This is a genomic window from uncultured Dokdonia sp. (assembly GCF_937910895.1).
In the GTDB taxonomy this organism is placed as follows: domain Bacteria; phylum Bacteroidota; class Bacteroidia; order Flavobacteriales; family Flavobacteriaceae; genus Dokdonia.
In genome coordinates, this window is the sequence record NZ_CALEMI010000141.1 from 1 (window position 1) to 57671 (window position 57671).

The following is a 57671-nucleotide window of genomic DNA, read 5'->3' on the forward strand; positions in this document are numbered from 1 at the left end:
TCAATTTAAAAAAGAAGTATTTACCACCTTACTTCAAGACAAAGAAACGATCTGTACGGGCTATGCGTATTTAATTAAGGTCATGTGTTCCTTAGCGGGTATCGAATGTGAAATCATTGATGGATACGCCGCAAATGATTTGAAAATAAAAAATCTAGATCTCCCTAACCATTCTTGGAATGCGATAAAACTCAACGACACTTGGTATCTCTGTGATGCTACCTAGTCAGCTGGTTATACAGATATGTCTACGTATTTATTTGAATTTGATTATGATAACTCTTACTTTCTTCAAGAACCTGATGCCTTTATAAAAAGCCATCAACCGCTAGATAAGAAATGGACGTTGTTACCTGAGAATTAAGTAGTGGTATACAAAACCGTTAATACTCCCACTGTCGTTTTTTATTGAGCTCTTCTTCTTTTTCAAGTTCTTCTATAGGAATTACTTTAAGGAAAGAAGGATGTTGCTCTATGGCGTATTCGAGTTGTTCTACGATCTTTTCTACAGAGTCATTTTCGTAATCGATATCCAAAGGTTCTTTGATTTCAAAGGTTTGTAAAATATTACGTTTTTTGATCCGCAATCCCTTTTTATCAAAGCTACGTCTAAATCCATCAATCACGATAGGGACAACGACTGGCTTGTATTGCTTAATAATATGTGCTGTTCCTTTACGGATAGGTTTCCATGGTTTTGTGGTTCCTTGTGGGAAGGTAATGACCCAACCATCATCAAGGGCAATTCCTATGTTTTCTGTATCTTGAAAATTCACTTGGCGATCGATTTCTTTTCCCTTCTCGCGCCACGTTCTACTCACGGTGATGGCTCCTGCATACGCAAGAATACGCGGTAGTAAGCCACTTTTCATAGTTTCGCCTGCGGCTACGTAATACAAATTTAATTTAGGATTCCAGAGATACCCTATGTTCTTAATAGAATCATCTCTCCCACTAAGACTCGCATTAAACACATGAAACATCGATACGACATCTGCAAAATACGTTTGGTGGTTAGAGACAAATAAAACGTTGGTTTCTGGTAAGTCTCTCAACACTTCTGAACCTTCAATTTGCAATTCGTTAAAGCCGCGGTAACGCCTGTGTGTTAATGCACCTGCTATACGAATAAGCCATCTTTTTAAGAAAAGTATATGTCCGAATGGATTGGTTTTAAATAGACCCATGTATGATATTAGATAAATCTTTGTTATAAAAACAGAATCACAAAGATACAAAACCTTCCTATTCTTGACCAGAAAGTAATAAGACCTTTACTTCATTAAGCATCATCGCTGTTGCTCCCCAAACGACATGTCCATTTAGAAAGAACGCAGGGACATCTATATCATCCATATATGAGGTAGACATTTTTTTACTAATCACTGCGGTATCTGATAAAAAATCCTCCAGTGTCACCTCGATAAGACCTTCTACTTCTTCTTCTTGAGCTACAAAATCTAAAGGCGAGGTACTATAACCCAAGAAGGGATACACAAAAAAATTACTCGGCGGGATGTAACTTGTTGTCATTTCCTTTACAACAGTAATTTTATGTCTGGCAACGCCAATCTCTTCTTCAGTTTCGCGCAAAGCGGTATCCAGCATATCTCTATCCTCATCTTCTACTTTCCCTCCTGGAAATCCCACCTGATTAGAATGTACGCCTTTATAGGTTTTTCTGAGTATTAAGATCATTTTTGTTACTTGTTTCTGATCTGGATACAAAAGCACCATCACGCCTGCTCTGCGTGGATTCAGCTTTTCTATATCCAAATGACTAAACTCCTTTACACGCTCCATTGGCGCCATCATAAATTGTGCATTTTTCCCTGGTAATGGCAAATTGCTTATTTTTGAAAGTAATCGTAAACACGTATCAAATTCCATGTATGTATAGGTCTATTCTTCTTTTGTTAGCCGTTTCCATTTTCTTAAGCTGTAAAGATACTAAATCTACAAAAAAAGAGGTATCTCAAACGCCTATAATTACAGATACCCTTCCAGAAAAAAAGGAACTAGAAGCTCCCAAAGGCACACCTGGAAATCCGATGATTGCTTCACAGGCAGAACTGATTCCGTTCTTGACCAAGTATGGTGAAGAGAACCCTGAAACCAAAATCCGTATCGAAAATCGTTTTGGAACTATTGAAGTAGAACTTTTTAAAGACACGCCATTGCATAGAGCAAATTTTATTATGCTTGTTAAAAATGGCTATTTTAATACCACCCAATTTCATAGAGTATCTCCAGATTTTGTCGTTCAAGGTGGAAATAATGACACAAAAACCACGGCTCGTAATCGTGAAGGAATGGGTAGATATTTACTACCTAATGAAGCCTTAAAGAAGTATCCACATGTGCGAGGTGCCTTTTCGGCAGCGAAGTATAGTGAGCAAAATATAAGTAAAGCCTCCTCCCCTTTTGAGTTTTTTATTGTGCAATCACATCGTGGTGCACATCACATAGATGGAGAGCATACCGTTTTTGGGAGAGTGACCAAAGGCATGGATGTGGTGGACAAAATGAATGAAGTCTCCGTAGATGGTACGGAGTGGCCAGAGGAAAATATTTATATGAATGTGACGATTGTTGAGTAGATTTTAGCTGTTGGTCGGTAGTCGGTAGTCGAAAAAATAATTATTTCGCTTTCGCGAAAGTAAAATCAAAATCAATGACGTCATTTCAACAAAGCGAGGAACGAGCGACAAGAAATCACATCATCTGACTTCACTTGAAACCGAAGCTGAAATCGAAATCAAAACCACTAGATGTCATAAAACAAATTTAAAAATAGAGTATTGTTCTATTTTAGAGTAGTACTCTATTTTTTATTTTTACAGAAACAGAACTTCAATACTATTTCATTTCTACCTTTCGGCGAAATAAAATCACCCAGCCACCTTACATTTTCCCCCAATTATGTTTTAAAATATGCTATATCAAATAATGAAATATTAACCTAAAAACGGTCAACATATATCAGGGAATGACAGATATGCAACCTCTAAAAGCTAACGACTAAAAGCTTGGTGTGTGATCTCTCCTAACGTCGAGATGGCGACTTAGATCTATATGCTATTTTCTATGAGCGATAGCGGTCTCTTATCTTTTTTCTAGATTCTCCACACGCTGTAACAAAGTAGGATGCGAATACTTCAGTTTTACATACAACGGGTGTGGTGTTAGATTACTTAAGCTGTTTTTAGATAGCTTTTTAAGCGAACTAATCAGCGATTCGGCGTTGTAAGTTTCGGCGGCATAATTGTCTGCTTCGTATTCATGCTTTCGCGAAAGCGCACTCATAAAAAATCCTGTCACTGCTGAAATAGGGGTATATAAAATGCCAAATACCACCATCCCGACATGAAAAGAAGGCGTCGATACTCCTACCGCCTCTGCAATTATAGGTTGTGCTAGGCATAAAGAGAATAGCCATAGTGTAAACCCAGTAATGGCTACAGAAAGTAAAAGATTAGTAATGACGTGTTTTTGTTTATAATGCCCTACTTCATGAGCTAGTACAGCTACAATTTCGGTATTCTCCAGATCATTGATCAAGGTATCGTATAGGGTAATTCGTTTTTCGCGTCCAAGCCCAGAGAAATAAGCATTTGCTTTGCTGCTTCGCTTTGAACCATCTATTGTAAAAATATGGGTAAGATTAAAACCAACCTTTGATGCGTATGTTTCAATTTGTGAACGTAATTCGCTCTTTTCCAAAGGAGCTTGCTTGTTAAATATAGGAACAATTAAACGAGCATAAAATAGATTTGCTCCTATTGAAAATAAGGTAATCACTCCCCAAGCATACAACCAGAATAGATTTTGTGTCGCTTCATAAATCCAGATAATGAGTGCCAATAAGCCACCACCTATCACAATCCCCATAAGCCAACCTTTCAATTTATCTGCAAAAAAAGTGATGGGTTTCATGTTGTTAAATCCAAATTTTTCCTCGATCACAAACGTATTATAATATTCAAAAGGTGTTGTAAGAATATCACTCGCTAGCATAATCGCTCCAAAGAAGATCAATGCCACCCCAATAGGATGCTCGGTAAACGTTCGCGCCCATTGATCTAAAATCGCAAAACCATCAAAAAAGAAAAAAGCCAATGTTAGTATCAAACTAAAGGTTGCTGTATAAACCCCAAAAAGGTCTTTGGTAATTTTATAGTCTTGTGATGTGAGATACTCTTGTTCTGTATATACATCTTGTAGGATTTCTGGGATGGGTTTTTTAGCATGTTTTGCATTGAGGTAGCTCATCACAAGATCTACCAAATAGCTAATGACAAGAATAAAAATGATAATGTAAAATAAAATGTTTGCCGTCATAAATGAATTAAAATAGGTACGCTAGGTATTCGGGTTTGTATGTTATATACGATTTTTGTCTTCGTAGGAATTAGTTGAAATTTCGTTGTCGTTTTGCTTCAAAAGTAAGAATTCCTGCGGCAACACTTACATTCATACTATCAATAATACCAGACATAGGAATCTTAATATTCTGTGTGCTTGCTGCTCTCCATGGCGTTGTTAAGCCCGTCGCTTCTGTACCCACCACGATCGCAGTGGCTTGTGTGTAATCTTGTATATGATATGGTTCTGCTTCTTGTAGAATAGCACTAAAAATCTGAATCTTACGATCCTGTAAAAATAAAATCACCTCTTCTGTTGGCGCCAAGGCGATTTGATTGGTAAATACACAACCCACACTGGATCTAATGATATTAGGATTATAGAGGTCGGTTTTAGGGTTGGCGATAATTACAGCATCGACAGCTGCAGCATCGGCGGTGCGTAGTATAGCACCAATATTACCTGGTTTTTCAGGAGCTTCCGCGATAAGCAACAACGGATTTTTAGGTAATTGTAAGGATTCTAAAGTGGTTTTTTTTGCTTTCGCGAAAGCGATCACAGACTCCGTCCCATCACGATACGCAACCTTACTATATACCTCATCAGACAGCGTTGTTACCGAAGCATTTTGTAATGAATGGATCAATGCCACCACCGAAGCATCCTCGGTAAAACCTTCTTTTATATAAAGTTCTGTAATCATGTAATTACCAGAAATTGCAAGACCAATCTCTCGGAGTCCTTCTATAATAAAGCCGTCTTCTTTTTTACGCGTACGCGATTTCTCCTGTAACAGTAAAAGTCTTTTTACAGCGGGATTTTGAGCGCTTGAAATGTGTTTGTGCATATCACAAAGGTACATCCTTATACCTATACTAATCAAATGCTGTTATATTTATGATGTGGTAGAATCCTGTAAAGTTCCTTACTTTTATAGGATGAAAAAAACTACTTTAAAATTGCTAGGGATACTATGTGTTCTTACTTCGTTTACTGCGGTATCACAGGTAACGGCAAATGAACCTCAAGATCTCATTACGTGTGATATTAACAATCCTGGAGATGGGGTTGAGATTTTTGATCTTACGACAACGATTCCAGAGATTATTGGAGATCAGACCAATGTAACGGTCACGTTTCATCTTACGTCTGGAAGTGCCTTAGGAAATGGTCCTGGATTTCCAAATCCTGAGAATTATGAAAATATTGTCAATCCGCAACTGGTGTTTGTACGTGTACAAGGCAACGGAGATAGTGTCATCACCACCTTTACGATTGAGGTTCGCTTACCTTTTGAGCCCGATACAACAACTCCAGATCCTCTTGTGCTTGCAGATCCTAACAATGATGGTTTTGAGGTATTTGACTTAACAGACATCATTCCTCAGTTTACGAATGATCCTTTTGTGGTGGATATTTCTTATTACGAGACCTTACAAGATGCAGAAACAGCATCTAATCCTATTACAGATCCTGAGAATTATACGAACATTACCAATCCGCAAACGATTTATGTTCGTTTTCAAAATGCACCTCAAGAGGAATGTGTGACGATTGTTACTTTTGATATTTTTGCAGATGCTAACTTAAGTATTGAAGATGAAAGCCTCCCGGTTATACAGCTATACCCGAATCCTGCTTCCTCTGTAATGTCTATAGAAAATATCGACTTAGATGCTTCGATCATCATATATGATACTTTGGGACGTACGGTAGCATCTTTTATAAATGATATTACAACCACCTATACACTAGATGTGAGTACGCTGACTAAAGGGATTTATTTTATGAGAATCGACAATAGACAACCTGTATCATTTATTAAAAATTAATCATCTCATGAAAAAAATTATGTTTTTCCTTGTTGTGGCTATTTTCGCTTTAAGCTGTAAAGAGACGACGCAACAAACTACGACAACAACACCTACTCCTGAAGTCACAAAGACTCCTGAGAAAGAATATCCAACCGCAATGGCTGCGATATTTAAAGCGCATGGCGGAATGGATACTTGGAACGCTATGAATGAACTATCTTTTACTTTGGAAAAAGAAGAGGGTAATGAAGTCCATACCGTAGACTTAAAGTCTCGTAAAGTAACCGTCAAAACCGATCAATACACCATAGGATTTGATGGAGAAGATGTATGGCTTGCACAAGATTCTACATACTTCGAGCCAGGACGTGCTCGTTTTTATCACAACCTAATGTTTTACTTTTATGCGATGCCGTTTGTCTTAGGTGATGATGGAATTATGTATAGCGACGTACCTGCCCTAGAATTTGATGGCATATCGTATCCTGGAACTAAAATTTCTTTTGGTGCTGGTGTAGGCGATGCTCCAGATGATGAGTACATCGTTTATCATAATCCTTCTACAAATCAAATGGAATGGCTTGCGTATACAGTGACTTATGGCAAAAATGAAAAGAGCCCTAATTTTAGTTATATAAAATACGATCAGTGGACGGAAGTCAACGGCTTACAATTACCAAGTGTTTTACAATGGTACAAGGTAATAGATGGGAAACCAACAGAAATTAGAAGTGAGCGTACCTTTATAGACGTTACCGCTTCTGCTACAAAATTGGATGCTTCTCAGTTTGAGAAACCAGCAGGTGCTGAGATTGCTGAGTAAGTAGAATTTTAAACTTTATAAAAAGCCTTTGAGAATTTTTCTCAAAGGCTTTTTTGTGTTTAGATATGAGACTGCAAATTATGAGATGTATCATTTGGATGACTCCGAAGGAACAACATGTATATTCCGAATTTAGAAAAAGTAATTAATACCAACTAAATCCTAAGCTGAGCCTGAATCCCTAAACCCACAAACTTTTAAACTTAAAAAGCGACCATCTCTCGATAATCGCTTTTTAAATATTTATAAATACTATTTAAAGTATATCTATTTTACTTCAAAAACCCATAGGTCTTCGCATATTCAAGCATTTGTGTTTCAAAGTTGGCTGGATGTTCTATAGTAAATCCTGTAATTTCTCCATTTTCTGTGGTAGGCACAATCATTGGATTGACAAACCCACTATATGGAGCGCTTTTAAACTGGCTATTACGATCTAATACTTCCTTATGAAGGTTCTGGTCTACTTTCACACCATAATCTTCTACAAGCGCTTTAGCGGCTTCGTAATCTCCTTCTGAAGTGATTCGTTGTGTCTCACGTAATAATTCTCCAAAAATGGCTCTCAGCTTTGTATAATCGTTGATATTATAATAGGTCTTCCCGTCACGAGTCACTTTTTCGATGACATTTTCTTCTTGTCCTCTTTCAAAAGCCCAAGCACTTACCCACTGGCGATTGACCATGTGCGCTTCTTCTACATCATCTCCCAATTCTAAGCGAATAAGTTGCGTCACGAGTCCGTTACGGATATACCCATCATACGCGGCTTTTCCTGTTTTCTCCCAATCTTCCACCAATCCAAGTTCTTGAAGTTTAGGATCCATTAGGTAATACAGACCAAAAAGGTCTGCACGTCCTTCTTCAATCGTAGATTTATAGCGTTTTAAAGTTTCTTTAGGTGTTCCCACACCTTCGTTGATTTGTCCAGAGGCATGCCCTACAACTTCGTGTAATGCCGTATGAAGCTTATCGCCTAGTTGTCCATATTCTTCTTCCAGTGCTACTTCTTCTGGGTCATGCGCAAACTCTTGTAAACGACCAGATCCACCAGCACTTGCATAGGCACTTATGATATTCCCTAATGATACCGATTTACTTCCGTGCGTTTGTCTGATCCAGTTGTTATTAGGAAGGTTGACTCCTATAGGTGTACTTGGTGATGCATCTCCTGCTTCTCCTGCCACAATCACTGTTTTGTATGAAACGCCTTTAACACTGTCTTTTTTATGCTCTGGCATTAATGGAGAGTTATCTTCAAACCATTGTGCGTCTTGAGAAAGTACTTCCATTTTTTTAGACATATCAAAGTCTTTAATCTGAACGATCGTTTCATAAGACCCTTTGTAGCCTTTTGGATCGTTATATACTTCTATAAATCCGTTGATCCAATCTATATTTCCTGACGTTGTCGTTGCCCAAGCGATACAGTAATCATCCCACGTATCTAGACTTCCAGTTTTATAATACTCAATAAGGAGTCCTAATGCTTCCGCTTGTTTTGGGTTTTCGGCAACACCTTTTGCTTTTTCTAACCATCCAATAATTTGATCGATGGCTTCTCCATATAATCCTCCACTTTTATACACCTGCTCTACAAGTTTGCCATTTTCTTTAATAAGACGTGTATTTAAACCTACTTCGATAGGCTCATTCTTATCTACCTCAATCGCTTTATAATAAGCCTCAACTTCGGCAGTCGTTACGTCGGGTCCGTAAAAATTAATAGCACTTTCCAATACAATATCTGCATCTTTAGAAAGGTTTACTTTTTTTGCATCTTTGTCATTAAAAATCACATCAAAAGCTTCTCCTTCTAGTGTAGCTCCAGAAGCTGCTAAAAGTTCTTTTAAATAATCTGCAGAAAATGCTGGTTGCAATTTTGCGTTGCTATAATGATGGTGGATTCCGTTAGAAAACCAAACACGCTTTAAGTACTCTTCAAAATGTTTCCAATCGTCAGATGTTTTATCGCCATCATACATTGTATATACTTTTTCTAGTGCTTCTCTAATTGCTAAATTATGACGGTAGTTTTGTGCCCACATAATATCACGTCCAGCCAGTCCTGCTTGCGTCATATAATAGACTAGTTTTTGTTCTTTAAGAGTCAAATTTTCAAAACCAGGGATTTGGTATCGTAAAATTTTGATATCTGCAAATTGATCTACAGGTTCGTTAAATGCTATTTCCGCTTTCGCGAAAGCGGTATCAGTAGCCTCACCATTTTTTTGTTGATCTTCACCACAACTTATCGCTAATAATGCCATAAGTCCAAAACTATATATTGCTTTAAATTTCATTGAGATTAGTTTTTTATTTGTGTGTAAATATACCAAAAATAGAAGTTTTAAAAATCCTTTATCTTAGCCTAAGCTAACGAACCCCTTTAACTATGAAATTTTTAAAACTTATATTCTTCCTTTTACTCATTTTTTTAATTGGTGGTACTATTTATTTTGCTTCAAAAGACGGTACTTATGATATTAAAGAAAGTCGAATCATAGATATACCTCCGTCTATTTTATACAATACTGTAAACGATTACACAACTTGGGAGTATTGGGGACCTTGGAAAAAAGAGGACTCCACGATGGTATTTACGTATGATGCTAAGACTGTTGGTGTGGGCGCTGGGTATTCTTGGGATGGTGAATTTCTAGGATCTATGAAAACAACAGCTGTTTTAGAAAATACAGCCATAGAGCAGGACCTTACCATTGTGACACCAGGAGGAGAACGTTCTTCAAATGTAAGTTGGGAATTCATACCTACAGATACAGGAGCTGTAAAGGTTACTTGGCAAGTTGAAGGGGAGCATACGCTTATGGATAAAGTGTATTTTGCCTTTTCAGGAATGGATTTTGAAGAAGATATGCGCACGATGTACACAGATGGTTTGAAAGGATTGGAAACGTATGTAAGAGAAAAAATGGAAGATCACTCCGTAACCATACAAGGAATTACAGAATATGGCGGTGGGTTTTATTTGTATAAAACAACATCTGCTAGTGGTACTAATATCAGTGCCATCATGGGACAGAATTATGGTGAGATCATGCAGTTCATGAATCAAAGAGGTATTACACAATCTGGAATGCCTTTTACTATTTATAATGAAATGAATCCTGACGGTTCTATTATTATGAGTAATGCTATTCCTGTTCCTAATGCTATAGAAATTACAGGAGAAGGTACGGTACTAAGCGGATACTTACCAAGAACCAAAGCAGTGAGAGTTACTTTGAAAGGGAATTACAGCTATCTAGGAAAAGCGTGGACAGAAGCTATGCAATATATTACGCAGTATCAATTAACACAAAGTGAACAAAAACCTTTTGAAATCTACACAAACGATCCTGGAGACTATCCTAATCCAGCAGATTGGGTAACAGACATCTATATTCCGGTAGAATAATATAGTTGCTTACGAAGATCTATTTTATTTAAATAAGGGTGTAAAATAATATGAAACAGTTACTACTTGTTTTTATAGGTGGCGGTACAGGAAGTATAGCAAGATATTTACTTAGCAAGGTATGGAACACTTCAAGTACTAGTATTCCTTACGGAACATTTACGGCTAATATTATTGGGAGTCTTATTATAGGAGTCGTATTAGGTTGGGCTATAAAGAATAATACATTATCTAGTAACACTACGCTTTTACTGGCTACAGGTTTTTGTGGAGGGTTTACCACCTTTTCTACCTTTGCTTATGAACATCATAACTTTCTGAAATCTGGTGATCTCTTACTATTTGCTATCTACGCCATTGCTAGTTTTACAGTGGGTATTCTTGCTGTTTTTGGAGGGATGTGGCTTGGTAAAGCGTTATAAATAGGAAATAGCTGGTTTGGCTAATTTCATTTTAACTATTCTTAAATCTATAGAAAAAATCAATAACGTTTCTGTACTCACATTGTTAATCTAAGGTACTATCAAAAAAGGTTCATTCTATAGTTTGGTTTCTTTTGACAGCTTCTATTTGAACTAACTTGAGTTTGATATATATTGTTAATTCACTCTTATTTCAATTTCGCTTAAAGCGAAAAACTACAAGAAATTTCCATCGCTGTTTCTCCTCGCCCAAAGCTCATGACATTATTCTTTTAAAAAGTTTCAAAAAAAAATACCACCTCTTGACCTCTGCCAAAACTTACGTTCTATATATACTGGAAAAAGAAGAGAAATCTAATCCCTCATCTCGAACTCAAGTTAAATTATAAAAATAGGTAAAAAGCAAAAGGACTATTACCTAATGATAATAGCCCTTTCTATACTAAATTAAAATAATCCCCCTAGGATTAACTATTTAGCGTTTGATTAATTTTATAGTTTCTTGACCTTGATTTGTTGTAATCGTTGCCAAATAAATACCCGTTCTAAGGTTTGAAGCATTGATATCAAATGTAGTTGCATTTGGTGTTGCTAATGCTACTCTTCTACCTAGAAGATCATATACTGCTACAGATGTAATACTATCAGAACTTGTAGATACTGTCCAACGATCTGTTGAAGGGTTAGGATATACCGATACATCTAATGATGTAAACTCTTCAGTACTAAGCGTTGTATTATTGTGTAAGTATAAGTTGTCTATAAAGATCGTTCTTGTTCCAGGTTCTGCTCCTGCAAGTGTCAATACAAATTGTCTCAAGGCATCTCTTTGTTGCGTAGCATCACCATCAACAAAAACGGTAAGAGGTACATCTATAGATACCCACTCTCCAAAAGTAACAACAGGGTTTGTTAATTGGAAAAAAGATGTTTCTCCTCCATCACCAACATGGTTAGACCATTTAGGATTTGCAATTAAGCCAGTAGACAAAGATGTATCTATCCAATAATCCATGTGGAAATGAGTCAATGCTGAAAGGTCAAGAGGCTCTCCCCAATCTACTAATAAAAATTCTGAGGCTGGTTGGTTTAAAACTAACTGTTGTGTATTATCACCTTCAATTTGAATGGTTGTGATATCTTGAGTTCCTACACCAAATGCTCCAAAAACAGTATTAGGCTGTTGTGTATATGCATCGCTAAAAAGAGAAAATACCGTATTTGGATCTCTCTCTGGAGGTGTTGGTGCTGCCACGGCTGGAAGAACTGGATCTGTGTTACCATTACCTTGTACTAAAGATACATTGTCAATCACTACAACCCCAGTAGCAGCTCCCATATCAAATAACACACGGCTATCTGTAGAGCTAAAATTTGCTACGAGTTCTAATGAGAATGTTTGTGTTACATCGGTTACGGTAACTTCCATACTTTGGTTTGTAAAAGGATCTACAAAAAGACCTATTCCTGCAATCATCGTACGACTTCCTGTTGTTGCATCTGTAGATGCATCAAAAGTTAATGTAAAAGTTTGTCCCTCTGCAATATTGATTCCTCTTTGACTTAAGTTGACAGCGAAAGGTTCTCCAGCAGAAGCAACATCTACAAAGTTAAAACTGTTTCCTCCATCTGTTTGTACATTGAATCCATTTCCTTCCCATACAACCATTCCTTGTTCAAAATCACCGTTCTCTAGTAATTCATCTCCTCCTGTATTTTCATTTAAAGTAAGAGTAACGTTATCAATTACTACGACACCAGTAGCAGCTCCCATATCGAATAACACACGGCTATCTGTAGAACTAAAATTTGCAACAAGTTCTAGTGAAAATGATTGAGTTACGTCTGTTACGGTAACTTCCATACTTTGATTTGTAAATGGATCTACAAAAAGACCTATTCCTGCAATCATCGTACGACTTCCTGTTGCTGCATCTGTTGAAGCATCAAAAGTTAGAGTAAAAGTTTGACCTTGAGCGATATTAATTCCTCGCTGACTTAGGTTGACAGCAAAAGGTTCTCCAGCGGAAGCAACATCTACAAAATTAAAGCTATTCCCTCCATCTGTTTGGACGTTAAACCCATTTCCTTCCCATACAGTCATTCCTTCTTCGAAATCACCGTTGGTTAGTAAGTTTTGGGCTTGCATTGTAATTCCTCCAAGAAAAGCGAGAAGGAAAAATAAAGTAATTTTTTTCATAATAGTATATTTAAAAAATATTAAACAATTTTTTCAGAATTTTCAAGAACCACAACTAATAAAATAAGTGCTTTCCGTTATTTACTGAATCGCACTTGTTATTAGTGTTTTATTGCGTATTTATTAAAATATAATTCTTTAAAATTCTAAACTATTCAAATTTAAGTTCAAATCCTGAGGATTCTGCAAATATTCCCTATACAAAAAACATACACTGCAATTTTTAACTTTATTTATTGCGATATTATTAAATAATAATAATTTGATTGCCTATTTATAGGCTATAAGCTGAAAAGACAGAATTAGTATGATCTAAAAAAAATTAACATAAATACAGCTATGTTGTACTTATGTTGAGTTTTAAAAATAATATGTTGTATAACCTAAAGGTTAATGAAGTAGTCGTTTAGATTGATATCTCTTGACAGATCAAGTTTTTTACGGAGCCTGTAACGTTTTATTTCAACGCTACGTGAGGAGATGTTTAGTAATGGAGCAATTTCTTTTGAAGACATATTCAACCGTAGATACACGCATAATTTTAAATCGTTTGCCGTTAATGAGGAGTGTATTTCTTTAACCTTTCTGAAAAAATCTTTATCCGCATGGTTGAATGCCTCTTCAAAGAAGTTCCAATCTTCTTCGTTTTCAATAGTCTTATCTACTAAAGATACAATTGCTTTTATATCTTCAACTTTTTCTGTTTTTAGCAAAGCACTTTTAATAGCATTCAGTGTCTTATTTTTATTAATCATGTTCATCGTAGAAACAGCAAGTTCTCTATTACGTGCATCAATATCTTGTTTAAGATTGGCATTATTCAACTCTACTATTTGCTTTTCACTCTCTAGCGTCTTAAGTTCCATATCTTTTTTTGTACGATTGAGAGCAAGTTCTTGTTGCTGTCTATAATATCGCTTATAGAATCCATTTAATAGTATAAATAGAAATATAGTTAATATGATATATATTCCTATACTCAAATTAGATAAATACCAAGGACGTGCAATCGTAAAATTATATACTATTTCGTTACTAGTTTCTTTTCCTCCTACACGAGCTTTTGCTTTAAATGTATAAGAACCATGAGGTAAATTTTCAAAATGTATATTTGAATTGGAAGTCCAAGGACTCCAAAAATCATATAATCCGTCTAATAAATAGGAGTACTCTGTTGTAAGAAATTTATCATATTCAGGAACACCAAAGGAAAAACTTAAGTTATTGTCAAAAGACGGAAACTCTATATTATCCTGATAAGAGACCAATCTGGATTTTTCTCCTAAACGATGAACAGCAATAGACTTTAGGTTAATCTTATACTCTTGGATGGTATTTTCATTTTTAGATAGATCTACAATAATATATCCATTTGAAGTTCCTAGCAAGTATTCATTTTCTCGTATGTTCACTAGGCTTTCATACCCTTCTACGGTATTTCGTAAACTAAATGGTATAGATATTTTTTTTACCGTGTATGCCCCATCAAGTTTATCTCGTGCAATTCTAATAAGATTTTCTTTTGTAAATGCCCATAATTTATCCTGATCTTCAATAAGTTTTCCTGTAATAAAAGTATCATCATTCAGCACATTACTCAGATTTTCTTCACGGATAAAGTTTCTCTCTTCAGCATTATATGTAAAAATCCCTTCTTCATTTGAGTAAAAAATAGTATCGTCTAGTCTTGACAAACTAGAATGTTCCCCTATACTAATACCTGTATGTTTAAATACTTCTAAAGCTTGTTCATATTGAGGATCTATTTTTATTTCAAATACTCCCTTATATTCATGGTTCACAAGTATTTTGTTGTCTTTCGTGATTTCAAAATGCTTAGAAGAATTTACAAAGTTTTCAATTTTATTTCTAATACGCCATCCATCTGAAGATTGTTCTAAAACATACAAACCTCCATAATTTCCTTGTAAAAGAAGATTTTCTTTACCAGGAATTTTCTTAATATCCCAGGTTCCCTCAATATCTGCGATTAATCGTTGTTTGTCATTCTCAATAATATATGTTCCGTTATTATGACCACAAAAAAGAGTTCCATCTATAAGACGTAAGTTCCATACTTGTCCTTCAGTTCCGGGCATTCTTATGAAATCTAGCGATGACGTTTCAGGCTTATAAAAGAGTCCTTGATTTGTACCTAAATACATATAACCATTTGCAAATGCTGAGGCATATATAGTTCCTAGCTTTCCACTTACGTCAATGTATTGATGAAAAGGGCTTTGACTATTGATACAATCAATACCAGCATCTAAACCAATCCATAAATTTTGATCCGTATCTTCTAATAATGCTAATGCCGTATTATTACTTAAACCACTCTCTTGTTTTATTTGATATTCAAACGTACCATCTTTTGAGAGTTGGACAATTCCATTTTCAATAGTGCCTAAAACAATAGATTTATTTTTACGCTGAATAGCACTATAGACAGTAAACTGTTTTATAGATTCGTTATATGCTATATCCCAAGATGTTACACGTTGTCTATCTATACTATAAAATCCCTTATTTGCAGTGACGCCTATTAATTCTCCTTCAACATTAAAGAGATTAATCAAACGTTCCTGAATAAGTATAGGATTGGAATTAAAGAGATTTGTTTGTCCTTTCTCTATAGTATACAGTCCTTTATCTTTTACCTGAAAAAATAAATCATCATCTACCAAAAATAAACGTACTACTTGCCCATCGGGGGTAATCATTTCTATTTTACCGTCTAAAGTATCATATATATAGATCCGGTCTAAAGATTGGAAAAGCACATATTGTCCATAACGCTCAATATTCCAAATATGCTCATCTTCAATCATCGTTACTTGCTGCTTTTTTACAATAGATGTGTATTGTAAAATTCCAGTCTCATCCTTTACCCAAACACCAAAATCCATGTAAGCCCCAGTGTATAATTTATCATCGACTGCCTTAACTCCTCTAACTATGGTTCCATTAGGAGAAGGATACAAATCCCATTGCGCTCCATTAAAAACTAACAAACCTTTATTGTTTGCTACATATATAGTTTTATCTGGACCTTGGGTAAGCATCCAGTTCTGGTTGTCTGCATTGTATATATTAGGAGTATAATTTACAACGGGAGGAAGTCCTTGAGCATGTACAAAAGTCAAAGAAAATAGTAAAAACCCTATGCGTATTACAAACTGTATCATTTTAATAATGTTTTATACATATAAGCTAAGCCAAAGGTTATATTTCTATGAAAAAAACAACAATGCATTACCTAATGAATGATGTATTATACGTGTAAGCGAGCAAGAATTATAACTTTCGTTAGCATCAAGATGACAATAACACCTCTACAAGGAATAAAATCACTACAACATACATACAACATTAACAAAATATTAACACAAAAGAATAATGAATCGGTATTTTTTTATTCGAAATACAAGTGATAAAAAATAGTAATATTATCAATATATTAGATCAAAAATCAGTAAATTCTCAATAAAAACGATTTAGATACGTAAATGTATAGTTTTTGTTAGTTTGTTTTTACTAACATTAACAATTCATAATGATATATTTACTTCAAAGACATTACACATATTATTTATTAAAGGATAATCATCATATTCCTGATGGATCTATATACTTACTAAAACCAACAATCCTATGAAACATTATTTGTTAAGACTATTTCTATTTTTAGCCTCAACATCATTATTAGCTCAAGCAAATAAGGTCACAATTGCTAGTGCAGCCGATGGCAAAATACTAATGGTAGACGGACAAGAATTCATGATTAACGGTATGAACTGGGATTATATCCCTATTGGTCAAACCATCGCTACTACATCATATCAATTTTGGAATCAGTCTGATGATATTATCAAAGCTGCGATAGATCCTGAAATGGAACTTTTGAGAAATATGGGAGTAAATACCATTAGACAATATGTAGGGGTACCACCTAAATGGGTACAATATATCTATGAAAAACATGGTATTTATACCATGATTAATCATGCCTTTGGTCGTTATGGTCTTACACTAGATGGCGCTTGGGAGCCTAACACAGATTATGCAGATCCTCGTGTTAGAGAGGTTTTACTTAGGGAAACAACAGCCATGGCAAGGCAATTTAAAGATACACCTGGTATTTTGATGTTTCTTCTCGGAAATGAAAATAATTATGGCCTTTTCTGGGATGGTGCCGAAACAGAAGATATCCCAGAAGAAGATAGTAAGACTAAGCCACGCGCCAGAGCAATGTATAAGCTTTTTAATGAAGCAACTGTGGCTATGAAACAAATTATTGATTCACATCCAGTGGCTATATGTAATGGAGATTTACTTTTCTTAGATATTATAGTAGAAGAATGTAAAGACATAGATATTTATGGTACAAACATGTATCGAGGAGTTTCTTTTGGTGATGCCTTTGAAAGGGTAAAAAATGAATATGGAAAACCATTTATGTTTACTGAATTTGGTGCCGATGCTTTTAATGCTGTGCAAAATCAAGAAGATCAGAAAGCACAAGCCTATTATATGGTGGGTAATTGGAAAGAAATATATGCAAATGCAGCTGGCTTAGGAAAAGCAGGAAATTCTATAGGTGGATTTACTTTTCAATTTAGTGATGGCTGGTGGAAATACGGTCAAACTACCAATCTAGACATTCACGATAATAACGCTTCTTGGGATAATGGAGGCTATCAAAGTGATTATGTTGAAGGTGAAAATAATATGAATGAAGAGTGGTTTGGGATCTGTGCAAAAGGACCAACTAATGAAAAAGGTCTTTATACCTTATACCCAAGAGCAGCTTATTATGCTTTAAAGGAAGCACATCAATTAAATCCGTATGCAGATGGTGCTACAGCAGAAACTGTTGAGAATTATTTTAATAATATCCAACTCATAGATGCTGTACTAAGAGCGCGAGGAGATAAAGCCGCATCTGGAAGTGGTTTGGGAGGTAATAAAGTTAAAATAAGTTCTTTAAGAGCTGAATTTACGACGTTCAATACTGGAGGTGAACGCATAACCACACCAGAAGATCGAGATCCAAATGCAAATGTCTACCCTGATCAACTTGGCTTTGACAATATGGAATCTTACTATATTGGTGTAGAAGCCAATCCAACGCCAGGTTTAAGAGCTAATGTGGAAGTTAATATTTTAGGAAATGTTGCTGGAAATCCTATTGATGAAATTTTCTTTGAAAATAGAGGACGTCCTATAACTGTTGAGTCAAATAATGGAGATATCGTTCTTACAGATAATAATAGAGTCCAAATATATCAAGCTGAATTTGATTGGAACACAAAGTATACTAATGTAAAAGGATTCTATAGAACAGGACACTACCATTGGGGGTATGAAGGAGATTTCTTTGGATTATATCCAGAAGCTAATTACGGCCCAAACATAGATATATATAATGGTGTGGCGCCTTTTGGTTTTGAATTTGAAGGAAAAAAAGCATTTAAAGGATTTAAAGTAGCATTTGGTCCAGAGCTATGGTGGGGTGCCAATCCTGCCCTCTTGGTCAAATATGAAAAACAAGTTGGAAATTACAAACTTGCAGGTATTTTTCACGAAGATATTTCAGAACAAGCTGGTGCTGGGGTAACTTCAGGAGCGATTCCTCAACCAAGAACACGAAGATTTACAGCCTATGCACAACGTAAATTCGGTAAGTTTGATATTGAATTAGGAGGTATTTGGGGTGGACAACCTTTAAATGGAAGAGAATATCAAGTAGTAAAAACAGATGCAGATGGAAATACCAATGTATTTGTAAATACCGTAAAATCTGATGATAATTGGGGAGGTAAAATAAAAATAAAATACACCGATGGTAAATTTAATTGGTATGCGCAAAGTGCTGCTCAAGGCATAGTTGCTTTTGGAGGCGCAGATTATACTAAAACTTTTACTGGATGGAGATTAAAAGATAGCGGAAGCGGTAATCAATACAACTTCTTAACAGGTTTTACATACAATATAGGAAATCTGCAAATCGCACCAAACTTCTTATGGCAAGAACCATTAGTAGATCCTATTCCATTAGGATCACCTGCGCCAGCTAGAGCTAGAAACATTCTCGCAGATCCTTTTGTTGTAAGAGCAAATAGAAGAACCACAGCAGGTGAAATTTTATTAACCTATGATCCTACTCCAGGTTCTTGGTTTTATGAGTGGGATAATGACCGAGCAGAAGATGCTCCATTTGCAGCTAGTTTAGGGTTTGTATATCGTCATCTTCCAACAACACAAGATGCTGCTATTGGATTCTTCGGAGATAGTCGTGAGCCTGTGGCTTTTGAATCTGCTCCTTCTGCACAAGATTTATGGGAATTTAATGGTAGAGTTGTTTCTAAATTCACGCCAGATTTCGGACTGATTGCAAACTTTTTTGGAGGAAATGGTCAGGCACGAGGAAGTGACGACAGAGTTATTTATAGATATGGTACGGATGTACGTGTGATCTATAATAAGCTTAAATTAATGACAGAAGTAAAAATAGATGATTGGGGGCCTTTTGATTTTCATCGAGATTTTAACCTTACTTTCCCACTACAATTTAAAGTAGATCTTTCTACGACCATAGGGAAGCAAGATTGGTTCATTTTACCAAATACCCGTATTGGTATTCGGTATACTTGGCGTTCTTTAGACAATTTCTCTCCGAGATATGAATTTCAAAGCCCAATTGACTTAGGATTCCCTAACGGAAGTGAGTGGGAAATCAGAACATACTTACATATTAACATTGGAAAATAAAAAATCATGAAAAAGATATTCACAAAAAGAACAATTAGCTATTTGATGTCTGCCCTATTTCTGGTGATTAATTATGGCTGTCAACCAGATGATGGGAATTTAGAAGAAGCAACATTTCCTACTATTGCAGACGTTTTCATAGACACATTTAGTGCTGGTTTACAATATGATGCATTTGGAGATTCTAGAGTAACTGCATTTGCTGTAGATACCGATGTTGTATTTCAGGGAAGCGCCGCTATGCGATTTGACATTCCAAATACCAACGACCCGCAAGGAGGCTACGCAGGAGGTATATTTTCTGTTGAAGGCGGTAGAAATTTAACAAGTTATAATGTATTAACTTTTTATGCCAGAGCATCCCGTGGAGAAACGATAAACGAAATAGGATTTGGTTTAACCTTTGGAGGAGAAGTGTATAGAACACAAGTTAATAATCTTCAAGTAGGCACCGAATGGCAAAAATACTTTATACCCATCCCTGATGCTGCTAAACTTACACAAGAAAGCGGAATGTTATGGTATGCAGAAGCTGCAGATAATGGCGAATCTTACCAACTATGGCTAGATGAAGTGAAATATGAAAACTTAAATACTGTTCTTCTAGAAAGTGCTACCATTCTTAATGGAGTAGATCAAGTAACCGCAGCCTCAGCAGGAAATACAATTACCATAGACGGAACTTCTGCTACCTACAATTTACCTACAGGAACGTTACAAACCGTTACAACAACCCCTGCCTTTTTTGACTATACATCATCAAACGAATCTGTTGCTACTGTAAATGAATTTGGTGTCGTATTAGTTCTAAGTAACGAAGGTTCAAGTATCATAAGTGCGACATTAGATGGTCAGGAAGCAGACGGTTCCATCACATTTATGGATGTAGACGCATCAGGAAATGTGGATGATTCAGATGCAACTGAAGTAGCACTACCGCTAGGCTTTGAATCAACAATACTTAATTACAACCCTATAGGCTTTGAAGGTGCCGTTCCATCCATAGGAGCAAACCCTGTAGTAGGAGGTTTAAACAATAGCTCTAATGTATTAAGGTCTTTAAAAAGTGAAGGATCTGTATTCTTTGCAGGTCAGTTTATTGACCTAGATGTCCCTGTTGATTTTTCTACAGATCAAATTGTAAGTGCACTCGTACTCTCACCAAATGCTGGAACTCCTGTGAGAATCGCATTTGAAAACAGTGGTGATCCTGGTACTCAAATTAGAGTAGACGTAAGTACTACAGTGAGTAATCAATGGGAAGAATTAATCTTTGATTTTAGCGGATTAATCAATACTGGTGTAGCTTATGATAGAATGGTTGTCATTTTTGATATTGATGAAGCAAACCCAACTGCTGGTGATGGTTCTGTCTATTATATAGATGATATTCAATTAACAGACGGTTCTGGCGGTGGCGGAAATATGGGTGGTGACAATTTATTGGAAAATGGTGACTTTGAACAAGGAATGACTGTATGGGAAGGAAATGGTTTTAATGTACAAACAGATGGTGGAAACAGCTTTAATTTTGTAGACGTAGCAACAGCAGGAAATCCTTTTGATGTCAACTTAAGCCAAAGAGGATTAGCAATTACCGAAGGTGATACATACACCCTTACCTTTGATGCTTCTACAGATGCTGCGACGGGTACCCGCACAATGCTCGCTGGAATAGGTCTTTTTGTAGCCCCTTTTACAAATGCCGTTTCAGAGATTAATATTACCGATACAACACAAACATTTACGGTGGAACTTACGGCTAATTTTAGCTCTTCAGACGGTCGTGTATTGTTTGATATGGGAGCAGATACTGGGGTTATCGTAATAGATAATGTTTCTCTAGTCGTATCAGATGGAGGAAACTCAGGTGGGGATTTCTTGTCAAATGGTGATTTTGAAGAAGGAATGACCGTATGGGAAGGAAATGGATTTAACGTACAAACAGATGGTGGAAACAGCTTTAATTTTGTAGATGTCGCTACCGCTGGAAATCCTTTTGACGTCAACTTAAGTCAAAGAGGATTAGCCATTACCGAAGGACAAAGCTTTACCTTAACCTTTGATGCTTCTACAGATGCAGCAACAGGAAGTCGTACTATGATTGTAGGGATAGGTCTCTTTGTCGCCCCCTTTACCAATCAAAGTATGGAAGTGACTTTGACAGATGCCACGCAAACCTTCAATGTAGAACTCATCGCAAACTTCAGCTCGACAGATGGTCGCGTGCTGTTTGATATGGGAGCAGACACAGGGGTTGTCGTTATTGACAATGTCACGTTAACATTAAACTAAAACATAAAATACATGAAGCCCTTGTAAGTGTTCCTTTTTACGCTTTCGCGAAAGCGTACTCAGAAATAATTGAACAGGGAGCTACATACTACTAATTATTGATAATTTTTTATCGAAACTAAAAAAAAAGAAAAATGAAAAATGTAATCTTAAAAAGTATCATCTGCGGCTGTCTTCTTTTTACGGCGTGGAGCTGTATTGATGATGAAGGCACTGATCTTGGTTTATCCAATCTTAATCTTGTATTTGAAGATAATTTTAATGGCGAAGCAGGGCAATCTATTAACACAGATGTTTGGAACTTTGACATAGGAACAGGTTCTAACGGCTGGGGAAATAATGAATTACAGTATTATACAGACCGCCCAGAAAATATTTCACTAGATGGAGAAGGAAATATGGTCATTACCGCTCGTAGAGAAAATTTTCAAGGATCGCCTTTTACCTCTGCGAGAATAAATACTAAAGATAAAATCGAACAAAAGTACGGTCGTTTTGAAGCACGGATCCAATTACCAGGAGGACGCGGCATTTGGCCAGCCTTTTGGATGTTAGGCAATAATATTGAAACCGAGGCAGACGAAGATCCTGCAACGGTACAATGGCCATTCTGTGGTGAAATAGATATTACAGAACTTAGAGGACAAGAACCTTCAAAAAGCATTGGTAGCATTCACGGTCCTGGATATTCTGCGGGTGGTGCCATATCTGGCGAATATGAACTTGAGGATGATCGCTTTGATGCAGGTTTTCATGTATTTGCGATTGAATGGACTCCAGATTTTATCGATTATTTTATTGATGGCGTTCGTTTTAATAGAATAAATAAAGAAGATGTTCCAGAAGGAGGAGATTGGGTTTTTGATGACCAGCCGTTCTTTTTATTATTAAATGTTGCTGTTGGAGGTGCTTTTGTAGGCTTTCCAGTAGACTCAACCCCATTGCCTCAACGTATGATCGTAGACTATGTACGTGTGTACGAAATAGGAGAATAAATCAAAAAACAAACAAAACAGGAATACTATCAATTCATCTGTATAGCATTAGAATAGTGACAATACATATAACAAGATAATTCGATGAGAATTATTTGAAAACTGTTTGCTGTTTTCTTGAGCCATTTTACAAGGCTACAAAATTCTATATAGTGACGTATTATCCCGTTAGATAATAAAAATAAATAGTGCCAATCAATAATAATCACCTCTAAAAATAAGAGGTGTTATTATGAAAAATAACAAATGACAAAACAATCCATTTATATAGGTAACAAACGAGCTTCTTTTAACCAACATGAAATTAAAGGAGAACTCATCACTTTTGATAACGAAGTATATTATAAGATTTCTAACAGTGATCAAATGAGACCTTTCTTTATGAGTCTTATTAGCAATTCAAATCATTGGATGTTTATCGCTAGTAATGGAGGACTCTCTGCAGGTAGGAAAGATTCCGATCATGCCTTATTTCCCTATTATACAGATGATAAAATCACTGAGAATTCTGAAAATACAGGGAGTAAAACCCTATTGAAAGTTCATAAAGAGGGAAAGGTGTTTTTATGGGAACCCTTCTCAGATAAATATGAAGGCATTTATGACATCACCCGAAATCTCTATAAAAGTAATCACGGGAATAAAGTCATTTTTGAAGAATACAATACCGATCTAGGACTTACCTATCGGTATCAATGGAATACAAGTGATCTATATGGTTTTGTTAAAAAATCTACGCTAGTCAATCATCTAGAAGATACTACTAAGGTAACCGTACTAGATGGGGTACAGAATATCATTCCATATAGTGTTGGCGAAGACATACAAAAGACAAGTAGTAATCTTGTAGATGCGTACAAGCGAAATGAACTTGTTCCTGATTCAGGCGTTGGTATTTTTGCACTTAGTGCGACCATTGTTGATAAGGCAGAACCCAGCGAGGCTTTAAAAAGTAACATCGTCTGGTCATTAGGTTTGGAAAATCCTAAATATCTAGTATCCTCCCTTCAGCTGGATACATTTAGACACGGAGAAGCCATCCGTCAGGAAACGGATGTAAAGGCTGAGCGAGGCGCTTATTTTGTGTATGAAGAAATGGAATTAGATCCTGATACAAAAAGAGAGTGGATGCTGATTGCCAATACAAATCAAACCATCAGTTCTATTATAGAAATTTCTGAAAAAATAAAGACAACTCCAGACTTTATGGCGTTGGTTCAAGAAGATATTGAACTAGGAACTACTCACCTTTTAGAACTTGCTGGCGCTTCTGACGCGATGCAATTGAGTGCTAACAAACTTAGAAATACACGCCATTTTTCAAATACCCTCTTTAATATTATGAGAGGAGGTATTTTTGATCAAAACTATCAAATTGAAAAATGGGATTTTGAAAACTATATAGCCAAAGCCAATACAACCGTTTTTGAAAAAGAAACAGCTACCATAAAAGCATTGCCTAGTGAATTTTCGCTCTTCCATTTAAAAGAAATAGCATCTCAAAGTGATGATGCCCATTTTAAAAGGTTGTGCTATGAATATATGCCACTTAAGTTTAGTAGAAGGCATGGAGATCCAAGCAGACCTTGGAATAAATTCTCAATCAATACTCGAAATGAAATTGATGGTTCTAAAGTATTAGATTATCAAGGTAACTGGAGAGATATCTTTCAAAACTGGGAAGCATTGGCACTCGCCTATCCTGAGTTTATTGAAAGTATGATTCATAAATTCTTAAATGCAACTACTTTTGATGGGTATAACCCATATCGTGTTACAAAAGATGGTTTTGATTGGGAAACGATTGAAGAGGACAATCCTTGGGCATACATAGGCTATTGGGGAGATCATCAAATCATCTACTTACAGAAGTTTTTAGAGATCATCGAAAATCACAACCCAGGGAAATTAGGAAGTTATTTTGATAAAGATCTTTTTGTTTATGCTAATGTTCCTTATAAAATAAAAAGTTATTCAGAAATACTTAAAAATCCAAAGGATACCATTGAGTTTGATTTTGATCTCGACGAAACAATACATTCGCGAAGAGCTTCTCTAGGAGTAGATGGTGCACTCTTGCAAAATGCAAAAGATGCGATCTACAATGTCAATTTTATTGAAAAAATTCTGGCAACCGTACTCGCCAAAGTATCCAATTTTATTCCTGAAGCGGGAATCTGGTTAAATACACAACGCCCAGAATGGAATGATGCCAACAATGCACTCGTAGGTAATGGAGTGTCTATGGTGACTTTATATTATCTAAGACGGTTCTTACATTTCTTTGGTGAGATTATTGCTAAAAGTGCTATCAAAGAAACCCATATTTCTGAGGAATTAGAAACATTTTACACACGTGTTACCCTTACCCTAAGTACCCACAAAAACCTCTTAAAAGGAACGATTTCGGATACAGATCGTAAAACGATTTTAGACGGTTTAGGAATTCCAGCAAGTGAGTACAGAACAAAAGTATATCAAAATGCGTTTTCAGGCAAAAAGAAACTGATTTCGTTACATAGCATTTCTCAATTTATAACAACGAGTCTCGCCTATATTGAACATACAATAGATGCCAATAAACGAGAAGACAATTTGTACCACGCATACAACCTCATGACCCTTACGGGTGAAAAAGAAGTGGCGATACGTCATCTGGAAGAAATGCTAGAAGGACAAGTAGCCGTATTAAGTTCTGGATATTTAAGTTCTAAAGAAAATCTTGACGTACTAGACGGTTTAAAAAATAGTGCCTTGTTTAGAGAAGATCAATACAGCTACCTCCTCTACCCTAATAAAGAATTAGCTAAATTTTTAGACAAGAATCAAATCCCTCAAAAAGCTGTTCAAGCATCAAAACTCCTACAGCAACTTCTTGAAAACGGTAATACTCAAATCATTCAAAAAGACATCAAAGGAAATTATCATTTTAATGGTGGTTTTAATAATGCAAAAATGCTCAATGAAGCACTTGATACGCTCAGTAATACTAGTTATCAAAAACTTGTAGAAAAAGAACGCAAGCATTTGCTAGATACGTACGAAGCGGTCTTTAATCACAAAGCATTTACCGGACGATCAGGCACCTTTTTTGGATATGAAGGGCTTGGCTCTATCTACTGGCACATGGTTTCTAAATTACTATTGGCTACACAGGAATGTTGCTTAAAAGCCATCAGAGAGCATGCAGATAAAGAGACTATTGGTCGTTTGTTAGAACATTATTATGAAATAAATGAAGGTATTGGAGTACATAAATCTCCAAAGCTTTATGGAGCCTTTCCGACAGATCCGTATTCACATACACCAGCAGGCAAAGGTGCCCAACAACCTGGTATGACTGGGCAAGTTAAAGAAGATATTTTAAGTCGTTTTGGAGAATTAGGCGTCTTTGTGAGTGAAGGCAAACTTCAGTTTAGCCCAGATATGCTTCGTAAATCAGAATTTTTAGACACCGCACAGCCATTTGATTATACAGATATTCATCTTGAAAAACAACGTATTAACATCCCAAAGAATTCTATAAGCTTTACCTATTGTCAAGTACCTGTTATCTACACTATTTCAGAAAAAACAGGAATAGAAGTACTTTTAAAAGACAGGAATACAAAGGCTTTTGAGCAATTAAGTTTAGATCAAGATACAAGTCATAAAGTATTCAACCGTACAGGAAATATCATTCAAATAAACGTAGCGATCACTGATGACTATCTAAAATAAAAGGTGTTTGTGCGTATACGCTTTCGCGAAAGCGTATAAAGACCTTATTAAAAAATATAAATAGTAAATAACAACGCAAGGCACATGAAAACAACAAAACACATCTTAGTCTTATTCCTTTTGACGATGTGTGTTTTATCTTGTAAAGACCCTATGAAAGCTCCCAAAACACCTACGCCACAAACAACACCTAAAAACGTGACAGCACAACAAATATTAGGAAATCCAGATTATTTAGCCATTTCTTATGGTGGATATCGCATGACCACTCGTGATAGTCAACCCTCTGTAGCAGCATTAAAAAATGATATGAAATTGCTTCACGCAATGAATATTCGATTTTTAAGAACCTACAATGTGCAACTAGCACATGCATCCAATGTCCTTAAAGCCATCCAAGAATTAAAGCAAGAAGATCCAAGCTTTGAGATGTATGTGATGCTAGGTGCTTGGATAGACTGTATAAATGCGTGGACAGGTCATACACCAAACCATAACGTAGAAAGTCCTCTTAACGTAGCAGAAATTGGTAGAGCCGTTGCGCTGGCACAACAATACCCAGACATTGTCAAAGTTATTGCCGTAGGTAATGAAGCAATGGTGAAATGGGCTACTGCCTATTACGTACAACCCGATGTTATTTTAAAATGGGTCAATCACCTACAAGAACTTAAAAACAAAGGAGAACTCTCTAAAGATCTATGGATTACCAGTTCTGATAATTTTGCCTCTTGGGGAGGTGGTGAAAAACAATACCACGTCAAAGCCCTTGAAGAACTTATTGAAGCGGTAGACTATCTTTCAGTTCACACCTACCCTATGCACGATACGCATTACAATCCTGCATTCTGGGGCGTATTTGGCAAAGAAAACGAAGGCACTAAAATAGAAAAAATAGATGCCGCGATGGAGCGTGCAAAAAGATACGCAATGACGCAAGTGGATAGTGTTGCAAATTATGTTAAAAGCTTAGGGATTGACAAACCTATTCATATTGGCGAAACAGGCTGGGCAAGTGCTTCTAATGAGCTGTATGGTGCCAACGGCTCCAAAGCGACAGATGAATATAAGGAAGCGCTATACTATAACCACATGCGTGATTGGACCAATAAAAATGGAATGTCCTGCTTTTACTTTGAAGCCTTTGACGAACCGTGGAAAGATGCTCACAATCCTGGGGGATCAGAAAATCATTTTGGCTTATTTACCGTGGACGGGAAAGCAAAATACGTACTTTGGGAACAAGTAGATCAACATACTTTTAAAGGCTTAACGCGTGGTGGAAATCCAACAACCAAGACATACAATGGAGATAAAAAAGCATTACTAGCAGATGTACTTGTGCCTCCAACAAAAGGAAAGGTCTTAATACATAAATAATCATGAAACTAATAAAATTTTTTAGTGGACTTATACTTGTGACAACAATAATGGCTTGCTCAAAAGATAACACGCTTCAGGTTAAAGTTTACGAAACTTCAGCCAAGGGAAATAATTTAACTTTAGTGAATACGGTTTCTCAAGCAGAAGCGACAGAACAAATTACACTATTTCCCGAAAAGGAATTACAAACCATTACAGGATTTGGAGGCGCTTTTACAGAGTCTTCTGCCTATTTACTCAATCAATTAAGTAAGAAGAATAGAGATACCATTATACAAGCGTATTTTAGTAAGGAAGGAGCCAATTATTCGCTTACCAGAACCCACATGAATTCTTGTGATTTTTCTCTATCACAATACTCGTATTCACCGGTGGTAGATGATATGGAATTGGAGCATTTTACCATCCAAGAAGATAAAGAGGATTTAATCCCAATGATTAAAGATGCCATGGTCGCTTCTGAAGATGGATTTAAATTATTTGCATCCCCTTGGACAGCATCCCCTTGGATGAAAGACAATAACGAATGGGTGGGTGGAAAACTGTTACCGAAATACTACGATACCTGGGCGTTATTTTTTTCAAAGTATGTAGATGCTTACAAAGCGGAAGGTATCGATATATGGGGATTTACCGTTGAAAATGAACCGCACGGAAATGGAAACAATTGGGAAAGTATGCACTTTACACCCGATGAAATGACCAATTTTGTACAAAATCACTTAGGCCCCAAACTAGAAGCAGACGGGCATGGAGATAAAATAATATTAGGCTACGACCAGAATAGAAAAGGCTTAAAAGAATGGGTAGACTCTATGTATGCCAACGAAGAAACTTCAAAATATTTTGACGGCACTGCGATACATTGGTATGAAAGCACCTTTGAAGTATTCCCAGAAGAATTACAATATGCCCACAACAAAGCACCTAACAAACTACTCATAGAAACCGAAGGCTGTGTAGACTCTGAAGTCCCTGCTTGGAAAGATGATCTATGGTATTGGAGTAAAGAAGCAACCGATTGGGGTTGGGATTGGGCTGCCGAAGAAGACAAATACTTACACCCAAAATATGCACCTGTTAATCGCTATGCCAGAGATATAATAGGTTGCCTGAATAATTGGGTAGATGGCTGGGTAGACTGGAATATGGTACTGGATAAACAAGGCGGTCCTAACTGGTTTAAAAACTGGTGTGCGGCTCCTATCATTGTAGATCCAGATGCAGACGAGGTCTATTTTACACCACTCTATTATACCATGGCGCATTTTAGTAAATACATCCGTCCAGGTGCAAAAGTAATTGAGCTAGAAAAACCAGAAGACAAAAAGTTTATGGTCACTGCGGCAAAGAATCCTGATGGGTCTATTGCTGTAGTTGTATTTAATGAAGAACCTGTAGCCCGCGATTTTAAACTGACACTTCGAGAAAAAACAATAAGCCTTCACATTGAAGGGCAAGCATTACAAACCATTATAATCCCGAATCTTTAACCTATAAAATCATCAGAATAAAATAGTATATAACAACATAATAGGTAGATCTCAATATAATTTAAATAAACAATAGATCGCTTTCGCGAAAGCGGACTCAACATGATTTGATTTATCCTTGACAACGATTAACTAACCAAAAACTAAAAAATATGTCCAGAATTACCCAAAAAGTCCCCTTCGGCCAGAAAGTCGCCTTCGGTGTCGGTATGCTTGCCAATCAAATGTTTCCTGCCGCATTAGGAATATTTATGGTAGTGCTGGTACAAGATTTAGGTTTTCCTGGTTGGATGTGGGGAGTCATTTACTTTTTCCCAAGAATTTTTGATTCTATTACAGACCCGATTATGGGGTTTATTTCTGACAACACAAAATCCAGATGGGGGCGACGTAGACAATATGTAATTATTGGTGCACTTATTATGGGAGGAGCGTTTATCGCTATGTGGCAACTATATAGAGTAGATGGTTTAGATTACAACTTCGTCTATTTTATGATCTGGTCTTTTATATTTTATTTAGGATTAACCATTTTTAGTGTTCCTTATGTAGCCATGGGCTACGAGATGAGTAATGATTTTCATGAGCGTACAAGTATCATGGGAACTGCTCAATGGATTGGGCAGTGGGCGTGGGTAATTGCTCCTTGGTTTTGGGTAATAATGTACGATCCAGAATGGTTTGAATCTGCCGATGTCGCTACCCGGTCTCTAGCCGTTTGGGTAGGAATCATTTTTGCTATTTGTGCCATGGTGCCAGGGATCTTCATAAAAGGAAAATCAACGTTAAATGAAGACTACTCCCCACTCAATTTAAAAAGTATAGGCAGTAGTCTTAAGGAAATATGGGATGGTTTTTTTACCGCTTTTAAGATCAAACCCTTTAGGAAACTTTGTATTGCGACTTTTTTAGTATTTAACGCATTTAATACCATTGCAGCTTTTTCATTTTTTATTATTGTCTATCATCTTTTTGATGGAGATGCAGGTGCCGCAGGAATCTGGCCTACACTTTTTGGCTGTTTGGGAGCATTAGGTACTACCTTTTTAGTGATTCCTATCGTTACAAGATTATCAAAAAAAGTAGGTAAAAAGAAAGCCTTTTTAATTTCACAGGGAATATCAGTAATAGGGTATATAATGCTTTGGTTTCTATTTGTCCCAGGAAAACCTTATTTATTCATATTTGCGTTACCTTTTTTCTCTTTTGGGATCGGAAGTTTATTTGTGCTCATGATGTCTATGACTGCCGATGTAATTGACTTAGATGAACTCAATACAGGGAAGAGAAGAGAAGGAACTTTTGGAGCTATATACTGGTGGATGGTAAAATTTGGTTTTGCCATTGCCGGAGGTTTAAGTGGTGTTATTATGAGTACCGTAGGATTTGACTCTGGTGCAGATGTACAACCTGAAGGTGCTGTTGACGGATTAAGAGCATCCTTCTCAGGACTTCCGATACTTGGAACACTCATCGCTATGTACGTGATGCGTGACTATGATGTAACCGAAGAAACCGCAAATAAAGTTCGTGAAGAACTAGATGCACGTTATGATGCACTTGATCAACTCACATCCTACTACCAAACAGGGAAACTAGCTTCCCTAATGGCAACTACTGCGGATACCCATTCCAAAAGCGATACGGACTTCAGTAATATGTCAACTTCTGAAATTACAGCCTTGTTTACAAAAACATTACATAACGGTGTACACGGCATGTGTTTCAGTCCGTATGCAGAAGGGCAAAATATTGGTGATCAATTATCTGTAAGTCAAATCAAACGACGTATGGATATCATTGCGCCACATACAAAATGGGTACGCTCTTTCTCATGCTCAGATGGAAATGAATTGATCCCTAAAGTCGCTTACGAAAAAGGATTAAAAACCATGGCAGGCGCTTGGATAGGTCGTGATAAAGCTAAAAACAATAAAGAAATTACAAGGCTTATAGACCTTGCTAAAAAAGGATATGTAGATATTGCAGTTATTGGAAATGAAGCCTTAATGAGAGGAGATGTAAGTGAACAAGAAATTATACAGTATATCCATACTTTCAAGAAAGCATTGCCAGACATTCCTGTAAGCTATGTTGATGCCTATTATAAATTTCATGAGCATCCAGAATTAATAGAAGCTTGTGATGTAATTTTAGTCAACTGCTATCCCTTCTGGGAAGGAGCTAGTATCGAAGAATCGTCTCGCTATCTAAGACAGATGTACGCAGTAACAAAAAGCATTTCTAACGGGAAGCCTGTAATGATTACAGAAACAGGGTGGCCTAATCAAGGAAAAAATACAAATAATGCTGTCCCTTCACCAGAAAATGCCATGAAATACTTTATAGATACCGCAAATTGGTCGCAACAGGATGAAGTTCCATTGTTCTATTTCTCTTCTTTTGATGAGTCTTGGAAAGTACATCAAGAAGGAGATGTAGGAGCACGTTGGGGACTATGGAATACAGAAGAAAAATTAAAATATAAATAATTATGTCATATAGAGGAGACCATAACTTTTTACTCGAAAACACAGATTATACAGAGCATAAAGGTGTTGATTTTAGTAAACACACAACCGAAGAATTAGAAAACCTTTGGCGTAAAACGTTAAAAGCTGGAATGCACGGACTCTGTTTTAGCATGTATGAAGATGGGCAAAAACCAGGAGATATCATTACAGAAGCACAAGTAGAGCGAAGAATAAACATTATTAAACCTTATACCAAATGGGTACGCTCTTTTTCTTGTATTGAAGGAAATGAGTGTGTCGCTCGTATTGCCCATAAACATGGACTTAAGACCATGGTAGGTGCATGGTTGAGTGATGATTTAGAAAAAAACGAAGAAGAAATTGAAGCCTTAATCGCATTAGCCAAAGAAGGCTGTGTTGATATAGCTGCTGTAGGAAATGAAGTACTTTACCGAAATGAATTGACAGAAGAGCAACTCTTGGATTATATCTATCTTGTAAAAGAAGCCTTGCCTGATATTCCTGTTGGATATGTAGATGCGTATTATGAATTTTCCCATCATCCCAAAATTACAGAAGCCTGCGATGTGATATTATCCAATTGTTACCCGTATTGGGAAGGATGTGATATTGATCATTCTTTAAATCACATGCAGCAAATGTTTGGACAAGCAAGTCATGCGGCACAAGGAAAAAGAGTCATCATCACTGAGACGGGTTGGCCTAGTCATGGCACCAACTTAAAAGGTGCTTTTCCTTCACGTGAAAATGCGATCAAATATTTTATCAATGCCCAAGCATGGTCTTCAACAGCTAACATAGAAATGTTCTATTTTTCATCCTTTGATGAAGCCTGGAAAGTGGGACCCGAAGGTGATGTAGGTGCCTATTGGGGACTTTGGGATAAAGATGAAAAATTGAAGTTTTAATAAGATACTTAAAAAAATAACATCCTCATTCGGTACTAACTGAATGAGGTTTTTTTAGTTTAAAATTCACTAGTGCCTGATTAAAATTTATACCAAATACACATTAAATTTTACGTCTTATGTTTTATTCGGAAACGACAATTTTAAAATCTATTCTTGCATTTCAAAATCCTTCACCCCTGCTTCTATCCGAATCATAAGATCGTTCTCTTCAGGAGGAATCGGACAATTATAGCCTGTAGTATAGGCACAATACGGATTGTAATTTTTATTAAAATCTATAATAAGCGTATTCCCAACAATAGCAGCTTGTTCCATATCAATATAACGTCCTCCGCCGTAGGATCCGTTGCCACTTGTATAATCGGTAAACGGTAAAAAGAGGCTTTGCCCATATTCGTGTTCTGGATGATCTCTGTAATACGTATTTTGATAGATAGGTAGTGTAAATACCTTCCCTTCTATTTCAAATTTGGCAATCCCATACATCACATATTCACGGGTACGTCCAGAAGACAATGCCATATCAAATGGAATCGCATCTGGTGTTTTGGTAAAGGTAGCGCTTACGCGAAATTTTAAATCGATGGGATAAAACTCTAATCCATGGAAGTCTTTTAACTGTTTGGCACTCAAAATAGACGTCGCTGGATTTTGATATACTTCAGAAAGAGAATCCTGATATTTTTGTGCCTGTTCAATCAACATTTGATCCTTGGAATTCAGGGAAGCGTGTGTTTGAGAAGTCGCTACTTTCGCGAAAGCGAAAATCACTAAAAAAATATAAAATTTCATTTTTCTTATTTTAAGAAGATACAAGTAACACAAATTTTACTTAGTTTTGAGATATCAAATAAACAAAAATGAAACGAGTCAATACATTTTGCACAAACCAGAAGTGGGTTTCCCACGGTCGGATGCTATGTATTGTCGCTATATAACTATCACAAGTAACAATAATAAAAAGTCTGACCTAGCGTCGGACTTTTTACTTTTGTAAAGCTGGCGCAGGATATATACACATTTTAAATCCTTGTATTATGAAACTCATACTGCGCAATTATATTAAAACCTTTGAAGGGCTCTCTAGAGAGATTTGGTGGCTTTCTTTGATCACACTGATCAATAGGACGGGGGCCATGGTGATTCCCTTTTTATCACTGTATTTAACTGAAGACTTACATTTTACCATGATCGATGCGAGTTGGGTTATGACTGCGTATGGGCTAGGATCGTTTACAGGTGCTTGGGCTGGAGGAAAATTATGTGATCGTATTGGGTACTATAAAGTTATTTTGTTAAGTCTCATCTTCACAGGGATTAACTTTTTATGGGTGATGCACGTACAGGAATTTTGGATGATGTGTTTCTCCTTTTTTATCCTGATTGCCGTAGCAGATATGGGACGCCCCGCTTTCTTTGTCGCATTAAGCGCCTATTCAAAACCTGAAAATAAGACAAGATCACTTACCTTAATTAGACTTGCGATTAATCTAGGATTTTCGGTAGGACCTGCTTTGGGAGGTTTGCTTATTGCTACGATGAGTTATGAAGCATTGTTTTATGTAGATGGTATCACGTGTATTCTCGCTGGGGTATTGATGACACAGGTATTAAACCCTCGTAAAGTCAAAGAACTAGATAAAGAAGTACGTGTAGAAAATCCGCTGCCACCTCAAAAGGATCTTCCCTACATATTATTCTTAATCGCGTTGTCCTTATTTGGTGTGATATTCATTCAGTATTTTTCTACTGTTCCACTGTTTTACAAACAAGTCCATCTTCTTAGTGAAGGTACTATTGGGTTGGTCCTAGCATTAAATGGTGCCTTGATTGTGATTCTAGAAATGCCACTGATCGCATGGATGGATCGTAAAAGTTGGTCTAACATCCAAAATACCATTGCAGGACTTCTACTTACAGGCGTAAGCTTTTTGCTACTCTTATGGGAATCTTGGGTGGGGATTGTTGTGGTAGGAATGACCGTGGCAACTATAGGAGAAATGATCTCCTTTCCTTTTAGTAATAAGTTTGCACTTAATCGCTCTAAAAAAGGGAGACAAGGAGCTTACATGGGCTTGTATAGTATGTCCTTTTCTGTAGCACATATATTTGGACATACCAGCGGGATGCAAATTACAGAGCATTTTGGCTTTAGGTCTACTTGGTATTTTCTTGCTTTCCTTAGCCTTATTGCATGGGGGTTGCTATACTTAGCACAACATTATATGAAAAAAGAACACGTATCTTTAGTACCAAAATTAGATGTATGAAAGACTTAATAGCACTCTTCATCCTATTCACTACGGTCTCTTGCGGAGATACTTCTCAAGACAAAGAGATAGCTAATAAGCAACAGACTGTTTCGTATGATCAAGAGAAGGAGTCCGCAGGAGTTTATACTGAGCAAAATCGAAGTAAGAAAGCAAAACCAGTACTCAAAGAAGGGCGCTATAATGTCGCCTTTCTGGTGATGGATGGCACCTATAACACAGAACTTACCGCCCCTTTTGATATTTTTCAACATACTCAGTACAGAGAAAACATCAAACAGATGAATGTGTTTCTAGTGGCAAATACGCTAAATCCTATCCGTACGTTTGAAGGGATGTACCTCCTACCCGACTTTGATTACACTGCTGCATCAGATTTACCAAATATTGATATTCTAGTCATTCCAAGTGCAGAGCATCATCTAGACACGGATCTTAATGATGAAGTGATGCTCAATTTTGTGAAAAATGTAGATCAAAATGCATTATACATGACTTCTCATTGTGATGGAGCTTTTGTGTTGGCTAAAGCTGGTCTTTTAGATGGGAAGGTGTCGACTACCTTTCCTAGTGATATAGACAAGATGCGGGAGACGTTTCCACAATTGGATATCCGTAAAGAGCTATTATTTGTACACGATGGAAAATACATTACCTCAGCGGGTGGTGCCAAAAGTTTTGAAGCTGCTTTGTATCTCGCAGAACATTTATATGGTGCTGAAATTGCACGCTCCCTTGCAGGAGGATTAGTCATTGATTGGAAACTTGAGGAAGTACCTCATTTGGTTTTAGAATAAGTACGCTTTCGCGAAACTGCCGCCAGCAAGCAAAAATAAACTTGTCTAACTTGTTTGTATATCATCAATCGCACCCAACATACGGTTGTGCAAACTCCATAGGGTTCTTTGCCCAAGTCAATGTGATTTTATCTCTAGAAATTGTTGGATTTTCAGGAACTGCCGCTGTGTAGGGATCGCCTATACAAAAGCCCACCGAATCAAACTCTAATTTTCCGCTTTTCATTACCGTAATCGTACTATATCCAAAGAAAGGAGCGGCTCCTTCGCTTCCGCCATTCCCCGCTACAATTTGGTACGTTCCCCCACCTAAATTATCATTGATGGGTTGCCAGCGTTGGTAATCATGTACATGGGCAGAGAGTAATGCTGCCACATGATTTTCTTGAAATACAGGCCACAATTCGGGTCCTTGTGGTAACCCATGGTGTCCTGTTTCTGTTTTTCCATCTACGTAATAGGGACGATGCGCCAATACAAAAATATGTTCGACGCTTGCATCTGCTTTATAGGCTTTTACTTGATCTGTTACCCATTGTGCAGGAACCTGTCCTTCTAAGCCTAATCCGTGAGGATTATCTGGGCTATCTGGATTATACGTATCTGAGTTCATTACGATAAATCCTACGTTATGACGTTTAAAAGCAAATGTAAGTCGGTTATCCATCGTATCAGAACTCGGTGCCGTGACGCGTCCAGAAGGCATATACGGTTTCATGTAATTCAGCCAAATGTCGGTACTTCCTTTAAGTGGAAACTCCTTCCATTTTCCATTTTTATGATGCTTTGTTTTTACTTTTTTAGCATATAACATCTCATGATTCCCAGGTACTGCAACAAGTTCGATCCCAGAAGAACTAAACGCATCACTTTTATACAAAGATTCCCATGCTTTAAGCTGACTATCAAGATTGGGTAATGTTGTTTCTGCTAATACCAGATCTCCTAAAAAGAAAAACAATTCTGGCTGATCTTGGGTTACCGTCAATTCTTTAAAAATACGTTGTAGCGCATACTTATTAGCCGTAGATGGAATGGAGTCTACCGCATCACCACTATTCACACGATTACATCCCATAAATGAGAAGCTAAAAATAGGTGTGTCTTCTGCTATATTTTCTTCAGAAATGACTTCTGTCGCTACGTCTGTAGCGGTATTAGCATCAGTGTTTGATTTACAACTATGAAATACAATTGAAAGTATACAGACACTTAGTACATGACGAATTTTCATATTTGATGGTTTTACAGCTATATATTTTGCGTTCATATTGCTTATGAGAAGGTACTAAAATATAGAAATTCAAAATGATATCTATAGGTATAATTACGCATATACAAATTGTATAAATCGCTAGATATAGAATAAGTAGGCTTGTTAATAAAAGATATGAACCATAGATCCTACCAAAAAAAGGCGGGATTCCTTCAACTAGCCGTTTTGAATGCGCCTTTCAGGCTTTGATAAACGACGTTCAGATCCCGCTAAAAAGCGGGATTAGTTCAACTAGCCGTTTTAAATTCGTTGCTTCGCAACTTTTTAAAACAGCGTTTCACTAATAGAATTTTGATTTGCCTAGATAGGCTTTAATAATGGCGTTCCACTCTTCGCCTATTCGTAAGGCAGTAGTACCATCTATATTATAGAGAAATTCATAATCTGTAAATCCGCTTTTGAGTAATTCTTCTAAGTAAAACAAGGATGCATTTGCATCCCCTTCTTTAGCACTTAGTGAGATGGCATTGATAAAAGCTTGCTGATTGTTAGGATCTACCAGCGTTCGCAACACATTCATAAAAAGTAATTTCTCTATTTTAGGATTTTGTTTTAAAATCTCTTGGTATTGATCTTCTACCAATGTTTTTACAAATCCCTTTAAACGAATCGATGCTTTGCGTTCTTGATCGTTAGAAGCGGTACTGTCAATTTTTTGGTCAAGATCATTCATTTGAAAACTCCACCATCCCAAATTATCAAAATAAGAGTTTTTAGCATCTTCAGTAAGATAATATTGAAAATCTTCTGCCAATAAAATTTCTGCATATTTTACAGATGTCTGTCTCGTACGTTTTGCTTTAAAAGCAGCATTACTTCGGATGGTTCTTAATAAATCCTTTTGTGAATCTATATCTACCAGCCCTTTGTATTGCTTCCTTAAATCCTGTACAAAACTAAAAGCAGCTAAATGTTTTTGCTGTCTGTATAATAATTCGCCAAAAGCAAGATCGCTTCCATAATATGTTTGCACTACGTCTTCAGGTGTGTTTTTTGTGAGTAAGATATCGACCATCGCTGCCGACAGAAATCCAGCTTCAGGCCAATCGGCACCACCATTGTACTCATAATATCCTGAAAAACTATTGCTGGACCGGAGTATATTTTGATACCCTCTTAGCTTATAATAATTAGGATTTTCATCACCAGATATTAATGTAAGTTTAATTCCTGAATCTTTTTTAAAGATGGTATTATCTAGAAAAATATCATTGACGGCAATCACTCCTTTAATTTTCTGAGTGGTATACGCTCCTGCACTCGCCACCAATGCACCATCTCCTCTCCCAGCAAGAATAATTTGTGTCGCATCTATCGCATAGCGTTGATACACCGTATTGATCAATTTTTCTGTTCTTTTGAGTCCCGCTTTTAAAGAATCTTTAATCGCAAAATTAGCGCCTACAATAATACTATTAGTTAGTTCTGCTCCTATCGTAAACTGTTGCACTGCCTTATCACCTTCATTTGTTTCGTCAAAAATAAATACCACAGGATGACTTCGGTTTTCATCATAGTTTCTGGGAAGGTATAATGCGTATGTATCCTTTTGATCGTCACCTAAAGCGACAGAAGAAACAATAGTTCCTGGAACAATCTCTTGTCCTAAAACAGGTATCGTGATGAAGAGAAAAAAGAGTAGAAAACGCATAAGCAATTTTAAATTTTCAACAATCAATATCAAATATCGTGCAAGAAATAGTTATATAAAAAAATAAATGAACTTATATTCAGAGCAATCCTGTTATTTTTTAATTATTTTTAGTCAACTAAAACTTTTGTGTATGAAACGCTCATTACTCGTTATTATTCTTCTTTTATCCGCTTTCGCGAAAGCGCAAGACTACTACTTTGCAAAATATACTCCCTTCCAGCAAAATATTCCGACACCAGAACAGTATCTGGGCTATGGTATTGGAGACCAACATACCCGTCATGATCAGATTGTTTCCTATCTAGAAAAACTCGCTGAAGTATCTGACCGAGCGACCATTATAGAATACGGTCGTACGCATGAAGGCAGAAAACTGGTGATGTTTACGGTCACCACACCAGAGAATCATACCAATCTAGCCAGTATCAAGCAACAACACCTTGCCTTTACCAATACCTCACAAAAAGTCAGCAACTATGACCAAGTTCCTATTTTTATACAATTGGGCTATAATGTACACGGGAATGAGCCTTCTAGTTCTGAAGCTGCTTTATTAACCGCCTATACCCTAGTTGCTTCTGAGCATCCAGAAGTAGTAAACTATAGAAAAAATGCTATTATTTTTATAGACCCCACCATAAACCCTGATGGTCGTGATCGCCACACCCAATGGGCAAATAGTTTTAAGGGATCACCTCTTGTATCTGATAATATCGATGCAGAGCATACCGAAATGTGGCCACGCGGACGTACCAATCATTATTGGTTTGACTTAAATCGTGACTGGTTACTCGGTATCAACCCTGAAAGTAGAGGTAAATTAAACTGGTATCATGAGTGGTATCCAAATGTGGTGACTGATTTTCATGAAATGGGAACCAACAGTACGCACTTCTTTGAACCGATGGTACCCATAGGAAGCCTTGATCCGATTATGCCTAAAGAAAATTATGAGGATCTCAACGATTTGTTTGCTCCTTATTTTTCGGATGCGTTGGATCAGATTGGTTCTTTCTATTTTACCAAAGAAGCCTTTGACGGTACCTATCCTGGCTATGGAAGTTCGTATCCAGATTTGCAAGGCGCCTTAGCGCTCCTTTTTGAGCAAGCTAGTAGTAGAGGGCATTTACAAGATACCGATTTTGGAACCATCTCTTTTCCGTTTACCATTCGGAATCAGTATACCTCTGGTTTTGCCACTGTAAAAGCAGCAGTTGAAAATAAAGCGCAGTTACGTAAATACCAGCAGGATTTCTTTGTTTCCGCTTTCGCGAAAGCAAAAACAGATCAAGCAACCGCCTACGAATTTGGAGACCCTAAAGATCGTAATCGTACCAAAGCCTTTATAGACAAACTGCTTTTACACCGTATCAAAACGTATAAAAAAGGAGATGGTACGTACGTCGTACCTGTTGCACAACCACAAAAACGGATGGTCCAATCGTTCTTTGAAACCTATAGTAAATACCGAGATAGTGTCTATTATGACGCGAGTGCTTGGAGTGTCGCTAACTTTTATAATATGCGTTCTAAAGCGCTAAGCAGTGCGCCAAGTTTACAAAATGAAATCACTAGCACCGATAATCTTGCGACAGTCACACCTGTTTCTAAAACGGGATATGCGTATTTAATTAATTATGATGATTATAACGCTCCTGCCTTGTTAAATCATTTACAACAAAAAGGCATTGTTGTTTCTACAGCATTTAAGCCGTTTACTGCCAAAACACAAAGCGGTACTATCGATTTTAATTATGGGACACTGATGGTACCTGTAAGCAGACAATCACTAGATGCTGATGAAGTATTTACCATTATTTCGGAAGCACAACAACGTTTTCAAGTGCCTATCTATGCGACCAATACTGGTTTTAGCGTCAAAGGAATTGATTTAGGAAGTCGCAACTTTGCGAAGGTAGACACGCCGAAAGCAATGATGCTTATTGGTAATGGTACAAGTTCAACAGAAGCTGGAGAGGTTTGGCATTTACTAGACACACGTGTCCACATGCCGATCACAAAAGTACTTATGGATAATTTCAGAGCTGTTAATTTAACTGACTATAACACCTTAGTGATGGTTTCTGGGAATTATAATAATCTCTCAGAAAACGAGGTAAAAAATATCAAAGATTGGGTGTCACAAGGAAATACGCTTATTACCATTGGACGTGCTGTTTCATGGGCAATCAATAAAAAGGTGGCTACTGGAAAACTCACTGAAAAGAAAAAAGATACCACCAAAGTGACCGAACGTAAAAACTATGTAGATGAAGATCCTAATCGTGGGAAACAACGTCTGGGAGGTGCTATTTTTGAAGTCGACTTAGATGTAACACATCCATTAGGATTTGGTTATACAGCTCGTGAGCTTCCTGTTTATAAAAATAATAATGTATGGTTAGCTCCTAGTGAAGATGAATACAATACTGTAGCCAAGTATACTAAAGAGCCACATATTGATGGATTTATCTCAGATGAGAACTTAGAGGATAATTTAAAGCCTTCAGCATCGCTGGTGGTGAGTCCGCAAGGTCAAGGTCGCGTGATTCTCTTTGCCGATAACCCCAACTTTAGAGGTAGTTGGTATGGTACGAATAAACTATTTTTAAATGCGTTGTTCTTTGGGAGTTTGATTAACTAATATCTCGTATATGCCAACGTGGATGTTGGTGGTTGTTATTTGTTTTTTGTAAAATGCGAAGCACAAAAAAGAAATAACTTTCCGTTACTCAGCCTTCTATAAGTTATTTTTAAATGCGTTGTTCTTTGGGAGTTTGATTAACTAATATCTTATATATACCAACGTGGATGTTGGTGGTTATGTTTAATACGCTTTCGCGAAAGCAAAATATTCCTATTCCCCGTCCTTAAAGGGTGGGAATATTAGCTCAGAAATCACTTTAAAATTTTTGGTGTATTGATGAAAATGAATATCACAAATCTAAAATAAATTAATGAATGAAAATTTAATAGCAACATTAATCCTCTTGGTATACTTTTCACCCGTTTTTTATCAATTAAGAATCGTTATTAAGGAAAGTAAAAAAGGAAACCGCATACCATTAAGAAAGTTTTTAAAATTTTTGAAATACAGTTTTTTAATTCTAATTCCAATACTTATTGGTTTTACAATTTTAAGTCACACAAATTTCTTGAATTACGAAAGACCCTTGACTTTTGATAAATATGATCAAATTACCTTTGAAAATTTTAGAGGATTGGAGTTTTTTAAAAAATCATTATATGGCAATGAAAGATTTGCTTACGTAGTAACATCTATTGAAAGTGATATTAATGATGACTCTGTAATCATTCAATCTTTATTCTATCCTTCACGTTCATTTGTTTATAAAAAAAATATGAATAGTAAAGAGCTTTTAAATCACGAAAAATACCACATAAAAATTACAGAACTGTTCACTCGAAAGGCGAAAGAGAAAATATCAAATCTTAATCAATTTGAAAAAGAGGAAATTGAAAAGATAATTAAAGAAATAAAAAAAGACGAAAGGAAGTTTCAAAAAGAATATGATTATGACACTTTCCACAGCTATGTTTTAAGCGAACAAAAAAGATACGAGAAAGAAGTTGATAGTTTACTAAATTTACTGACTGAATATAAAAAACCAAAAATTCAATTTTAATGACAAGAATTAAAATTATCCTATTTGCCGCACTATGTATTACACTTACAAGTTGTAAAACTGAAGAACATGAATTTCCACTCGATAAAAGATATTGGGATGTAAATGATTACGACAATGTAATCCTTGAATTAAATTATGGGTATGAAAGTGATGAAAAACTTCCAACTTTTAATAATCCAGAAACTCGGATTATTGTAGAAAAACTTACTGACCAACAAAATTTTAAAATTGTACTTGATGACAACGAATTAGGTTTAAAACATAGAAATGATGTTGCTGAAAAATTCTTTAAAGAATGGAGAGATATGAATAATATCTATGATGCTATTGACAGAAAAGACCAATATCTATATGATAAAGAGATGCTTGCCGTTTGGCATTTTGGATTAGAACTTCAACGTAGCTATTTTAAGCTAGGTAATGATCAAATAAAAGAAAGTGCTGACGATCCAAACACTGCGGGAGTGAAAAACAGTATCAACTCAAATGTGGGTACTCTAATTAAAAATTACTTAATTTATTTAGATGAGATTAATAATGAAAATGCTTTCTCAGAAGATGGAAAAATAGCATTTGCTAAAGGAATTGACATCTATTTTTCAAAATTGATAGAACTCTACCCAGATGCAAACTATAATGGAATGAAAAATAAAGCAGAATTGATGCTTAAAAAAAGTGAATCAGATAAAATAAAGACTTCACTAAATAAATTAATTGAACTAATTAAATCAAAAGAAACTAAAAACACATAAAGGTCTAACACCCTATAAAACTCATTACTAATGTAAACCTCCTTATAAAAACCTCTTCAGATTTTATTGGCTATTTTTAGTTACTAAATTAGTTAGTTGAACAACTTAATCAATCATTCATAAACATCTTGAAAATAATTATAAAAAGAATACTCTTAATATCCCTTATTTTGATTTCAAATCTGACATTTTCCCAAGAGGACTACCTAGAAAAAGGAAAATATATCTGGCAGCATTTTGTTCCCAAATCTGGGCAAGCTGAATTTGTACAAGGAGAATTATTAAGAGCTATCGAAAAACTTAGAGACGAAGCCCTTCGAAATGGTAATGGGAATTTTAATGAGAAATGTCATGAAATTCTAATTCAATATTTAAGAGAGAAATTGACTGATAAAGAAATTTTTGATAACAAAACAATTCAACAAATAAAAAAAGATTTAAAGAGATTGAATATTGAAAATCAACCTTATACGGATGATGATATTTATGACCGGATTAGTAACCGAATTGTTGATTGGTATTTATATTATGGAGAACAAATTAAACATAAAAAGAATTCTAAATTATATTGTTAATCAAGATCACAGCAAATCCTATATAAGATTATTCTGCACAATCAGTACATTCAAAAAAATAATTAGAGTTAAATAAATTCTATATAACTACAACAGATTCAAATCCTAAATCATTCAAAATCAGTAGACTGCATAAGTTAAAATCTAAACATTAATACATGGAAATTAAGTATTGCTGGAGGTGCAAAATGGAAGTTCCAATGTTGAATAATGAAGAATATGCAATCGCTTCTAAACTTTATTCCAAAGGATTAAAAGTTTTAAAGAAAAATAGACAAGAACATTTCAAAGAGGTATTAGATTATTACAATGACTTGACTGGATTTGGAGAAACGCAACCCAATGCTATTATGCACCATGCTCTTGAATATATTGGACCAGATTGTGAATGTTGTGGAAAACCATACAGAACACCAAAAGCTATATTATGTGTAGCTTGTGGAAATAAAAGAATCACCGCTAAATAAAGCTTTCGCGAAAAAAGCTATATTATGTGTAGCTTGTGGAAATAAAAGAATCACCGCTAAATAAAGCTTTCGCGAAAGCGGAATAAAGCTATTTGAGATTTGAAAAATATAAAATTTGATCCTATCTTCATTTGAAAATTATTTATACATTTTAAAATCTGCATGAAATACAAAACCCTACAGATTTTCCTTTGTTCTATTTTCTTTTATTAATTTAGTTCTAACATAACTACACTAGACAACTACAACAAATTAAACACCAACCTACTTTAGCTCATTTTACAAACTTTGGATCCATATAAAAGCATATTAAATAACATCAGTAAATATGTTACTCTTGAAAAAGAAGAGACAGAAAAACTCATTGCAATCATCCGAGCCACCAAGATCAAAAAACGTCAGTTTATTGACCAACCAGGGTATGTATGTCAATACAGAAATTATGTAGTTAAAGGAGCTTTTCGCTCCTATTTTATAGATGCCGAAGGAAAAGAGCATACTGTACAAATCGCTATTGAAGATTGGTTTGTAAGTGATTTTTACAGTTATATTACACAAACCCCTGCTACCCTATTTGTAGAGGCTTTAGAAGATGCTACCATCTTCCAGATGACATACAACGATATTGAAGGACTTTGTAAAGAAATTCACGGCTTAAGTGAATATTTCAGGATTTCTACAGAAAGAGCATTTGCTTTTTCAAGAAAAAGAGCCTTGTCTAATTTGAGTATGACCGCCGAAGAACGGTATTTGGAAATCCTAGAACGGTATCCAAATATAGTCAAGCGTGTGCCACAAAAAGTAATCGCTTCCTATTTGGGAATGACCCCTGAGTTTATGTCTAAAATCAGAAAGAACCTTACTTCAAAAACTTAATCTAGTTCAATAGTATTTCATAATCTAGTTCATTTTTAAAGTTGGCGTATCGCCACAACTTTGTCACGTCAATTTTGACCATATCTAAAACAAAGGAACATGAACACAAAAACAAATTCTTATCAAGATGGTTTAAAGGAACTACGCAAAAACTTAGGCACCATGTTGCCAGAAGATGCATTAGCTGTTTTTGACAGTGATGCAGAAAGTCTACAAGCAAATCATCCATCAATTTTAAAATTACAGATTGGCGACAAAGCACCTGACTTTTCGCTTTCAAATGCGATTGGTAAAACCATCAGACTTTCTGATCTTCTAAAAAAAGGAAAGGTTATCCTTACCTTTTATAGAGGTTCTTGGTGTCCTTATTGTAATTTACAACTAGCACATTATCAAAGCGCTTTAAGTGAAATTCACAGTTTGGGAGCGCAATTGATCGCTATTTCGCCGCAAACTCCAGACGAATCTTTGAACATCAAAGAAAAGAACGAACTCAGTTTTGAAGTCTTAAGCGATAACGGAAATATCGTTGCTCAAAAATACACCACCGTATTTAAAAATGCAGATGCAGCTGTAAATACAATGACAGCATTGGGCTTTGATTTTGACGCGCATTATTCAGACGATGCAAGAGAATTGCCTATTCCTGCTATTTTTATTATTGAAAAAGATGGTCGTGTCGCTTTCGCGAAAGCGGAAGGTGGAGATTATAGAAACCGAGTAGATGTTTCCGAAATCATAAACGTTTTAAAAAAATAGGACATGAAAAATAAAATTTGGTTCATCACAGGTATATCAAGCGGATTAGGCAAAGCACTCGCCGAATCTGTTATCGAAAAAGGGGATGTTGTCATCGGTACGTTCAGGCAAGAATCTCAAGTCACAACATTCAATAAAAGGAATATTCAAAATGCAAAAGCCGTCGTATTGGATATTACGAATGAAAAAAATATTGAACATACGGTTGAGCAAATCATCTCTGAATACGGAAAAATAGATGTTTTGGTCAATAACGCAGGAATGGGTTTTGTAGGTGCTATCGAAGAAACGTCTTTGGAAGAAGTCAGAAGCATTTTCGAGCCTAACTTTTTTGGAACGTTAAAATTAACGCAGACCGTCTTACCGTTTATGCGTAAAGAAAAGAGCGGACATATCGTTCAAATTTCATCGCACGGTGGTATCAAAGCCTTTGCTGGTTTCGGCATCTATAATGCGAGTAAGTTTGCTTTAGAAGGCTTTAGCGAGGCAATGGCACAAGAAGTAGCGCCACTAGGCATAAACGTTTCTATCGTTGAACCAGGACCCTTCCGAACAAAATTTGCAGGAAACGGTCTCGGACTTGCCAAAAACGTAATAGGCGACTATTCACAAACCGCAGGTACATTCAGAACAAAATTAAAAGGTGTTGACGGAAAACAAGAAGGCGATCCAATCAAAGCAGCAAAAGCGATTATTGACTTGGTCTACGCTGAAAATCCAACGCTACGATTGCCACTAGGTAAGACCGCGCTCATCACTATTGGAATGAAACTAGAAAGCGTAAAATCAGATTTAGAAACACATAGAAAGACAGCAGAAGATGCTGTGTATTGATTGAATCTTGTTATGAGAAAATGATAATTAAGAAGCCTCTTTTATAGAGGCTTTTTTATATTCTCTCTCAGAGAGATCATAACTTAAAAGAGTTTTATTATAAAGCTAAAGAAGTAATAAAAGTTGTTCTCAACTAATCAGACAACTATTTGATAAAAATAAACGTCTATTCATTTAGTAACTCTATAATCAAGTCTAGATGAAAAATACGGTAAAAATTATTCTCATTGTTTTCATATCATTTACCATTTACTTTGTGCTTGATGGTTTATACTTCAAAGACCTGAGAACGTGGTTTTATGAATTGACCAACCAATTGGGAACCAGTCATATCATAACATATATGATTTCTGGGATCCCTCTTCTTTTGGGAACTTTTTTGATTCATCGTAGAGCGTCTTTTTTTAAATCTTGGGGGCTTAACAAAGCTATTCTAAAAGGCTTTATGTTTGCCTTGATCTGTACGATACCATTATATATTGGTTTTAGCTTCGTATTCGATTTTAATCCAAAAATCTCAATAGATACCGTTTTAATTTCTATAGTAGCTGCTGGGTTCTTTGAAGAAGTTTTTTTTAGAAGCTTTTTATTCGGAGAACTATTTAAAAATACGAAATTGGGTTTTATTCCTTCTGTATTCTTTGGCGCACTTTATTTTGGAATATTACATCTATATCAAAGTACTGAATTAGGGGAATCTATAGGTATTTTCTTGATTACTTTTTTAGGAGGTATTTTATTTGCGTGGACGTATGCTGAATGGAGCTATAATATATGGGTTCCTATTTTCTTGCACATGCTGATGAACTTATCTTGGGAACTTTTTTCTGTTAGTGATAATGCGCTCGGAGGAATCTATTCTAACGTATTTAGGCTAGTAAGTATAGGTTTAGTGATTATATTAACGGTTCTATACAAAAAGAAAAAAGGGATAAAACTCGAAGTTAATAAAAAGACACTTTGGATAAAAAAACGCACTACACCAACAATAACCATTGTATAAGGTATCATTCCAGATTTCTTAACCGAACGTAACAGAATAGACATCCCAAAATTCCGAACAGTAAACTACGTCGGGGCAGACTCACGAGACATTTTAAAAAATAATACCTAGGAATACAGGAATCTACATCTGTCTCTTTTACAGTATCACTTTTCACATTCAAATCAATTACTTAAAGCTATTATTTAATATTAAGCATCAGGCAACTATTGTAACTTTCTGTGCGTCTATAGATATGGATACTAACTTCACAATCATGACCTCATCAAAGGAAAATTCAAAAAAAACTAAAATACTCATCTGTATTGGTTGTGTATTTCTAATTTTTATGGCATTTTTTCACGGAAGTGGCATCTTCTATATTACAGATTTGATTCAACAATCCAACACAGAATCTTTTCTTAAAGAAATTATCCCAGTACTATTTGCTCATCCCTCTATACATCTCTTAGGGCTTGCAGTCCTTTGGATAGTCACATTATATATGGGGAGAGATGCTATAAAAACTATGTTTACATTTGCTGTCCTAGTATGCATAGATGCTTTGATAGCGTTTTATTTGGGTGCTATCATACCTGGGATTTTATTGTTAGTACCTGCTACTAGTTTTGTTTTCGGAGGAATCCAAAAGAAAGTTCAATAAAGAATTCATACTTTCAAAAACCTGAAATAAATTGAATAGTAATTTTAGGAAACTCAAGAAAATCTCAAAGCTTGCTATATCATTTGTATTCCTTTAGAAAAGGAAATAAATTACTGGTTTGTTTACATACTTAAAAATCCTATTTTCTATTTTGGTTAACTTTCTTTTACTAAATTAGCCAACTATCACAACCGAAACTAATACGAGTATGTTATTTTGTTTGAACACTAGACAAATAGTTATACTATTAAAACAAGCCATTTGATTATTACTTTCATTATCATATCGTATATTTTTTCTTTAGTATGCTTTCTTCCTGCTTTTAGAGTAACACATTGGTCTTTTCGAGGATTTGATTTTATTCGGTTACAGCTTCTATTTTTACAGATAGTTCTTTTTATAATAGGACTCTTTTTGTATGAAGAAAAAAATATCCCGTTGCTAATATCTCAAATAGTATTAGTGATCGCTATCCTATATCAAGCATCTATTATAGTGCCCTATTTGCCTCTTAAATTTTATAAAAAGCAAGAAGAAAATAAACATACAATGACAATCATCAGTGTCAATGTTTTGCAAAAAAATGAAGAGTATCCCAAACTAATCAAATTAATAAAAGATATTCAACCCGACATCGTATTAACGATGGAAACAAATAAAACTTGGGAAAAGGAGCTAGAAAAAATTGAAACAGATTACCCATTCACTCATAAAATTCCACAAGATAACCGATATGGGATGCACTTTTATACCAAATTAAAAGTGAATGATCTGAAAGAACATTATTTTATATCCGATCAAACGCCTGCCATTGAAGTTCATTTGGAAGACAAAAACAACTCTAATTTTGTCTTATTTGGAATTCATCCTCCCCCACCAAGTCCTACCGAAAAACCGACTTCAAGACAAAAAGATGGCGAGTTGATGAAAGCGGCAAAGTTAATTAGAGAGTTTGAGGTTCCCTGTATCACAACCGGAGATTTTAATAATGTCTGCTGGTCAAGAAGCGCAAAGCTATTTGCCAAAGTTTCTGGGATGAAGGATGCGCGATTAAAAAATGGAATTCACGGATCTTTCCCTACTGGACCTGCTATTTTTAGAATCCCCATTGACCTTATATTTAGTTCAAAAGGAATAGAAGTTAATAAGATCAAAACACTCCCAGATATAGGATCTGATCATCTACCTATTTTCTCAAAATTTACTGTCACAAGTTCAAATTCAAATGAGGCTGAAAACTTAGATTCAGATTTGGAGGACAAAGCAGATACTATGATCAAGGAAGGAGACGAAGCGGTTCAAGAAGAGGAATAGACATATTGTTTTCTTACACCTATACTATCATCTATATAAAGGAATCGTTGTACTTTTTTGACATATTTTTTACAATTGATATTGCTAGAATACCATATTTCTCAGTACGTTTGAAAAAATATACACTTATAAAAACGATACTATGATAAACAAAAAACTACGTAAAAGATGGTATCAGAATCTTACAATTACATCTATCCTACTTCTTTTTTTTATATGTATAACCTCCTGTAATAGTCAAGATCATAAAACACTAAAAAAAGTAACGACCACAACTCAAGACACTATAACCAAACAACCCGTCGTTACCGTTCAAGAGTTTCAGTATCCCCTTACCATGCTTACATCGCCACGAATCAGTGATTTTGTACGAAGAATTTTTCAAGATAAAAAGGGACATTTCTGGTTCGGAACAAATGGGGATGGCGTTGCTCGTTACAATGGAGAATTTCTAGAATATTTTACCATCAAAGATGGCTTTGGCGGTGCTGCGGTACGAAGCATTCTAGAAGATAAAAAAGGAAATGTCTGGTTTGGTACCTCAGGAGGTATCACCAAATATGACGGAACCGTATTTACCAATTATACAGAAAAAGATGGTTTAACGCATCGGGATGTTTGGAGTATGATGATAGATGATCAAGGAATTCTATGGATCGCCACACTACAAGGTGTTAATCAATTTGATGGAACGACATTTACCTATTTTCCACTTCCAGAATCCAAGCCTGATCCTAGAAGAGGTGTGAGCAGTTCAAAAATTATACATAGTCTGATGCAAGACAGTAAAGGTAAGATATGGTTTGGGGCTAATGACGGTGCATATAGCTATGACGGTATCTCACTCACTCATCTTTCTGAAAAAGATGGGCTTGCAGATAACACAGTTAATGATATTTTGGAAGATTCAAAAGGCAATATCTGGTTTGCTACCCATTACCAAGGTGTAAGCAAATATGACGGTACCACATTTACTAATTTCACAAAAGAGGGTGTCATACTAGGCGATGAAGTCTGGAGTCTTTATGAAGACACCAACGGACATATCTGGTTTCCTGCTGAGAATTATGGGCTATACCGCTATGATGGTGACATATTTAATAACTATCGACAAGCACAAGGACTTGATACAAATGCCATACAATGCGTTTTTCAAGATCAAGATGGGAACATTTGGGCAGGTGGCTGGAAAGGACTCTTCCGTAAAGATGGAAATGATTTCGTAAATATCTCTACCAATGGACCGTGGACGAGTAACTAAAATCCCATCTATTACGATTTCTTATTTCTAATATATAAAGTAGTTGTATACGCTCCTGCCTACTAGCAGGCAGGCTCGCGAAAGCGCACTCAAAATTCAAAGAAATCAGAAATCAAGACTTTTACATTTTGATTCCAATTCGATACCCTTAATCACCACTAGCTAAGAAGCACCTAAAAAAAAGCGAACCGAAGCTCGCTTTCTATAGTTCAATTATGCACAAGGGTCTATGGAAAGACACGTATCAGGAATACCAATACCTATACAAAAAGAAAGTTCACGAGTATTCACAGTAGGTCTTGAATCATTTCCTCCTCCATTCACATTTTTCAGATTAGAAATTGTGGTTTTGTCAAGCGTTAAGCCTTTTAGATTCTTTTTTTTCATGATATGAATATTTAGGATTAATAATTACATCTAATTTAATCAAAATAATTGATAATCAGTTTTTTATGGTTTTACCGTAATTCTAAATCTACTATTGGTTTTGGAAAAGAAGTCTTATGCTAAGAAAGAAAATACCATCAAAAATAGGTTTTCTGTACACGTTTGTCCACAACATGTAAGTCACAATACGTATCTTTAGCGGTAGCGGACACGCTAACTTTTATTAAAAATGTTAACTATATATAGTACCTATGATTAAAAAAATAATTTACACGACTATCTTTCTTATTGCCATTTGCCAAGTAGGAATAGCTCAAGAAACCTATACTTCAGAAAAATATCATTTTTCATTTGAAACAACCGCAGAAATAGAATTATATGATACCGAGTCAGATCGTGTTGTAGGCTATGAAAATGACGATCTTGCGGTAGACACGGAGATCTTTTATCCTAATGAAGTAGCAAAAGATTACTTTGTTAACCTTTCTAGAACTACCGAAGTTATAGCGAGTCAGTTAAGCCTATATGAAGTACAAACGGCTCAAAAACTAACCACTGTTGCACAAGGCTATTATGTAAGAGCAACAGATCTAGATGGAGAGACTAAAACCCCAGTTTTTGTAGTGGTCATGTATCATCCTCAAAAAAAGATCATATACGAAGCAACGATCTATTGTTATGACAATGACGTAGAAGCTGGCGAAAAAATAGCGCAAAGTTTTAGATTAACATATTAGTTTCTTCTTAAATAATTTTCCATAGAATCAAACCATCAACTATGAAAAAACAAATACTTCTAACGTTCCTATTTGCTTTTACAGTATACGCTTTCGCGAAAGCGCAAACCCAACAAGGTCCATTTGATCAATTAATCATTCGAGGAGTCACCCTCATTAACGGAGACGGCTCACCACCGATAGGTCCTGTAGATATTGTGGTAGAAAATAATATCATTAAAGAAGTAAAAGTAGTAGGCTATCCTGGTGTTCCTATTGATAATTCTAAACGCCCACAACTTAAAAGTGGTGGAAAAGAACTGGATGTCAACGGGATGTATCTCCTGCCTGGTTTTATAGATATGCACGGACATATAGGAGGCACAGCACAAGGTGCAGATTGGGATTATGTGTTTAAACTTTGGATGGCACATGGGGTGACAACGGTAAGAGAACCTTCAGGAAGAGGGATTGATTATGCGCTAGATCTAAAACGTAGATCTGCAAAAAACGAAATTATCGCTCCGCGTATTATAGCTCATACTGGTTTTGGGCAAGGAAGCAAAACCCCTATCACTACTGCTGAACAGGCAAGAGAATGGGTTCGCAATAACGCTCAAAAAGGCGCTGACGGGATTAAATTTTTTGGGGCAGAACCACACATTATGCAAGCTGCGCTTGAAGAAAATAAAAAACTAGGACTTACCTCATCCATGCATCACGCACAAATGAGTGTCGCCCGATGGAATGTATTAAACTCGGCGAGAGCTGGACTTACCTCTATGGAGCATTGGTATGGATTACCCGAAGCCCTTTTTACAGATCGCACCGTACAAGATTACCCTTTGGATTATAACTATAACAACGAGCAACATCGTTTTGGAGAAGCTGGACGTCTTTGGAAACAAGCTGCTGCCCCCTACTCCGATCATTGGAATGCGGTGATGGAAGAATTGCTTGCGTTAGATTTTACCCTAGATCCAACTTTTAATATTTATGAAGCAAGTCGTGACTTGATGAGAGCCCGCCGTGCCGAATGGCATGAGGACTACACTCTACCTTCATTATGGCGTTTTTACCAACCTAGTAAAATCTCTCATGGATCGTACTGGCATTTCTGGGGAACGGAGGAAGAAGTTGCTTGGCGCGAAAATTACCGCCTATGGATGACCTTCATCAATGAGTATAAAAACCGTGGTGGTCGCGTGACCGCAGGATCAGATTCTGGATTTATCTTTCAATTATATGGATTTGCTTATATCCGAGAATTAGAATTGCTGAGAGAAGCTGGTTTCCATCCTATGGAAGTCATCAGAGCAGCTACTCTTAATGGTGCTGAAGCTTTGCGAATGGATGACAAGATAGGATCTGTACAAGTAGGTAAACTCGCCGACTTTGTGATTGTAGAAGAAAATCCGCTCCAAAACCTAAAAGTACTGTATGGTACGGGTGCTATTAAACTTACTGAAGATAACGAAGTAATCCGCGCAGGCGGTGTAAAATATACCATTAAAGATGGCATTATCTATGACGCCAAACAGTTATTGCGGGATGTAAAAGCCATGGTGGATAAAGCAAAAGCCAATGAAGGTGGCTTTGAGATCAAACAGCCTGGGATTAAGGATTAGACTTTTTTATTAGTGAGATGCAGTTTTGTCAAGTGTTCAAGACGTTTACAAAAGAGTTCGTTGAACTAATCCCGCTTGAAAGTGGAATCAAATACTAAAGTCAATTTTTAGTATTTCGCTTTTTGCTAATTGGAGTTAAAAGTACGTGAGGAAATCAAGAGTCACACTATTGTTTCAAGATCATCCCAGTAGTTTCAATGCTTTTTAAAAACCCTTTCGATAACTACCTAGCGATATATTTACACCTTACTTCTTCGTATTATTGGCACTCCGTGATCTTGATTTCCATTATGAAAACGTACACTCCAAAAATAGACCAAGACCTCATAAATCAGAGGCTATTTTCAAAATCAAATCAGTAGTTTCAGTATCTTGTATGTAGATCAAATAAGTCATTGTAACTTTGACAGCACCTATTTAAACCCGTCGTATGCAATTACATATAAAAAATACTTTTACTAAAGAACTTCCCGCAGACCCTATAGAGCAAAACACAAGAAGACAAGTCGAGAAAGCCTGTTTTTCGTATGTAACTCCTAGAATTCCATCGGCTCCTTCGTTAGTGCATGTTTCTAAAGACATGGCAACTACCCTTGGTCTATCTGAAGATGATCTAGAAACGCAACGGTTTTTAAATATGGTCACAGGTGCTAAAGTTTTAGAAGATACCGCTCCCTATGCCATGTGCTATGGCGGTCATCAGTTTGGGCATTGGGCAGGACAATTAGGAGATGGTAGAGCTATTAACCTTACGGAGATTACACATAATAATAAGCGATGGGCACTACAGCTTAAAGGTGCTGGAGCAACGCCGTATTCCCGTACTGCAGATGGTCTGGCAGTACTGCGTTCTTCTATTCGAGAACATCTGTGTAGCGAAGCGATGTATCATTTAGGCGTCCCAACCACACGCTCTTTATCATTAGCGCTTTCTGGAGACAAAGTCCTAAGAGATATGTTATACGATGGTAATGCTGATTATGAAAAAGGAGCCATTGTATGTCGGGTAGCGCCAAACTTTATACGTTTTGGAAGCTTTGAAATCTTTGCTAGTCGGCAGGATTCGGAAACGCTTAAGACATTAGTCGATTATACAATCAAACATTTCTACCCACAGTATGAAGGAGGAACTAAAGAAGGCTATCTTGGTTTCTTCAACGAAGTTGTCCAGAATACTCTAGAAATGATTGTGCATTGGCAACGGGTTGGTTTTGTACACGGTGTGATGAATACGGATAATATGTCGATACTTGGTCTTACGATAGATTATGGTCCGTATGGATGGTTAGAAGGCTATGATCCGGGATGGACGCCTAACACCACCGATCGTCAAAACAAACGTTATCGCTTTGGGAATCAACCGCAAATTGGGTTATGGAATCTCTTACAACTTGCCAATGCTTTGTTTCCGTTGATTGAAGATGCCGCACCACTGGAAGCTATTTTACAAACCTATCATACGGAGTATCCTAAAAAATACATCGCGATGATGCGTGAGAAATTAGGACTTCAATCGGCACTAGACACCGATATTCAACTCATCGCCGATCTGGAAAAAAATCTACAAGCTTCAGAAACCGATATGACCATTTTCTTTCGGAATCTGGCGCTGGTTTCTAAAGATGAATCTAAAAATGTGGAAACTACTTTTTTTGCTTTCGGCGAAGCCGAAGTCCACGCTGAGCGCAGCCGAAATGCGAAAGCGGAAACAGAAAGTCACACTGAGCCTGTCGAAGTGCCAAGTCATAGTCTAAAATCAGCCTTTTACAAACCTGAAGAAATCACAGGAACGATTCTCTCTGATTGGGAAGCATGGTTGCTTGCCTACCAAAAACGTCTCTCACAAGAACACCTCACAAATGCTGAACGAGCCACACAAATGAATCGTGTCAACCCTAAATACGTACTCCGTAATTATATTTCACAACTCGTCATCGATGAAGCGGATAAAGGAAATTATGAGCTTCTTAATGAAATATACACCTTATTAAAGAAACCCTACGACGAGCAACCTGAATATGAACACTGGTTCACCAAACGTCCAGAATGGGCGCGGAATAAAGTAGGGTGTTCTATGTTGTCGTGTAGTTCTTAAAACCCTCACCTCTCTTTTCTAGGAGGGAATGGATTGTGTTACTGCTTTTTCTCTCTTCCTGCTAAAACTCTCCAACAACACATAAAACTGTACCCCAAATAGCAACGATGCTATCACAAGATGCAACGGTTGTGTTCCAAATGGGAAATCTATGTAATACATTAGAATGCCAGTGATGACTTCTAAAGCGATTAAGATCAATACCCACTTTAATAAGCTTGTATGTCCAAGTATATATTTTCGGTTGCGCCAGAAAAGGTAAATGTTCAGAAGTGTCACCAATATAGAAAATGACCTATGTACATAGAACATCACAGTAGGTGGATTCAGCCATTGGTCTTTGGCATCATAGCCCACTACCATGACTTGCTCGTCTACATATTGACGTACTTGGGTTCCAAAAGCCACTTGTACTAGGGTCAATACAACCGCTAGTAGCATTAAATTCTTAAATTGAGGATCATACTTTTTAAGCTTTCGCGAAAGCGTACCCACAACACTTTCCTTCTCCTGAGATTTGTACCATAAATAGAGTAATAACGCAACAATAAGTAAGGCCGCAATCATGTGTATGGTAATCTTTACAGGTAATAAATTGGAGTCTACTACTTGTTTTCCTAACCATGCTTGAAAGCCCATAAGCGGAAGTACAAAAAAGGAACCAAAAATAAGCCACGGACGTCGTTTCCAATACCAAAAAGCACTGATAATCATTAATAAAATAGGAATCCCTGCCAACACCGTTACTAAACGATTGATATACTCGATCCACGTATGCCATACATTAAATGCCGCATAATCATGTTTATCATAGGTAGCCCAATTGTTTTCTGTATATGTTGTTGCAGATGTAAAATCTTTGGGAGCAATACGTAAAGATTCTTGTACTATAATAATCTGTCCTTCTGTATAATCCTTATTAGGCTCCCATTGCAGTTGTGACTCTTCTGTAGGCGGAATATAAAAGCCAAAACATTTAGGCCAATCGGGACATCCCATCCCACTACCCGTCATCCGAACTACAGCGCCTGCAATGATAATGAGATACAAAAATATGATAGAAATTTTAAGCGTCTTTCTGTACATAATAAGTTAACTAAAATAAAAGGTATTAAACCATAGAACAAGCTATAGACAATAAAATCGACCCAAAGGTCGAGGTATTAAACCATAGATCCCGCTGAAAAAGCGGGATTAGTTCAACTACCTATTTTGTATGGGTCTTTCTGACTTTACAAAACAGTGTTTCACTAAAAAAAATCCCGCGACGAGCGCGGGATGTATTGAGTAATTTGTTTTAAGTGCGCTACACTTCTTAAAAACATCTTTCTTTACACGTGTAAGGCTCTATCTTCTGTCGCAGCTAATGCGGCTTCTTTGACGGCTTCTGCATACGTAGGATGTGCGTGACTCATACGAGCAATATCTTCTGCACTGGCACGAAATTCCATAGCGGTCACTCCTTCCGAAATTAAATCGGCGACACGAGCGCCTACCATGTGTACGCCTAATACTTCATCTGTGGTTTTATCTGCAAGTATTTTTACAAACCCGTCGATATCACCACTCGCACGGCTACGTCCTAAAGCACGCATCGGAAATTGTC

General features: G+C 36.4%; 43 protein-coding genes and 1 pseudogene (1 of these 44 running past the window's edge). 31 read left to right on the plus strand and 13 right to left on the minus strand.

Annotated elements, in window-relative coordinates:
• Nucleotides 1–226, plus strand: a 226-nt coding sequence (locus Q0505_RS16705; RefSeq protein ID WP_299215344.1) for a transglutaminase domain-containing protein, incomplete at its 5' end; no start/stop codon positions are given.
• A 157-nt stretch (nt 227–383) separates the two neighbouring features.
• Here Q0505_RS16705 and Q0505_RS16710 read toward each other — a convergent pair.
• Both Q0505_RS16710 and Q0505_RS16715 read right to left on the minus strand, forming a co-directional pair.
• Nucleotides 384–1187 carry a lysophospholipid acyltransferase family protein gene (locus Q0505_RS16710; RefSeq protein ID WP_299215346.1) on the minus strand — a complete coding sequence of 268 codons (804 nt, stop codon included), beginning with the start codon at nt 1185–1187 and terminating at the stop codon, nt 384–386.
• 58 nt (nt 1188–1245) lie between these two features.
• Nucleotides 1246–1890, minus strand: a complete 645-nt coding sequence (locus Q0505_RS16715) for a CoA pyrophosphatase (protein WP_299215348.1) — start codon at nt 1888–1890, stop codon at nt 1246–1248.
• Nucleotides 1891–1892: 2 nt separating this feature from the next.
• Here Q0505_RS16715 and Q0505_RS16720 point away from each other — a divergent pair, with 2 nt between their 5' ends.
• On the plus strand, nt 1893–2600 hold the full coding sequence (locus tag Q0505_RS16720; protein WP_299215350.1) for a peptidylprolyl isomerase: 708 nt from the start codon (nt 1893–1895) through the stop codon (nt 2598–2600).
• Between the two features lie 505 nt (nt 2601–3105).
• Here Q0505_RS16720 and Q0505_RS16725 read toward each other — a convergent pair.
• Both Q0505_RS16725 and Q0505_RS16730 read right to left on the minus strand, forming a co-directional pair.
• Nucleotides 3106–4341, minus strand: coding sequence for a M48 family metallopeptidase (locus Q0505_RS16725; protein WP_299215352.1), 1236 nt, complete (start codon nt 4339–4341; stop codon nt 3106–3108).
• A 70-nt stretch (nt 4342–4411) separates the two neighbouring features.
• Nucleotides 4412–5212 (minus strand): TrmH family RNA methyltransferase, encoded by an 801-nt coding sequence (locus tag Q0505_RS16730; RefSeq protein WP_299215354.1) that lies wholly within the window; start codon nt 5210–5212, stop codon nt 4412–4414.
• A gap of 91 nt (nt 5213–5303) precedes the next feature.
• On the opposite strand from Q0505_RS16730, the gene Q0505_RS16735 reads away from it, so the two are divergent.
• Both Q0505_RS16735 and Q0505_RS16740 read left to right on the plus strand, forming a co-directional pair.
• Nucleotides 5304–6197 carry a T9SS type A sorting domain-containing protein gene (locus Q0505_RS16735; RefSeq protein ID WP_299215356.1) on the plus strand — a complete coding sequence of 298 codons (894 nt, stop codon included), beginning with the start codon at nt 5304–5306 and terminating at the stop codon, nt 6195–6197.
• Nucleotides 6198–6204: 7 nt separating this feature from the next.
• The gene (locus tag Q0505_RS16740) at nt 6205–7002 is read left to right on the plus strand and encodes a DUF6503 family protein (protein WP_299215358.1); all 798 of its coding nucleotides are present in this window, start codon (nt 6205–6207) and stop codon (nt 7000–7002) included.
• Nucleotides 7003–7274: 272 nt separating this feature from the next.
• On the opposite strand, the gene Q0505_RS16745 is transcribed toward Q0505_RS16740, so the two are convergent.
• Nucleotides 7275–9305: a dihydrofolate reductase gene (locus Q0505_RS16745; protein WP_299215360.1), complete on the minus strand. Its 2031-nt coding sequence runs from the start codon at nt 9303–9305 to the stop codon at nt 7275–7277.
• Between the two features lie 92 nt (nt 9306–9397).
• On the opposite strand from Q0505_RS16745, the gene Q0505_RS16750 reads away from it, so the two are divergent.
• Nucleotides 9398–10420, plus strand: coding sequence for a GyrI-like domain-containing protein (locus tag Q0505_RS16750; RefSeq protein WP_299215362.1), 1023 nt, complete (start codon nt 9398–9400; stop codon nt 10418–10420).
• A gap of 50 nt (nt 10421–10470) precedes the next feature.
• Nucleotides 10471–10842, plus strand: a complete 372-nt coding sequence (crcB, locus tag Q0505_RS16755; RefSeq protein WP_299215364.1) for a fluoride efflux transporter CrcB — start codon at nt 10471–10473, stop codon at nt 10840–10842.
• A gap of 475 nt (nt 10843–11317) precedes the next feature.
• Here crcB and Q0505_RS16760 read toward each other — a convergent pair whose 3' ends face one another.
• Both Q0505_RS16760 and Q0505_RS16765 read right to left on the minus strand, forming a co-directional pair.
• Nucleotides 11318–13042: a T9SS type A sorting domain-containing protein gene (locus Q0505_RS16760; RefSeq protein ID WP_299215366.1), complete on the minus strand. Its 1725-nt coding sequence runs from the start codon at nt 13040–13042 to the stop codon at nt 11318–11320.
• 383 nt (nt 13043–13425) lie between these two features.
• Entirely contained in the window at nt 13426–16230 is a 2805-nt protein-coding gene (locus Q0505_RS16765) for a triple tyrosine motif-containing protein (protein WP_299215368.1), read from the minus strand.
• A gap of 466 nt (nt 16231–16696) precedes the next feature.
• Between Q0505_RS16765 and Q0505_RS16770 the strand changes: the two genes are divergently transcribed.
• From Q0505_RS16770 to Q0505_RS16805, 8 genes are all read left to right on the plus strand, one after another.
• Nucleotides 16697–19816 (plus strand): glycoside hydrolase family 2 TIM barrel-domain containing protein, encoded by a 3120-nt coding sequence (locus Q0505_RS16770; protein WP_299215370.1) that lies wholly within the window; start codon nt 16697–16699, stop codon nt 19814–19816.
• A 6-nt stretch (nt 19817–19822) separates the two neighbouring features.
• On the plus strand, nt 19823–22111 hold the full coding sequence (locus Q0505_RS16775) for a carbohydrate binding domain-containing protein (RefSeq protein ID WP_299215372.1): 2289 nt from the start codon (nt 19823–19825) through the stop codon (nt 22109–22111).
• 134 nt (nt 22112–22245) lie between these two features.
• Entirely contained in the window at nt 22246–23106 is an 861-nt protein-coding gene (locus Q0505_RS16780) for a glycoside hydrolase family 16 protein (protein WP_299215374.1), read from the plus strand.
• A gap of 246 nt (nt 23107–23352) precedes the next feature.
• Nucleotides 23353–26826, plus strand: a complete 3474-nt coding sequence (locus Q0505_RS16785) for a hypothetical protein (protein WP_299215376.1) — start codon at nt 23353–23355, stop codon at nt 26824–26826.
• Nucleotides 26827–26910: 84 nt separating this feature from the next.
• Complete coding sequence (locus Q0505_RS16790; protein WP_299215378.1) at nt 26911–28206, plus strand: glycosyl hydrolase family 17 protein; 1296 nt, start codon at nt 26911–26913, stop codon at nt 28204–28206.
• A 2-nt stretch (nt 28207–28208) separates the two neighbouring features.
• A complete protein-coding gene (locus Q0505_RS16795) occupies nt 28209–29702 on the plus strand; it encodes a glycoside hydrolase family 30 protein (RefSeq protein WP_299215379.1) in 1494 nt (497 codons plus the stop codon).
• A 152-nt stretch (nt 29703–29854) separates the two neighbouring features.
• Nucleotides 29855–32194 carry an MFS transporter gene (locus tag Q0505_RS16800; protein ID WP_299215381.1) on the plus strand — a complete coding sequence of 780 codons (2340 nt, stop codon included), beginning with the start codon at nt 29855–29857 and terminating at the stop codon, nt 32192–32194.
• 2 nt (nt 32195–32196) lie between these two features.
• A complete protein-coding gene (locus tag Q0505_RS16805) occupies nt 32197–33105 on the plus strand; it encodes a glycosyl hydrolase family 17 protein (protein ID WP_299215383.1) in 909 nt (302 codons plus the stop codon).
• A gap of 150 nt (nt 33106–33255) precedes the next feature.
• On the opposite strand, the gene Q0505_RS16810 is transcribed toward Q0505_RS16805, so the two are convergent.
• Complete coding sequence (locus tag Q0505_RS16810) at nt 33256–33900, minus strand: DUF1684 domain-containing protein (RefSeq protein ID WP_299215385.1); 645 nt, start codon at nt 33898–33900, stop codon at nt 33256–33258.
• Between the two features lie 245 nt (nt 33901–34145).
• Between Q0505_RS16810 and Q0505_RS16815 the strand changes: the two genes are divergently transcribed.
• Nucleotides 34146–35378 (plus strand): MFS transporter, encoded by a 1233-nt coding sequence (locus Q0505_RS16815; RefSeq protein WP_299215387.1) that lies wholly within the window; start codon nt 34146–34148, stop codon nt 35376–35378.
• Nucleotides 35375–36175: a DJ-1/PfpI family protein gene (locus tag Q0505_RS16820; RefSeq protein ID WP_299215389.1), complete on the plus strand. Its 801-nt coding sequence runs from the start codon at nt 35375–35377 to the stop codon at nt 36173–36175. The genes Q0505_RS16815 and Q0505_RS16820 overlap by 4 nt, the downstream gene beginning before the upstream one ends.
• A 64-nt stretch (nt 36176–36239) precedes the next feature.
• On the opposite strand, the gene Q0505_RS16825 is transcribed toward Q0505_RS16820, so the two are convergent.
• Together Q0505_RS16825 and Q0505_RS16830 are read right to left on the minus strand one after the other, a co-directional pair.
• Nucleotides 36240–37409, minus strand: coding sequence for a metallophosphoesterase (locus tag Q0505_RS16825; protein ID WP_299215391.1), 1170 nt, complete (start codon nt 37407–37409; stop codon nt 36240–36242).
• A gap of 322 nt (nt 37410–37731) precedes the next feature.
• A complete protein-coding gene (locus Q0505_RS16830) occupies nt 37732–39102 on the minus strand; it encodes a hypothetical protein (protein ID WP_299215393.1) in 1371 nt (456 codons plus the stop codon).
• A gap of 133 nt (nt 39103–39235) precedes the next feature.
• On the opposite strand from Q0505_RS16830, the gene Q0505_RS16835 reads away from it, so the two are divergent.
• The 12 genes from Q0505_RS16835 to Q0505_RS16890 all read left to right on the plus strand — a co-directional run bounded on the left by Q0505_RS16835 (nt 39236) and on the right by Q0505_RS16890 (nt 51239).
• Nucleotides 39236–41749 carry a M14 family zinc carboxypeptidase gene (locus Q0505_RS16835; RefSeq protein WP_299215395.1) on the plus strand — a complete coding sequence of 838 codons (2514 nt, stop codon included), beginning with the start codon at nt 39236–39238 and terminating at the stop codon, nt 41747–41749.
• Nucleotides 41750–42062: 313 nt separating this feature from the next.
• A complete protein-coding gene (locus Q0505_RS16840; protein ID WP_299215397.1) occupies nt 42063–42752 on the plus strand; it encodes a hypothetical protein in 690 nt (229 codons plus the stop codon).
• A complete protein-coding gene (locus Q0505_RS16845) occupies nt 42752–43507 on the plus strand; it encodes a hypothetical protein (RefSeq protein WP_299215399.1) in 756 nt (251 codons plus the stop codon). Before Q0505_RS16840 ends, Q0505_RS16845 begins: the two co-directional genes overlap by 1 nt.
• A gap of 128 nt (nt 43508–43635) precedes the next feature.
• On the plus strand, nt 43636–44082 hold the full coding sequence (locus tag Q0505_RS16850; protein WP_299215401.1) for a hypothetical protein: 447 nt from the start codon (nt 43636–43638) through the stop codon (nt 44080–44082).
• 158 nt (nt 44083–44240) lie between these two features.
• The gene (locus Q0505_RS16855; protein WP_299215403.1) at nt 44241–44549 is read left to right on the plus strand and encodes a hypothetical protein; all 309 of its coding nucleotides are present in this window, start codon (nt 44241–44243) and stop codon (nt 44547–44549) included.
• 288 nt (nt 44550–44837) lie between these two features.
• Nucleotides 44838–45425 (plus strand): Crp/Fnr family transcriptional regulator, encoded by a 588-nt coding sequence (locus Q0505_RS16860; RefSeq protein WP_299215405.1) that lies wholly within the window; start codon nt 44838–44840, stop codon nt 45423–45425.
• Nucleotides 45426–45524: 99 nt separating this feature from the next.
• Nucleotides 45525–46184 (plus strand): peroxiredoxin-like family protein, encoded by a 660-nt coding sequence (locus tag Q0505_RS16865; protein ID WP_299215407.1) that lies wholly within the window; start codon nt 45525–45527, stop codon nt 46182–46184.
• Nucleotides 46185–46187: 3 nt separating this feature from the next.
• Nucleotides 46188–47018, plus strand: a complete 831-nt coding sequence (locus Q0505_RS16870) for an oxidoreductase (RefSeq protein ID WP_299215409.1) — start codon at nt 46188–46190, stop codon at nt 47016–47018.
• Between the two features lie 199 nt (nt 47019–47217).
• Nucleotides 47218–48021, plus strand: coding sequence for a type II CAAX endopeptidase family protein (locus Q0505_RS16875; protein ID WP_299215411.1), 804 nt, complete (start codon nt 47218–47220; stop codon nt 48019–48021).
• Nucleotides 48022–48277: 256 nt separating this feature from the next.
• On the plus strand, nt 48278–48664 hold the full coding sequence (locus Q0505_RS16880; protein WP_299215413.1) for a hypothetical protein: 387 nt from the start codon (nt 48278–48280) through the stop codon (nt 48662–48664).
• A gap of 438 nt (nt 48665–49102) precedes the next feature.
• Nucleotides 49103–49978 (plus strand): endonuclease/exonuclease/phosphatase family protein, encoded by an 876-nt coding sequence (locus Q0505_RS16885; protein WP_299215415.1) that lies wholly within the window; start codon nt 49103–49105, stop codon nt 49976–49978.
• 142 nt (nt 49979–50120) lie between these two features.
• The gene (locus tag Q0505_RS16890) at nt 50121–51239 is read left to right on the plus strand and encodes a two-component regulator propeller domain-containing protein (RefSeq protein ID WP_299215417.1); all 1119 of its coding nucleotides are present in this window, start codon (nt 50121–50123) and stop codon (nt 51237–51239) included.
• Nucleotides 51240–51452: 213 nt separating this feature from the next.
• Here the strand turns inward: Q0505_RS16890 and Q0505_RS16895 are convergent, their stop codons facing one another.
• Nucleotides 51453–51626 (minus strand): hypothetical protein, encoded by a 174-nt coding sequence (locus tag Q0505_RS16895; protein ID WP_299215419.1) that lies wholly within the window; start codon nt 51624–51626, stop codon nt 51453–51455.
• Between the two features lie 251 nt (nt 51627–51877).
• Here Q0505_RS16895 and Q0505_RS16900 point away from each other — a divergent pair, with 251 nt between their 5' ends.
• The 3 genes from Q0505_RS16900 to Q0505_RS16910 all read left to right on the plus strand — a co-directional run bounded on the left by Q0505_RS16900 (nt 51878) and on the right by Q0505_RS16910 (nt 56065).
• Nucleotides 51878–52363, plus strand: coding sequence for a hypothetical protein (locus Q0505_RS16900; protein ID WP_299215421.1), 486 nt, complete (start codon nt 51878–51880; stop codon nt 52361–52363).
• 41 nt (nt 52364–52404) lie between these two features.
• Nucleotides 52405–53970 (plus strand): amidohydrolase family protein, encoded by a 1566-nt coding sequence (locus tag Q0505_RS16905; RefSeq protein WP_299215423.1) that lies wholly within the window; start codon nt 52405–52407, stop codon nt 53968–53970.
• 430 nt (nt 53971–54400) lie between these two features.
• Nucleotides 54401–56065: a protein adenylyltransferase SelO gene (locus Q0505_RS16910; protein WP_299215425.1), complete on the plus strand. Its 1665-nt coding sequence runs from the start codon at nt 54401–54403 to the stop codon at nt 56063–56065.
• A gap of 18 nt (nt 56066–56083) precedes the next feature.
• Here Q0505_RS16910 and Q0505_RS16915 read toward each other — a convergent pair whose 3' ends face one another.
• On the minus strand, nt 56084–57151 hold the full coding sequence (locus tag Q0505_RS16915; RefSeq protein WP_299215427.1) for a COX15/CtaA family protein: 1068 nt from the start codon (nt 57149–57151) through the stop codon (nt 56084–56086).
• 245 nt (nt 57152–57396) lie between these two features.
• Nucleotides 57397–57671: pseudogene (locus Q0505_RS16920) on the minus strand (FAD-dependent oxidoreductase); its annotated part runs 673 nt beyond the window's last position; the annotation flags it as partial.

What these genes read in the sequence shown, in the direction of transcription:
- Q0505_RS16735 (WP_299215356.1), top strand. Translation starts at nt 5,304, where the DNA reads ATGAAAAAAACTACTTTAAAATTGCTAGGGATACTATGTGTTCTTACT.
- Q0505_RS16785 (WP_299215376.1), top strand. Translation starts at nt 23,353, where the DNA reads ATGACAAAACAATCCATTTATATAGGTAACAAACGAGCTTCTTTTAAC.
- Q0505_RS16855 (WP_299215403.1), top strand. Translation starts at nt 44,241, where the DNA reads ATGGAAATTAAGTATTGCTGGAGGTGCAAAATGGAAGTTCCAATGTTG.
- Q0505_RS16715 (WP_299215348.1), bottom strand. Translation starts at nt 1,890, where the DNA reads ATGGAATTTGATACGTGTTTACGATTACTTTCAAAAATAAGCAATTTG.
- Q0505_RS16795 (WP_299215379.1), top strand. Translation starts at nt 28,209, where the DNA reads ATGAAACTAATAAAATTTTTTAGTGGACTTATACTTGTGACAACAATA.
- Q0505_RS16805 (WP_299215383.1), top strand. Translation starts at nt 32,197, where the DNA reads ATGTCATATAGAGGAGACCATAACTTTTTACTCGAAAACACAGATTAT.
- Q0505_RS16810 (WP_299215385.1), bottom strand. Translation starts at nt 33,900, where the DNA reads ATGAAATTTTATATTTTTTTAGTGATTTTCGCTTTCGCGAAAGTAGCG.
- Q0505_RS16725 (WP_299215352.1), bottom strand. Translation starts at nt 4,341, where the DNA reads ATGACGGCAAACATTTTATTTTACATTATCATTTTTATTCTTGTCATT.
- Q0505_RS16750 (WP_299215362.1), top strand. Translation starts at nt 9,398, where the DNA reads ATGAAATTTTTAAAACTTATATTCTTCCTTTTACTCATTTTTTTAATT.
- Q0505_RS16770 (WP_299215370.1), top strand. Translation starts at nt 16,697, where the DNA reads ATGAAACATTATTTGTTAAGACTATTTCTATTTTTAGCCTCAACATCA.
- Q0505_RS16760 (WP_299215366.1), bottom strand. Translation starts at nt 13,042, where the DNA reads ATGAAAAAAATTACTTTATTTTTCCTTCTCGCTTTTCTTGGAGGAATT.
- Q0505_RS16745 (WP_299215360.1), bottom strand. Translation starts at nt 9,305, where the DNA reads ATGAAATTTAAAGCAATATATAGTTTTGGACTTATGGCATTATTAGCG.
- Q0505_RS16915 (WP_299215427.1), bottom strand. Translation starts at nt 57,151, where the DNA reads ATGTACAGAAAGACGCTTAAAATTTCTATCATATTTTTGTATCTCATT.
- Q0505_RS16865 (WP_299215407.1), top strand. Translation starts at nt 45,525, where the DNA reads ATGAACACAAAAACAAATTCTTATCAAGATGGTTTAAAGGAACTACGC.
- Q0505_RS16845 (WP_299215399.1), top strand. Translation starts at nt 42,752, where the DNA reads ATGACAAGAATTAAAATTATCCTATTTGCCGCACTATGTATTACACTT.
- Q0505_RS16905 (WP_299215423.1), top strand. Translation starts at nt 52,405, where the DNA reads ATGAAAAAACAAATACTTCTAACGTTCCTATTTGCTTTTACAGTATAC.
- Q0505_RS16775 (WP_299215372.1), top strand. Translation starts at nt 19,823, where the DNA reads ATGAAAAAGATATTCACAAAAAGAACAATTAGCTATTTGATGTCTGCC.
- Q0505_RS16875 (WP_299215411.1), top strand. Translation starts at nt 47,218, where the DNA reads ATGAAAAATACGGTAAAAATTATTCTCATTGTTTTCATATCATTTACC.
- Q0505_RS16890 (WP_299215417.1), top strand. Translation starts at nt 50,121, where the DNA reads ATGATAAACAAAAAACTACGTAAAAGATGGTATCAGAATCTTACAATT.
- Q0505_RS16870 (WP_299215409.1), top strand. Translation starts at nt 46,188, where the DNA reads ATGAAAAATAAAATTTGGTTCATCACAGGTATATCAAGCGGATTAGGC.
- Q0505_RS16840 (WP_299215397.1), top strand. Translation starts at nt 42,063, where the DNA reads ATGAATGAAAATTTAATAGCAACATTAATCCTCTTGGTATACTTTTCA.
- Q0505_RS16815 (WP_299215387.1), top strand. Translation starts at nt 34,146, where the DNA reads ATGAAACTCATACTGCGCAATTATATTAAAACCTTTGAAGGGCTCTCT.
- Q0505_RS16790 (WP_299215378.1), top strand. Translation starts at nt 26,911, where the DNA reads ATGAAAACAACAAAACACATCTTAGTCTTATTCCTTTTGACGATGTGT.
- Q0505_RS16740 (WP_299215358.1), top strand. Translation starts at nt 6,205, where the DNA reads ATGAAAAAAATTATGTTTTTCCTTGTTGTGGCTATTTTCGCTTTAAGC.
- crcB (WP_299215364.1), top strand. Translation starts at nt 10,471, where the DNA reads ATGAAACAGTTACTACTTGTTTTTATAGGTGGCGGTACAGGAAGTATA.
- Q0505_RS16820 (WP_299215389.1), top strand. Translation starts at nt 35,375, where the DNA reads ATGAAAGACTTAATAGCACTCTTCATCCTATTCACTACGGTCTCTTGC.
- Q0505_RS16880 (WP_299215413.1), top strand. Translation starts at nt 48,278, where the DNA reads ATGACCTCATCAAAGGAAAATTCAAAAAAAACTAAAATACTCATCTGT.
- Q0505_RS16825 (WP_299215391.1), bottom strand. Translation starts at nt 37,409, where the DNA reads ATGAAAATTCGTCATGTACTAAGTGTCTGTATACTTTCAATTGTATTT.
- Q0505_RS16910 (WP_299215425.1), top strand. Translation starts at nt 54,401, where the DNA reads ATGCAATTACATATAAAAAATACTTTTACTAAAGAACTTCCCGCAGAC.
- Q0505_RS16895 (WP_299215419.1), bottom strand. Translation starts at nt 51,626, where the DNA reads ATGAAAAAAAAGAATCTAAAAGGCTTAACGCTTGACAAAACCACAATT.
- Q0505_RS16720 (WP_299215350.1), top strand. Translation starts at nt 1,893, where the DNA reads ATGTATAGGTCTATTCTTCTTTTGTTAGCCGTTTCCATTTTCTTAAGC.
- Q0505_RS16730 (WP_299215354.1), bottom strand. Translation starts at nt 5,212, where the DNA reads ATGCACAAACACATTTCAAGCGCTCAAAATCCCGCTGTAAAAAGACTT.
- Q0505_RS16780 (WP_299215374.1), top strand. Translation starts at nt 22,246, where the DNA reads ATGAAAAATGTAATCTTAAAAAGTATCATCTGCGGCTGTCTTCTTTTT.
- Q0505_RS16835 (WP_299215395.1), top strand. Translation starts at nt 39,236, where the DNA reads ATGAAACGCTCATTACTCGTTATTATTCTTCTTTTATCCGCTTTCGCG.
- Q0505_RS16900 (WP_299215421.1), top strand. Translation starts at nt 51,878, where the DNA reads ATGATTAAAAAAATAATTTACACGACTATCTTTCTTATTGCCATTTGC.
- Q0505_RS16800 (WP_299215381.1), top strand. Translation starts at nt 29,855, where the DNA reads ATGTCCAGAATTACCCAAAAAGTCCCCTTCGGCCAGAAAGTCGCCTTC.
- Q0505_RS16765 (WP_299215368.1), bottom strand. Translation starts at nt 16,230, where the DNA reads ATGATACAGTTTGTAATACGCATAGGGTTTTTACTATTTTCTTTGACT.
- Q0505_RS16830 (WP_299215393.1), bottom strand. Translation starts at nt 39,102, where the DNA reads ATGCGTTTTCTACTCTTTTTTCTCTTCATCACGATACCTGTTTTAGGA.
- Q0505_RS16710 (WP_299215346.1), bottom strand. Translation starts at nt 1,187, where the DNA reads ATGGGTCTATTTAAAACCAATCCATTCGGACATATACTTTTCTTAAAA.